General features: G+C 65.4%; 56 protein-coding genes and 5 pseudogenes (1 of these 61 only partly in view). 34 read left to right on the top strand and 27 right to left on the bottom strand.

Features of this window, described 5'->3' with window-relative positions:
- Positions 1-492: 492 nt before the first annotated feature.
- The 7 genes from AB0H00_RS22905 to AB0H00_RS22875 all read left to right on the top strand — a co-directional run bounded on the left by AB0H00_RS22905 (position 493) and on the right by AB0H00_RS22875 (position 9,271).
- Positions 493-1,779 (top strand): ATP-grasp domain-containing protein, encoded by a 1,287-nt coding sequence (locus AB0H00_RS22905; RefSeq protein ID WP_357269449.1) that lies wholly within the window; start codon positions 493-495, stop codon positions 1,777-1,779.
- Positions 1,780-3,825 (top strand): CocE/NonD family hydrolase, encoded by a 2,046-nt coding sequence (locus AB0H00_RS22900; RefSeq protein ID WP_357269446.1) that lies wholly within the window; start codon positions 1,780-1,782, stop codon positions 3,823-3,825.
- 400 nt (positions 3,826-4,225) lie between these two features.
- Positions 4,226-4,669, top strand: coding sequence for a DUF6098 family protein (locus tag AB0H00_RS22895; RefSeq protein WP_357269443.1), 444 nt, complete (start codon positions 4,226-4,228; stop codon positions 4,667-4,669).
- A gap of 719 nt (positions 4,670-5,388) precedes the next feature.
- On the top strand, positions 5,389-6,297 hold the full coding sequence (locus AB0H00_RS22890; protein WP_357269440.1) for a DUF2268 domain-containing putative Zn-dependent protease: 909 nt from the start codon (positions 5,389-5,391) through the stop codon (positions 6,295-6,297).
- A gap of 285 nt (positions 6,298-6,582) precedes the next feature.
- The gene (locus AB0H00_RS22885) at positions 6,583-7,497 is read left to right on the top strand and encodes a serine hydrolase (protein ID WP_357269437.1); all 915 of its coding nucleotides are present in this window, start codon (positions 6,583-6,585) and stop codon (positions 7,495-7,497) included.
- 275 nt (positions 7,498-7,772) lie between these two features.
- Complete coding sequence (locus AB0H00_RS22880; protein WP_357269434.1) at positions 7,773-8,342, top strand: hemerythrin domain-containing protein; 570 nt, start codon at positions 7,773-7,775, stop codon at positions 8,340-8,342.
- Positions 8,343-8,572: 230 nt separating this feature from the next.
- Positions 8,573-9,271 (top strand): hypothetical protein, encoded by a 699-nt coding sequence (locus tag AB0H00_RS22875; protein ID WP_357269431.1) that lies wholly within the window; start codon positions 8,573-8,575, stop codon positions 9,269-9,271.
- Positions 9,272-10,028: 757 nt separating this feature from the next.
- Here AB0H00_RS22875 and AB0H00_RS22870 read toward each other — a convergent pair.
- Complete coding sequence (locus AB0H00_RS22870; protein ID WP_357269490.1) at positions 10,029-12,119, bottom strand: trehalose-6-phosphate synthase; 2,091 nt, start codon at positions 12,117-12,119, stop codon at positions 10,029-10,031.
- A 96-nt stretch (positions 12,120-12,215) separates the two neighbouring features.
- On the opposite strand from AB0H00_RS22870, the gene AB0H00_RS22865 reads away from it, so the two are divergent.
- Positions 12,216-13,202, top strand: coding sequence for a carbohydrate kinase family protein (locus tag AB0H00_RS22865; RefSeq protein WP_357269429.1), 987 nt, complete (start codon positions 12,216-12,218; stop codon positions 13,200-13,202).
- Between the two features lie 50 nt (positions 13,203-13,252).
- Here AB0H00_RS22865 and AB0H00_RS22860 read toward each other — a convergent pair whose 3' ends face one another.
- Positions 13,253-14,470 (bottom strand): hypothetical protein, encoded by a 1,218-nt coding sequence (locus AB0H00_RS22860; RefSeq protein WP_357269426.1) that lies wholly within the window; start codon positions 14,468-14,470, stop codon positions 13,253-13,255.
- A gap of 9 nt (positions 14,471-14,479) precedes the next feature.
- Positions 14,480-14,620: a hypothetical protein gene (locus AB0H00_RS22855; protein ID WP_357269424.1), complete on the bottom strand. Its 141-nt coding sequence runs from the start codon at positions 14,618-14,620 to the stop codon at positions 14,480-14,482.
- Between the two features lie 677 nt (positions 14,621-15,297).
- Between AB0H00_RS22855 and AB0H00_RS22850 the strand changes: the two genes are divergently transcribed.
- On the top strand, positions 15,298-15,873 hold the full coding sequence (locus AB0H00_RS22850) for an EF-hand domain-containing protein (RefSeq protein WP_357269421.1): 576 nt from the start codon (positions 15,298-15,300) through the stop codon (positions 15,871-15,873).
- A 588-nt stretch (positions 15,874-16,461) separates the two neighbouring features.
- Here AB0H00_RS22850 and ligA read toward each other — a convergent pair.
- Entirely contained in the window at positions 16,462-18,453 is a 1,992-nt protein-coding gene (ligA, locus tag AB0H00_RS22845; protein WP_357269418.1) for an NAD-dependent DNA ligase LigA, read from the bottom strand.
- 148 nt (positions 18,454-18,601) lie between these two features.
- On the opposite strand from ligA, the gene AB0H00_RS22840 reads away from it, so the two are divergent.
- Entirely contained in the window at positions 18,602-18,817 is a 216-nt protein-coding gene (locus tag AB0H00_RS22840; RefSeq protein WP_357269415.1) for a hypothetical protein, read from the top strand.
- 8 nt (positions 18,818-18,825) lie between these two features.
- Here the strand turns inward: AB0H00_RS22840 and AB0H00_RS22835 are convergent, their stop codons facing one another.
- The 3 genes from AB0H00_RS22835 to AB0H00_RS22825 all read right to left on the bottom strand — a co-directional run bounded on the left by AB0H00_RS22835 (position 18,826) and on the right by AB0H00_RS22825 (position 20,900).
- Complete coding sequence (locus AB0H00_RS22835) at positions 18,826-19,650, bottom strand: SDR family oxidoreductase (protein ID WP_357269412.1); 825 nt, start codon at positions 19,648-19,650, stop codon at positions 18,826-18,828.
- Between the two features lie 226 nt (positions 19,651-19,876).
- On the bottom strand, positions 19,877-20,575 hold the full coding sequence (locus AB0H00_RS22830) for an SDR family oxidoreductase (protein ID WP_357269409.1): 699 nt from the start codon (positions 20,573-20,575) through the stop codon (positions 19,877-19,879).
- 130 nt (positions 20,576-20,705) lie between these two features.
- A complete protein-coding gene (locus AB0H00_RS22825) occupies positions 20,706-20,900 on the bottom strand; it encodes a hypothetical protein (RefSeq protein WP_357269406.1) in 195 nt (64 codons plus the stop codon).
- Between the two features lie 188 nt (positions 20,901-21,088).
- Between AB0H00_RS22825 and AB0H00_RS22820 the strand changes: the two are divergent.
- Positions 21,089-21,544: pseudogene (locus tag AB0H00_RS22820) on the top strand (AMP-binding protein); the annotation flags it as partial.
- A 102-nt stretch (positions 21,545-21,646) separates the two neighbouring features.
- Here AB0H00_RS22820 and AB0H00_RS22815 read toward each other — a convergent pair.
- Both AB0H00_RS22815 and AB0H00_RS22810 read right to left on the bottom strand, forming a co-directional pair.
- Positions 21,647-22,810 carry an FAD-dependent monooxygenase gene (locus AB0H00_RS22815; protein WP_357269403.1) on the bottom strand — a complete coding sequence of 388 codons (1,164 nt, stop codon included), beginning with the start codon at positions 22,808-22,810 and terminating at the stop codon, positions 21,647-21,649.
- Between the two features lie 159 nt (positions 22,811-22,969).
- A complete protein-coding gene (locus AB0H00_RS22810) occupies positions 22,970-23,299 on the bottom strand; it encodes a hypothetical protein (protein WP_357269399.1) in 330 nt (109 codons plus the stop codon).
- Positions 23,300-23,566: 267 nt separating this feature from the next.
- On the opposite strand from AB0H00_RS22810, the gene AB0H00_RS22805 reads away from it, so the two are divergent.
- Positions 23,567-24,157 (top strand): carbohydrate-binding module family 14 protein, encoded by a 591-nt coding sequence (locus AB0H00_RS22805; RefSeq protein WP_357269396.1) that lies wholly within the window; start codon positions 23,567-23,569, stop codon positions 24,155-24,157.
- Positions 24,158-24,579: 422 nt separating this feature from the next.
- Here AB0H00_RS22805 and AB0H00_RS22800 read toward each other — a convergent pair whose 3' ends face one another.
- Entirely contained in the window at positions 24,580-25,017 is a 438-nt protein-coding gene (locus AB0H00_RS22800) for a MarR family transcriptional regulator (RefSeq protein ID WP_357269393.1), read from the bottom strand.
- Positions 25,018-25,101: 84 nt separating this feature from the next.
- Between AB0H00_RS22800 and AB0H00_RS22795 the strand changes: the two genes are divergently transcribed.
- Complete coding sequence (locus AB0H00_RS22795; protein WP_357269390.1) at positions 25,102-26,343, top strand: epoxide hydrolase; 1,242 nt, start codon at positions 25,102-25,104, stop codon at positions 26,341-26,343.
- Between the two features lie 83 nt (positions 26,344-26,426).
- Here AB0H00_RS22795 and AB0H00_RS22790 read toward each other — a convergent pair whose 3' ends face one another.
- The 6 genes from AB0H00_RS22790 to AB0H00_RS22765 all read right to left on the bottom strand — a co-directional run bounded on the left by AB0H00_RS22790 (position 26,427) and on the right by AB0H00_RS22765 (position 31,883).
- Complete coding sequence (locus AB0H00_RS22790) at positions 26,427-26,750, bottom strand: metalloregulator ArsR/SmtB family transcription factor (RefSeq protein WP_357269387.1); 324 nt, start codon at positions 26,748-26,750, stop codon at positions 26,427-26,429.
- Positions 26,747-27,613, bottom strand: coding sequence for a hypothetical protein (locus AB0H00_RS22785; protein ID WP_357269385.1), 867 nt, complete (start codon positions 27,611-27,613; stop codon positions 26,747-26,749). The genes AB0H00_RS22790 and AB0H00_RS22785 overlap by 4 nt, the downstream gene beginning before the upstream one ends.
- 442 nt (positions 27,614-28,055) lie before the next feature.
- Complete coding sequence (locus AB0H00_RS22780) at positions 28,056-28,640, bottom strand: TetR family transcriptional regulator (RefSeq protein WP_357269382.1); 585 nt, start codon at positions 28,638-28,640, stop codon at positions 28,056-28,058.
- A gap of 2 nt (positions 28,641-28,642) precedes the next feature.
- A complete protein-coding gene (locus AB0H00_RS22775; protein WP_357269379.1) occupies positions 28,643-29,611 on the bottom strand; it encodes an amidohydrolase family protein in 969 nt (322 codons plus the stop codon).
- Positions 29,612-30,164: 553 nt separating this feature from the next.
- Positions 30,165-30,908, bottom strand: a complete 744-nt coding sequence (locus AB0H00_RS22770) for a class I SAM-dependent methyltransferase (protein ID WP_357269377.1) — start codon at positions 30,906-30,908, stop codon at positions 30,165-30,167.
- 315 nt (positions 30,909-31,223) lie between these two features.
- Positions 31,224-31,883 carry a hypothetical protein gene (locus AB0H00_RS22765; RefSeq protein WP_357269374.1) on the bottom strand — a complete coding sequence of 220 codons (660 nt, stop codon included), beginning with the start codon at positions 31,881-31,883 and terminating at the stop codon, positions 31,224-31,226.
- Positions 31,884-32,037: 154 nt separating this feature from the next.
- On the opposite strand from AB0H00_RS22765, the gene AB0H00_RS22760 reads away from it, so the two are divergent.
- The 8 genes from AB0H00_RS22760 to AB0H00_RS22725 all read left to right on the top strand — a co-directional run bounded on the left by AB0H00_RS22760 (position 32,038) and on the right by AB0H00_RS22725 (position 39,984).
- The gene (locus AB0H00_RS22760; RefSeq protein WP_357269371.1) at positions 32,038-32,844 is read left to right on the top strand and encodes a class I SAM-dependent methyltransferase; all 807 of its coding nucleotides are present in this window, start codon (positions 32,038-32,040) and stop codon (positions 32,842-32,844) included.
- A gap of 474 nt (positions 32,845-33,318) precedes the next feature.
- Positions 33,319-34,071 carry an MFS transporter gene (locus AB0H00_RS22755; RefSeq protein ID WP_357269368.1) on the top strand — a complete coding sequence of 251 codons (753 nt, stop codon included), beginning with the start codon at positions 33,319-33,321 and terminating at the stop codon, positions 34,069-34,071.
- A gap of 28 nt (positions 34,072-34,099) precedes the next feature.
- The gene (locus AB0H00_RS22750) at positions 34,100-34,924 is read left to right on the top strand and encodes an ABC transporter ATP-binding protein (protein WP_357269365.1); all 825 of its coding nucleotides are present in this window, start codon (positions 34,100-34,102) and stop codon (positions 34,922-34,924) included.
- Entirely contained in the window at positions 34,921-36,000 is a 1,080-nt protein-coding gene (locus AB0H00_RS22745) for an iron ABC transporter permease (protein WP_357269362.1), read from the top strand. The genes AB0H00_RS22750 and AB0H00_RS22745 overlap by 4 nt, the downstream gene beginning before the upstream one ends.
- An 87-nt stretch (positions 36,001-36,087) precedes the next feature.
- Complete coding sequence (locus AB0H00_RS22740; protein WP_357269359.1) at positions 36,088-37,062, top strand: ABC transporter substrate-binding protein; 975 nt, start codon at positions 36,088-36,090, stop codon at positions 37,060-37,062.
- Complete coding sequence (locus AB0H00_RS22735; protein WP_357269356.1) at positions 37,059-37,610, top strand: GNAT family N-acetyltransferase; 552 nt, start codon at positions 37,059-37,061, stop codon at positions 37,608-37,610. Before AB0H00_RS22740 ends, AB0H00_RS22735 begins: the two co-directional genes overlap by 4 nt.
- 1,015 nt (positions 37,611-38,625) lie before the next feature.
- A complete protein-coding gene (locus AB0H00_RS22730) occupies positions 38,626-39,192 on the top strand; it encodes a TetR/AcrR family transcriptional regulator (protein WP_357269353.1) in 567 nt (188 codons plus the stop codon).
- 39 nt (positions 39,193-39,231) lie between these two features.
- Complete coding sequence (locus tag AB0H00_RS22725) at positions 39,232-39,984, top strand: cupin domain-containing protein (RefSeq protein WP_357269351.1); 753 nt, start codon at positions 39,232-39,234, stop codon at positions 39,982-39,984.
- A gap of 72 nt (positions 39,985-40,056) precedes the next feature.
- Here AB0H00_RS22725 and AB0H00_RS22720 read toward each other — a convergent pair.
- The 4 genes and pseudogenes from AB0H00_RS22720 to AB0H00_RS22705 form a co-directional block, all read right to left on the bottom strand.
- Positions 40,057-40,385 (bottom strand): annotated as a pseudogene (locus AB0H00_RS22720) (Tn3 family transposase); the annotation flags it as partial.
- A gap of 292 nt (positions 40,386-40,677) precedes the next feature.
- Positions 40,678-40,911, bottom strand: a pseudogene (locus AB0H00_RS22715) (hypothetical protein); the annotation flags it as partial.
- A gap of 256 nt (positions 40,912-41,167) precedes the next feature.
- Entirely contained in the window at positions 41,168-41,680 is a 513-nt protein-coding gene (locus AB0H00_RS22710) for a response regulator transcription factor (protein ID WP_357269348.1), read from the bottom strand.
- Between the two features lie 99 nt (positions 41,681-41,779).
- Positions 41,780-42,013, bottom strand: a complete 234-nt coding sequence (locus AB0H00_RS22705) for a hypothetical protein (RefSeq protein ID WP_357269345.1) — start codon at positions 42,011-42,013, stop codon at positions 41,780-41,782.
- Positions 42,014-42,139: 126 nt separating this feature from the next.
- Here AB0H00_RS22705 and AB0H00_RS22700 point away from each other — a divergent pair, with 126 nt between their 5' ends.
- Together AB0H00_RS22700 and AB0H00_RS22695 are read left to right on the top strand one after the other, a co-directional pair.
- Positions 42,140-43,831 (top strand): CocE/NonD family hydrolase, encoded by a 1,692-nt coding sequence (locus AB0H00_RS22700; RefSeq protein WP_357269342.1) that lies wholly within the window; start codon positions 42,140-42,142, stop codon positions 43,829-43,831.
- 38 nt (positions 43,832-43,869) lie between these two features.
- Positions 43,870-45,513, top strand: a complete 1,644-nt coding sequence (locus AB0H00_RS22695; protein WP_357269339.1) for an AMP-binding protein — start codon at positions 43,870-43,872, stop codon at positions 45,511-45,513.
- A 65-nt stretch (positions 45,514-45,578) separates the two neighbouring features.
- On the opposite strand, the pseudogene AB0H00_RS22690 reads toward AB0H00_RS22695, so the two are convergent.
- Together AB0H00_RS22690 and AB0H00_RS22685 are read right to left on the bottom strand one after the other, a co-directional pair.
- Positions 45,579-45,779: pseudogene (locus AB0H00_RS22690) on the bottom strand (MFS transporter); the annotation flags it as partial.
- Positions 45,780-45,867: 88 nt separating this feature from the next.
- Entirely contained in the window at positions 45,868-46,770 is a 903-nt protein-coding gene (locus AB0H00_RS22685; RefSeq protein ID WP_357269336.1) for an alpha/beta fold hydrolase, read from the bottom strand.
- Between the two features lie 70 nt (positions 46,771-46,840).
- Between AB0H00_RS22685 and AB0H00_RS22680 the strand changes: the two genes are divergently transcribed.
- Entirely contained in the window at positions 46,841-47,503 is a 663-nt protein-coding gene (locus AB0H00_RS22680) for a helix-turn-helix domain-containing protein (RefSeq protein ID WP_357269334.1), read from the top strand.
- Positions 47,504-47,668: 165 nt separating this feature from the next.
- Here the strand turns inward: AB0H00_RS22680 and AB0H00_RS22675 are convergent, their stop codons facing one another.
- From AB0H00_RS22675 to AB0H00_RS22665, 3 genes are read right to left on the bottom strand one after another with little or no spacing between them, the layout of a single operon-like run.
- A complete protein-coding gene (locus tag AB0H00_RS22675) occupies positions 47,669-48,259 on the bottom strand; it encodes a hypothetical protein (RefSeq protein ID WP_357269331.1) in 591 nt (196 codons plus the stop codon).
- 28 nt (positions 48,260-48,287) lie between these two features.
- Positions 48,288-48,632, bottom strand: a complete 345-nt coding sequence (locus AB0H00_RS22670; RefSeq protein WP_357269487.1) for a VOC family protein — start codon at positions 48,630-48,632, stop codon at positions 48,288-48,290.
- A 28-nt stretch (positions 48,633-48,660) separates the two neighbouring features.
- On the bottom strand, positions 48,661-49,401 hold the full coding sequence (locus tag AB0H00_RS22665; RefSeq protein WP_357269328.1) for a zinc-binding dehydrogenase: 741 nt from the start codon (positions 49,399-49,401) through the stop codon (positions 48,661-48,663).
- 90 nt (positions 49,402-49,491) lie between these two features.
- Here AB0H00_RS22665 and AB0H00_RS22660 point away from each other — a divergent pair.
- The 4 genes and pseudogenes from AB0H00_RS22660 to AB0H00_RS22645 all read left to right on the top strand — a co-directional run.
- Positions 49,492-49,578, top strand: a pseudogene (locus AB0H00_RS22660) (TetR family transcriptional regulator); the annotation flags it as partial.
- Positions 49,579-49,613: 35 nt separating this feature from the next.
- Positions 49,614-50,384 carry a class I SAM-dependent methyltransferase gene (locus tag AB0H00_RS22655; RefSeq protein WP_357269325.1) on the top strand — a complete coding sequence of 257 codons (771 nt, stop codon included), beginning with the start codon at positions 49,614-49,616 and terminating at the stop codon, positions 50,382-50,384.
- A gap of 488 nt (positions 50,385-50,872) precedes the next feature.
- Positions 50,873-51,139 carry an LLM class flavin-dependent oxidoreductase gene (locus AB0H00_RS22650; protein ID WP_357269322.1) on the top strand — a complete coding sequence of 89 codons (267 nt, stop codon included), beginning with the start codon at positions 50,873-50,875 and terminating at the stop codon, positions 51,137-51,139.
- Positions 51,097-51,744, top strand: coding sequence for an LLM class flavin-dependent oxidoreductase (locus tag AB0H00_RS22645; protein ID WP_357269319.1), 648 nt, complete (start codon positions 51,097-51,099; stop codon positions 51,742-51,744). Before AB0H00_RS22650 ends, AB0H00_RS22645 begins: the two co-directional genes overlap by 43 nt.
- 377 nt (positions 51,745-52,121) lie before the next feature.
- Here AB0H00_RS22645 and AB0H00_RS22640 read toward each other — a convergent pair whose 3' ends face one another.
- A complete protein-coding gene (locus tag AB0H00_RS22640; RefSeq protein ID WP_357269316.1) occupies positions 52,122-52,616 on the bottom strand; it encodes a hypothetical protein in 495 nt (164 codons plus the stop codon).
- Positions 52,617-52,855: 239 nt separating this feature from the next.
- Positions 52,856-53,008 (bottom strand): hypothetical protein, encoded by a 153-nt coding sequence (locus AB0H00_RS22635; RefSeq protein WP_357269313.1) that lies wholly within the window; start codon positions 53,006-53,008, stop codon positions 52,856-52,858.
- Between the two features lie 27 nt (positions 53,009-53,035).
- Between AB0H00_RS22635 and AB0H00_RS22630 the strand changes: the two genes are divergently transcribed.
- The 6 genes from AB0H00_RS22630 to AB0H00_RS22605 all read left to right on the top strand — a co-directional run.
- Positions 53,036-53,512, top strand: a complete 477-nt coding sequence (locus AB0H00_RS22630) for a MerR family transcriptional regulator (protein ID WP_357269310.1) — start codon at positions 53,036-53,038, stop codon at positions 53,510-53,512.
- Positions 53,513-53,967: 455 nt separating this feature from the next.
- A complete protein-coding gene (locus AB0H00_RS22625) occupies positions 53,968-54,915 on the top strand; it encodes a DJ-1/PfpI family protein (RefSeq protein ID WP_357269307.1) in 948 nt (315 codons plus the stop codon).
- A gap of 36 nt (positions 54,916-54,951) precedes the next feature.
- A complete protein-coding gene (locus tag AB0H00_RS22620) occupies positions 54,952-55,680 on the top strand; it encodes an HD domain-containing protein (protein ID WP_357269305.1) in 729 nt (242 codons plus the stop codon).
- A 123-nt stretch (positions 55,681-55,803) separates the two neighbouring features.
- Positions 55,804-56,277 carry a DUF2269 family protein gene (locus AB0H00_RS22615; RefSeq protein WP_357269302.1) on the top strand — a complete coding sequence of 158 codons (474 nt, stop codon included), beginning with the start codon at positions 55,804-55,806 and terminating at the stop codon, positions 56,275-56,277.
- 2 nt (positions 56,278-56,279) lie between these two features.
- Positions 56,280-56,627, top strand: a complete 348-nt coding sequence (locus AB0H00_RS22610; RefSeq protein WP_357269299.1) for a DUF3817 domain-containing protein — start codon at positions 56,280-56,282, stop codon at positions 56,625-56,627.
- Positions 56,624-56,862, top strand: partial view of an antibiotic biosynthesis monooxygenase family protein gene (locus tag AB0H00_RS22605; RefSeq protein WP_357269296.1) — the 5' portion only. The gene runs 70 nt beyond the window's last position; only the first 239 of its 309 coding nucleotides appear in the window; it begins with the start codon at positions 56,624-56,626; its stop codon lies beyond the right edge, outside the window. The genes AB0H00_RS22610 and AB0H00_RS22605 overlap by 4 nt, the downstream gene beginning before the upstream one ends.

Here is a 56,862-nt window from a genome sequence, read left to right as displayed (position 1 = left end):
GCCAACTCGAAGCCCTCGGCTGATCAGTCGAGCGCGGCACATCCCGGTGCCTACAAAAGCGGGAACACTAATGTGCTGGTGTCGCCGATGCCGGGGTCACGGTACTTCGACCTGGGCGATGAGTCACTCCCGTGATCGCACTGATCACACCGCCTCGATCGGCGGCGCGCGAGCATGTGATCGACTCGTATACTCTGCGCGATCGATCGCGCCGACAATGCGGCCAGCAATACCGACGCTAGTCAGTAAGGCATCGGTGATGGCATCGTCAGGAATGCCGAGCCACCGCATCACCCGATGTAAACGAGTCGAGTACCGTCGTATACGGATTACGGCCATTTAATCCCGCCTCCGCGGCACCTACACTCGGCACCGCGTCGGGTCCCATCTCGCCCCGCATCGTAAAGCCACAGCACCGGTCCGTTCAGCCCTCGGCCGACATGTGAAGACCAGTCGGTGTTTCAGAAAGCCTGATGAGGCTAGACCCACATTATGACGAAGAATGTTTTCGTTCCTGCATTGACGGACCTACAGCGCGGGGAGATCGGCACGGTCGATATCCGCGGCGGGATGCGGTTGCACGGACTGCTCGGCTACGACACTTTGATCGGCGCGGAGGAGTTCGACTTCGAGGATCTGCTCGACCGCGCTCGCACCGAGCTACGTGCGTTCGACGGCCAAGTCGATGCGATCATCGCCCACTGGGACTTCCCGACCAGCGTGATCGTGCCGATTCTCGCGGCCGAGTACGGTTTGCCGTCGCCGAGCACGGAAAGTGTGATCCGGTCCGAGCACAAACTGTGGAGCCGGGGGCTGCAGCGGGATTCGGTCGCCGACTGCGTGCCTGAATTCAGTGCATTCGACCCCTTCGATCCCGACGCCTTGGGCGAGATCGACTTCGAGTTTCCATTCTGGGTCAAGCCGATCAAATCCCACTCCTCCCAGTTGGGGTTCGAGGTGTCCAACTCCGAGGAGTTCGCGGCGGCGATCGAGCGCATCAGGGCCGAGATCGGCCGCATCGCGGATCCGTTCGACCAGGCCCTAGCCCACGTGACCGTGCCCGAGCAGTTCCGGGCCGCAGGTGGCCGCACCTGCCTTGCCGAGCAGAAAGTCTCCGGCACGCAGGCCGCACTGGAAGGTTCGCTGTTCCGCGGCGAGTATCACGTGCACGGCATATTCGATATGCGCAAGGATGCGACCGGCCACAGCTTCGCCCACCTCGACTACCCCGCGCACACCGTGCCCGAGGCGGTGCAGCAGCGGATGATCGAGGTCACCGAGCGCTACCTACGCCACGTCGGGTACGACAACGGCTGCTTCAACTCCGAGTTCATGTGGGATGCCGAAACCGGCCGACTGCGGTTGATCGAAGTCAATACCCGCATCTCCCAGTCGCACAGCGACCTGTTCGCCAAGGTGGACGGCATCTCGAACCATGCCGTCGCCATCGACGTCGCATTGGGGAGGTGCCCCGAAATGCCCCACCGCAAAGGTGAATTCGCTGTCGCGGCGCAATGCATGGTGCCCCACTACGATGATGGCGTCGTCACCCGCGTCCCCAACGATGACGAGATCGCTGCGCTGCGGCAGCGGTTCGGCGGCACGGTAGTCCGGATCGAGGTGGAAGTCGGCGACCGCCTGTCCGAGTTGCCCAACCAGGACCCTTACCGATACAAGCTCGCCACCCTCTATATCGGCGCAGCCAACCACGCCGCCCTCGAACAGCGCTACCACGACTGCCTCGAGGCCCTTCCGTTCGAATTCGAGGAGGTCGACTGAGTGCATACAGTCGAGTCGTTCCCGTACGAGGTGCGCGTCACCGAGAATGTCTTCATCCCCATGCGGGACGGAGCGCGCCTGGCCGCCCGGGTGTGGCGGCCGGTGACCGAGGAGGCTTTGCCCGCCATATTGGAATATATCCCTTATCGCAAGCGTGACCTCACCCGCGCCCGCGACTCCATGAACCACCCCTACCTGGCCGGACACGGCTACGTGACGGTGCGCGTGGACCTACGTGGCAGCGGCGACTCCGACGGTGTACTCCTCGACGAATACCTGGCGACCGAGCACGACGATGCCTGTGACGTCATCGCATGGCTCGCCGCGCAGTCGTGGTGCGACGGCAGTATCGGCATGATGGGCATTTCGTGGGGCGGTTTCAACAGTCTGCAGGTCGCCGCGCACCGGCCACCCGCGCTGAAGGCGATTGTCAGCGCCTCGGCCACCGAGGACCTGTACGTCGACAACATGCACTACATGGGGGGTTGCCTGCTGTCGGACAATTTGTCCGAGGCGACGGTGATGTTCGCGTTCAACAGCCTGCCGCCGGATCCGGCGATCGTCGGGGACCGGTGGCGCGAGATGTGGCACGAACGCCTCGAGGGCAGCGGATTGTGGATCGAGCAGTGGCTGGAACATCAACGCCGTGACGACTATTGGAGGCGCGCCTCCGTCAACGAGGACTACAGCGCGGTGCAGTGTCCGGTCCTCGCAGTCGGCGGGTGGGCCGACGGCTACACCAACGCGATCTTCCGGCTGCTCGAGCACCTCGACGTTCCGCGCCGCGGCCTGATCGGACCGTGGGGCCACAAGTACCCACATCTGGGCGTGCCCGGCCCGGCGATCGGATTCCTGCAGGAGATGGTCCGGTGGTGGGACCACTGGCTCAAAGGCCGTGACACCGGAATCATGGACGAGCCGATGCTGCGCGCGTGGATGCAGGACAGCATCCCTCCGCACCCATCCTATGCGGACCGGCCCGGACGGTGGGTGGGCGAACCGTGCTGGCCCTCACCGAACCTCGAGCCGCGCCGATTCACGCTGGGGCGGTACTCCTTGTCCGAGGACCCCGACGTGGAGGAACAACGCAACTTACGTCTGCAATCCCCATTGAGCGTCGGCATGTTCGCGGGCAAGTGGGCGTCGTATGCCGCGACACCGGATCTACCGTCCGATCAGCGAGAGGAGGACGGCGGTTCACTGGTGTTCGAAACGGAAGCACTCGATGACACGTTCGAGGTGCTGGGCCTGCCGACGCTCGAACTCGAGATATCGGCCGACCGGCCGAATGCGATGGTGGCGGCCCGGCTGTCCGACGTCGCGTCCAATGGTGAGGTGACTCGGGTGACGTACGGTCTGCTCAACCTCACCCATCGCGACGGCAGCGCGACACCGGAGCCCCTCGAACCTGGCCGCGTTTACCGCGTGCGGTTACCGCTCAACGGTATAGCGCACTCCTTCCCACCTGGGCACCGGATCCGGCTGTCGGTGTCCTCGTCGTACTGGCCGCTGGCCTGGCCGTCGCCGGATCAGGTGGTGCTGACCATCCCGACCGGCCGCAGCGCACTGACCTTGCCGCACCGGCCGCCCCGCGAACACGATGGCCGGCTGCGCCCCTTCGATCCGCCCGAGGCCGCCACCGCGGCGCCTGCCACGCAAATCGAACCCGGTAAGCACCATTGGAAGGTCGAGCGGGACCTGGCGAGTGGGGTATCGACCCTGGAGATCGAGAACGATCAGGGCGCCATCTCGCTCGACGACACCGGCACAATCGTGCGCCGGGCCACCACCGAATGGTTCAGCTTCCGCGGCAACGACGTTACCTCGGTCCGGGGCGAGACCCGCACGCTGCGCCGATTCGAGCGCGACGATTGGCGCACCGAAGTCACGACACATACCGTATTACGTTGTACTCCCGAAGAATTCGTGCTCGATGCCGAGCTCGACGCATTTGAACTCGAAAATCCGCAGACAGACCCGAGGACAGTGCGCAAGCGGGTGTACTCCCAGAACTGGCAGCGCCGTAGTCCTCGCGACTTCGTCTGATCGGCCTAAGTCAGCGCAGCCGCAGGCAGATGGGTCATCTTCACATCATCGGCATACCGGGGAACAAACGATTCCACCAGTCACGTGCCATCTGCCACCTGCCCCGCCATCGAGGCTTCTTCCGCCCCGGCGTACACCGCGTCGCTGCCGAGATCGTCGAGCGGCTCAGTGCGCTGTTGATGCGGATCAGGCCTCTGCCGGGACAGTGAAGGGGCGATCAAGGCCGCCCAGCGGCTCGGGTTCACCCTCGCTGTGCCCAGAGGGTGTGGGCCGGTACAGCTTTTCGGCGGACATGTGGTCTTCGTAGAGCCGAATTCGATCTCGCAGGAAACAGCGATGGGTCGCCTTCGGCGCGGTGGTTCTGGTTCACGCCTCGAGGACGCCGGGTTAATATTTAGCGATGGCACCAACCAGCGGGCCGGAAGAGCTGCCGTACACGATCGAGCATCTCGAGGAACTGTGTGAGTTCGTTGCCCACCGTGACGATGTTGTCTATCTGAGATATTCGCGTGGACCCGCAGCCGATGCAGAGGGCCCCAGCCACGACTTCGAGGCCGACGTCGACCTTCCCGGCTTGTCTGTGACGGTAGTGACGCCCGAGCCATGGTGGCCACGCCCGGCCCGGGAGTGGATCGCGCGCCGACTGTGCAAGTACGCTGAACTCGGCAATGAACAACACCGATTTCCCTGGCTGCTGACCGGCCGTATCGCGGGGTTCGGACCCGACCACGAACCACTGATCGCGGACCCCGTTCCGCTCGCCCGAATCTCCGGACCGGCAGTCGAAGAAGCCACGACCGTCTATCGCGAGGCTTTCCGAGTGGGGCAGGACTCGCGCTGCTGAAATAGCACACCACGCGATGGAACCATTAGACCAAGACAGCAGGACTCGGGCGCAGGTGCCCACTCGTGACCACCGCTACCAACGCCTGAAATCGTCATTCCTGTGAGTACCAGACGTGACCGGGCGCTCGGGATGGCGGAGAGAGCTGCGGAACTGCGGGTATCCACACCGTATGGTCACGGCCAACATACACCCCCGACACCACACACAAACAGCGACCAAAGAGTGCACCACAGCCTGACAGCAATCACCGGCCGCGGGATCGAAGCAGGTTGCTGCAATATCGCTCCACCGGCCGTCCTTCAGTCCGGACTTGGCGCAACCGGGTGTTCATTCGGAGTCCCCGTAGACGCTGCGGCTGCGGCGTTCCCCCAACGAAGTCGAACCCAGGATCTCGAGTGCCGACGAGCGGCCTTGGCCGCGGTCGTCGAAGCTATCCGGTCAGTCGCGGGCCTGGCTTTCGCGCAGACCCGCTCGACGGTGTTCCAACACAACGCACTCCGGCTCCTGATCGCGCTATTCGAACCGGTCACGGCGCTGCCGACCGGATGCGCTATAAGGCCAATCCCGCCCCGCAATCCCCGGGAGCACCTGGCCGTATCGGATGGTCTCACAACCTCGGCCAGACGCCGATGCCGGACCGGGGATAGTACAGCAGACTTTGTCCCGCCGCACTGCGGCTTGCCCCTCACGCTACGTCAGGGCCTACCGTTGGGCACGTGACGATCACTGTTCTCGACTCGTACTCGGCCATGAAGCAGATCCTGCGGGCGCCAGTGGAGGATCGCGAAGACATGCTGCGATCGATGCTCGACCCGATGGCCGGGATGTACCGGTACTTCCCGGGAGAGGCCGACCTGGTGGCGTTCCACCGGCAGTCGGCCGGCTTCCCGCTCGATCGCGACGAGGAACGTTGCCTCGACGCGATCGAAACGCTCGCGGCGGCCGGAGCCTGGGGGCGCATGCAGCAGGCGCTCGACGATGCATCAGCCGTATTGCTCGCCGCGACACCCGGATTCCAAGCCCCGGATATCACCGCGCTACTGCTCCTCGGCGACCCGGGGGACGCCAACTTCATGGGCCCCAGCCTGGGCGTCACCGGCTTCGGCGGCATCTCCGGCTACATCGCGATTACGCTGTGGCCCTATCCCCAGAACCTGGAACGAGTGGAGGGTACCGCGGTGCACGAACTCCACCACAATCTGCGCTACAGCCCTGGCGGTGTGGTGTGGAATCCGACGACGGTCACCGTCGGCGAGCAGGTGGTGAGCGAGGGCCTGGCCGACGCCTTCGCCCGCCAACTCTATGGCGACGACCTCGGCTACACCCGCATCGGCCTGCCCAGCTTGCACGACGACGCGGTGTTCATGAAAGTCGTTTCCGGACTGGACATCACCGGCATGCAGAACTTCACAGCCTGGGTGCACGGCGATGCCATCGCCGAGCACTTCGGTGTGACCCCGGTCGGATTGCCGACGGGAGCGGGGTACTCCGCAGGCAACCGACTGGTCGATACCTACCTCGCGGCGACCGGCAAGACCGCGGCGCAGGCCCTCCACACCGACAGCGCGGAAATCATCGCCACGGCGCTCGGGCGCACCGGTAGGCAACCGGGGCAGGTCGGCTAATACTCCAGCAGCCCTCGCGCGTTTCGGGGCTGGTAGCCAGTCGAATGGTGTTGGATCGTGCTGTGGCAGATCTGGATTCGTTGAGGACCGCGAACTCGACCTCATCGGGAGCCCGGCGTCACAGCACCGCCGGGCGCTCTTCAGCCGCTGGGCAAGCGGTCGCGCGCGAGAAGCGTTGGCTCAGAGCATCCTGGATCAGCCGATTGCAAGCTGTCGCCGGAGCGGCGCGGCAATTGGGTCGGTGAAATCCCAGTGGTTGACGGGGTCGCACGACAGAATGTGGCCATGCAAATATTTGCCCGATTGTTGCAGGCTGCCATCGTCGGGGCGCTGGTCGCGGCGGCCGGTCATGGCGTCTCGGCCGCCCCTGCCGCGAGCGACGTCCATATTCAGTTACCCTGGCTGACTCCTGAGCCGGACGCAGTGCAGGCATCGGGAGCAGCGCTGGCGGACGGAATCACCGGCACGGTGCTGTGGTCACGACAGCCGAACACCCCGGTACCGATAGCTAGCATCACGAAAGTGATGACGGCATTGGTCGTGATCAACGCCGGCGACCTCGACCAGATCATTACCGTGCCGCAAGAAATCATCGCCTACGGCACCAAGTACGACGGAAGCACCGCAGGCCTGGCCCCCGGCGAGGTGCTCACCGCGCGACAGCTCCTCTACGCGATGATGCTGCCGTCCGGCTGCGACGCCGCCTATACCCTTGCGGAGGCCTACGGGCCCGGCCAAGACGGCTTCATTGCCAAAATGAACGACACCGCGCATCAAATGGGCCTGGCGGGAACACATTTCACCGACCCCAGCGGACTGCCCGTCCCCACCGACCACTCCACATACTCCACACCGGCGGATCTGGTTGCCCTCGGCCTGCGCGCGATGAGCCTACCGGTGTTCCGCGAGATCGCCCGATCGCAGACCTATCACCTGCCTGCCGGCCCGGGCAACCGCGATCACTTCTGGCAGACCACGAACTCGCTGCTGCACGACTATCCCGGCACCATCGGCATCAAAACCGGATACACCGACGCTGCGGGAACCTGCCTGCTGTTCGAGACGGTCAGGGCCGGAATACCGCTGATCGGTGTGGTCCTGCACAGCTCGCCCGACAGTGACGTCGCCGCGAAAGACGACGCCGAGCGCATGCTGAACTGGGCCTACGACCCGATCCTGAGCGCGCTGCGGATCGGTTAGCACCGGATACGGATCCCGGTGCGGACCATGCCAAGAACTCGACGGGGAGGTTGTCTGTCTCGAGTCAAGATCTTGGCAGGTTCGGGTGGCCACAAGTTGGTGACCGTCCCATGAACGATGAAGCGGACGCGAGCAGCGGGGCGGCTCGCCGGTGTATTAGCAGCGGGGCGGTTCGGCGGTGGGTTATCGTCGGCTCCCTGAAGAACATGCCAGCTGCCCAAGGTGCAGTCTGCCCTGGCGTTCGGTGCTGACCTATGCGGTACCAGGGAGGAATTGTGGACATTACCGAGTTGATCCTCGATGACCACCATGAGCAGCGGCGGCTGTTCGCGATCCTGGAGCAGATTGATCGCGCGGAGACCGATGTACTTTCGGTGATCTGGGACAGGCTGGCGGCCTTCCTCGAGCTGCACGCGCAGGCGGAGGAGGAGATCTTCTACCCCGCGCTGCTGCAGGCGGGTCTCGCGGCCCGGCGTGCGGACGGGGTGAAGGAGGAGACACTCGACGCGATCCACGACCACAACGAGATCAGGGACGCGATCGCCGAAGTGGCGCGTCACCGGGTCGGCACCGATGACTGGTATGCCGCTGTCGCGGCAGTGAACTCGGCCAACAGCGATCACATGGCCGAGGAAGAACGCGAGGGCCTGACCGACTTCCGCCACCTGGCCGGGCTGCCGCGCCGCCATCAGCTGGCCGTCGCCTTCGCCGCTTACGAGGCGCGGAACTACGCCGGCGTCCAGCCCGTCGACAAGGATCCCGTCAGCTACATCCGCGCGGCAGAGAAGAGGCTGCGGACCGCTGCGAGCGGATCGCTGAGTGTCGGCACCCTGAAGCGGAACTGACCCAGCGGACGGACCACGGCAGTCAGGAGCGGCCACGCCTTCCGCAATGTCCCTCATGCCGCCTATCGCGCTGGACCGAACCCGCCAAGAGGTCACGGCGATGAGGCAAGACCGGCTCAGGCCCAGCGCTATTCGGCAATCTTGCAACGCAGAAACGCGGATTGCGGAGCGGGGGACCGGTGCGGCGACCCACCGGTTCCTCGTGAACGCAAACATGCATGATAGGGCGCATGCTCCCCACCGACCACCTGGCACAGGTAGACCGTCATCCAGCTGTGATCGACACGCCCCTCGGCACCGTCGAGTTCTCCGTCACGCTGGGATCGGATGCGCTACCGGCCGAGTCGAATACTGTGTGGCGCTTGGCGAACGGCTCGTACCTGCACCGGTGGCGGCATCGAACCGCAACGGTTGATCTGCTGATCGGAAGCATCGAGGTACGGGCCTGGGACGGCGGCGTCCCGGTCCCGATGTGGGCCGGAATCTGGCAGGTGCAGGCTCGCGACGGGTTGTCCGGACTGGTCGTCTCGGCCGAACTGACCAACGTGCCCGCCGATGCTTACGGCGGTCCGGACTCCGGCGAATGTCTCGCGGCCGTGAGTGTCGAGAACGAACACTTCATGGTGTCGATCGGCGGCCCGGATTCCGAGCTGCTCGCCATGCATGCCGCGGACGGTCGGCTGATGCCCGCCAGTTGGGCGCACCTGCTGCCGACCGGTGAGGACAAAACGACCACCGAATACGGTGTGCGATACACCGATCCGACCCGAATCGCGTGGCATCTACCCGGCCTGGCCACCGAGGAAGTGGCCCGACTGTGTATCGCGACCGCCTGGTGCCCCCGCGACGACGATCGACCCGCAGCCTGGTTCGCGGTCGATATCCCTCTCGACACCGCGTACCACCACCTCATTGCCGATCCGACCTGACCGGCAATAGGCCCCATTCCGACACGACCCATAGGCCGTGCCGGTCCAGCTCGGGCCGGATGCCTTGGCGCCGCTGGCGGTGTCACCGAAGTTGTTCCCGGCCGCCACGCCAGCGCGCTGCAGAGCGTCGATCTGGTGATCGGGATTCTGGTCGGTCGTTTGTGGGACCCTTTCGCGCCGTGGGTGCGGCGGGCTGCGGTCTGGGGGTCGTGTCCATGCCGGGGTCGCGGCAGCACGCCGACCCGGCGATCCACCCGTACACCCGGCGCCGTGCCGGCACGCCTACTGTCGGGGGGACGCGGGGGGAGTGCCAACCGCTTCGAGGGCGATGATCTGTTCCAGGGCGCGCCGCAGCACGGTGACCTGGTCTCTGCCGAGAAGCCGCGAAGGGCGTAGTTAGGTCCGGGCGCCGCGGGCAACCACCGCTGCCCGCGGCGCCGACCGCGTTTCTCCGCAGCCTTGCCGTGGCGCGCGACACAAACCCGGGAGCGCGCTAACCAACCCAGGTCGATCGTCGAACGAATCTGGGCGACCCCGCTGGCCGGGGGTCTTACTAGGTTGTTGGAGTACAGCAGCACCGCAGGCCAGGTTGTCGAGGAGTCCTTGGCCGAACTGTTCTGCCACCCGGGTCACCGCGGCCGACGCCGCCGCAGTGACCTCGTCGGGAACGAACCCCAACCACGGGACCTCGGTTCGGAACAAGCTGTATTGCCGATTTCCGCGTGCTTCGCGGTGTCCGAATCTGCCGAGTTCCTGATCAGGTCGACTGGTATGTGATCGGCACTGCGGCCGGGTCGGGGGCGCGGACGCGGATGGCGTCGATGATGCGGGTTGCCCAGTCGATGGGGCGGTCGTGGCCTAAGAGGTGGGCCAGACGTTTCGCGCGGGTGCGGCGCTCGGTGTGGTCGAGGGACAGTGCGCGAGCGAGTGTGGCGGTGAGGTCTTCGGGGGAATGCGGGTCGGTGAGCAGGGCGGCGTCGCCGAGTTCTGTTGCGGCACCGGCGTAGCGGGACAGCACCAGTACCCCGGGCCGGGAGTCGGGTCCGGTCACTGCCGACTGGGCGGCGACGAATTCCTTTGCGGTCAGGTTCATGCCGTCCTGCAGGGATGTTACCCAGAACACGTCCGCGGCCAAGTAGTGGTCCATCACCTCGGAGAGCGGCAGGTTGTGCGGGATGTAGTCGATCGGTTGCCAACTGCCGACACGCCACGCGTTGTTGATCTCGGTGGTGCGTCGCTCGAGGGCACGCCGAGTGGTGTCGTAGGCGGAGATGCCTGGTTCCGGTGGTGGGCAGACGAGCCGGAATACCAATCGGCCGTGCAGGTCCGGGCGGTGCTCCAGCAACGCCGCTATGGCGTCGACCTTGTGTACGGGGGCTTTGGTGTAATCGAGACGTTCGACGGAGAGCACCAACGCGTGTCGGCTGGGCCGTATGCGTGAGGCGCGGCTGCGGGCGAGTGTTTCGATGGCTGGACGGTCGATACCCAGCGGATGGACACCCAAGGCGGGCAGTGTGAGCTGGCCGACCAGGCTTTGTCGAAAATTGTCGGCGAAGGCATCCGTGTGAAATCCAGCCCAGTCCAACTGTATGAGCGAGGAACGAATTTCGTCTGCTGTGGGCAGGGCGTCGAACACCTCCCTCGGTGGAAATGGAGTGTGGTGGAACAGTCCGATGCACAGATCCGGTCGGACCTGGCGAAGCAGGCCGGGGACGAGCCATAGGTTGTAGTCGTGTAGCCAGATGGTCGCGCCGTGTGCTGCTCGCTCGCCGATACGCTTGGCGTATCGCTGGTTGATTACACGATACTGGGCCCAGGCCGCGGTATCGAAGCGCATGCGGTGCGGCTCGGACATGAGGATCGGCCACAGTGTGTCCTTGCATGCGCGATGAAAGTAGCCGCTCCATTCGTCGGGGGTCACCGGCAGCAGTGACAACGGGGCCTCGTGCTCACGTGCGTCGACACCGTCCTCGCCGACCTGCGCGGCGACCCAGATGCCCGGCAACCCCTGTGCGAACAGGGCGGTCAGGCTGGGTATAATCCCGTTTGGGCTGGACGGTGATCGTGGCTCACCCCGCGGGGCCGGTGGTCGATGATAGCCGACTATCAGGTAGTGCCGGTCCTCGGCGCAGTTGTCCTGTGCAACCCACCCCAGCGCGTGCAGCGCTGTGAGAATCCCGCCCGCGCCAGGACACTCGGGGCGATGGATACGTGCGTCGAGGGGAACCGCCCGGTGTAGGGCGGGCTCGGCGGCGCCGACTATCACGCCGTGCGTGCCCAGTTCGAACAGCGATGCATCGTTGAGCGAATCACCGGCCACCAGGACGGAATCCATTTGCCAACCGAACTTTTCGGCCAACGCCGCCACGGCGTTGCCCTTTGATGCGTTCGGCGGCACGACGTCGAAGTAGCGGTCCGCGGAGTACAGCCACCGGCATCCGAGCGCGTGGACAGCGGCGGCGAGTTCGTCGGTCAGCTGATCCGGTGCCAGGTAATACGAGCAGCGCCCGTCCTGCGGCACCCGCTGGTACGTCAGTTGCCCGAAGCGGTTCAGCGCGTGTCGAACTCGTTGTGTTCCAGGCCATGCGGTACGAAGGTGGGCCTGAATATCCCCGACGGGCCGCAGGTCGGTGCCGTCGACCACGGTGGCACCGACATCGGCGATGATCCAGCGTGGTGTCGGCACCAGCGGGTCACGCAGCGCATCGGCGACCGACGCCACGCCGCGGCCGGTGGCGAAAACCACCGTCACCTCGGGATGGCGGGCCAACGCCGCACACAGCCGACGCTGGTCGGCGATCTCCCCGCCCAGCAACGTACCGTCCAGGTCGGTGACCAAGATTCTCATCACCGATCCAAAGCTAACACCCGCTGCATGAATACTCCGCCGCCGTGACCCTCTCGACCGCCCACATTCCGCACTCACCCCAGGTACGGTCATCGGATGGGCACAGACGAGCCGGGTGGGCGGGAAATTCTCGTGGTGGGCGCCTATTTTGTGGATCTGATCTTCCGCGGGCTACCCGAGCCCGTCCGACCTGGCCGTGAGGTCTTCGCTGAGGGGTTCGCAATGATGCCCGGTGGCGCCTACACCCTGGCCATGGCCGCGCATAGGCTCGGGCACGATGTCGTGTGGGCGACCGACTTCGGCAGCGATCCCTTCAGCACCCATGTCCTCCACGCCGCACGCGCAGAAGGATTGGACGAGAGCGCCTTCCGGCATCAGCCGACGCCGCTGCGCAGCCTGACCGTCGCCCTGTCCACGCCCGAGGATCGGGCGATGGTCAGTTTCCAGGACCCGAGCTTCCCGCAACCGCTCTCGTCGCTGCTACGGCAATACCGACCACGCGTCCTGATGGTGCCGCAACTACGCTACGACGCCGACACCGTGCGCGCGCTGAAGCTCGCCCGCCACCTCGGCATCACCGTAGTGATGGACTGCCAAGACGTAGCCGTCGATGTCGACACGCCCGGAGTGCGAGCCGCTCTGGCTTCCACCGATATCTTCGCGCCCAACGCCGAGGAAGCACTGCGGCTGACCAGGGCGCCGACCATGGAGGATGCGATATCGCGGCTGAACGAACTTGTGCCCAACGTGGTGATCAAACTCGGCGGCGCCGGAGCCACCGCAACACACTGCGGCGAACGCTACGACGTTGCGGCACCACAGATTTCGTCTGTGGATACCACCGGAGCCGGTGACTGCTTCAACGTCGGTTTCGTTCATGGCCTGCTCGCCGGCTGGCCGCCGGCGAAATGCCTCGCCGCCGCCGTGGCGTGCGGAACGGCAGCCACCACCGGCCCAGGGTCCAGCGCAGCTCCGGGGACCGCCGACCTCGAGCGGTGGCTCGCGCGAACCACGATATCGAGTCCCGCGGCTGCGGCCCGCGAACAACGCCCGCCAACGGTTCAGCCTCCCGCAACGCACTGAAATGCCGAATAGCGGATAGGCTGCGTCGGAGAGCGGGTGTGTGCCGAGCGTTATCGCCAAGTCGGTGTTTGTCCGGTATCGGCGAGGCGCCAGCCTTGGTCGGGTGGGCAGGTATCGTCGTAGTAGTACACGGTGCGGGGAAGGACGAGTTGGGTTCCGTCGTTGTCTGCGAATGTTTTGCGTGCGACCGATGGCAGCAGGTCGGGATCGAAGCCAAACAGCTCCGTGCCCAGTGTGTTCAAGCGTGTGAGGGCGTGGTGGCCCATAAAACTGTCGTAGACCAGGCTCATCAGGTGAGCGCAATCGACCGCGACATCGCGTGGCACGACGTCCATCGGGGGCAGGTCAGCGGCATGACCGAACCTGTGGCGTAGCGGGGCGAGGGTGTAGATCCCTCCATCACGGTAGGCGATTCGGCTGTGGCGACCGTCGCGGGTGAAGCTGAGCAGGGTGTTCTGGCCGTGCAATTCGGGCAGGCAGCCGGTCGAGAACACGGCCCGTACCCAGAACTCGATCATTGGCTCGATAATGTGCTCGGCCAGGAATACCGCGGGTTCGATACCGGACCGAATCACCAAACTATGCAGCAACGGCTGGCGGTCGGGCGACCGAATATCCTTGCCGTACAAGGCGAACAACGGCACTGTGTAGTCGAAATCGTGCTCGTCGCGGACGAGTGAATCTCGGACGAGGTAGCCCCAGGCGGTGTCGGGGTCTCTGCCGAACAAGCCGCCGCCGAGATCGCGGAGAACGGGCAGGCCGGCAGTGTGCAGCTGCGTCGTGCTCCACAACTCGTGGCCGAGGTTGGGTGCGTTCATGGTCCGCTGGAAGCGGGAGATCCGTTGCGGGAAGTGCAGTTTCAGAAAATGCGGTGCGGTGGGGACGCCGTCGGTGCCGAGTACGAGGACGGTGCGGCCGTTCGCCAGCGGCATCACGTCGAACACCGGTCCGGCAGCCATGGTGAGAAGTAGGTCACGGCCCGGCAGGTGCGGTAACGCCAACGTGTCGGGATGGACCGGGAGCAGCAAGCGGTCGTTGTGGAAGTAGATGTCATGCAGCGGTGACGAGGCCGAGGTGCGGCGATATTCACTGTGTTCGGAGTCGACCCAGAATGTCGGGAGTTGAAAGCCGGGGGCGCTACCCTGGGGGTGGTAGTCGGCCGACACCGGCATCTCGGCGCTGTAGCGGCTGTAGTTGCGGGTGCCGGCACCGAGGTAACGCTCTGCGGAGGTCCACAGTGCCGTGCGGTCGTTGCCGGAGGTCAGCACATCCGCCCCTCAACCGGCGAGGTCGGCGACGAGGTCCAACAGCGGTGCGAGATCGTCGCCGCTGGTTTGTGGATGTAGCAAAGTTGCCTCGAGCCGCAGCTCGATACGGCCGACGCGGGCGCGACCGAGTACCGCCAGCCCGGCCAACACAGCAAGTGCCCGACACACCACGCCTCGGCCGCGTCTGCCGACCCGAGCACCAACGCACGCGTCAGTTTCCGCAGCGCGACCTCCGCGCCAAGCCCAACCTGCGGCAGCACCCAACCGACCCGACCGGTCACACAAACCTTCACCGCCGCCGGACTACCAGCAGGCAACGGTCCGCCACGCCGGATCCCCCCCGCAGCCAGTTCGCCCAGCACCACCTCGGTCAACCCGCGCAACGTCTCATCTTCGTAGGGTTTCACGGCACCCCTTTCCATACGAGACAGCCGCATCGCTCGTCCCGGGCGATCGAACCTCGCGCGCCGCGCGACGCGCAGCACCCACAGTGCGGGCGCGTCCTCGGCGCAAACTCTCAATCAGCCTGAAGCACAATACATTTGCCAGCCCGCCTATGAACATCCTAGATGCAGGACAGGTCCGCGACTGCGCGCAGAGCCGAGCGAGCTGACCGATGTCCCGCATACGTATCTCCGAAATTCCATCGCCGAAGCCGGACTACGTCCCAGCCGATGACGGCGCGTCATCACTGTCGACAGCGAGTTTGTGGAATACGGCGTGGTGGTGGGGAATCGGGATTTGTGGTGTGGCGCGGTCGGGATCAGCGGAGAATTCCGCTGGTGGCCTACCGGTCACGGTGGCGACGATGTCATGATCGGATTCGAGTGGATAGGCAGGCCATGGAGATCAGCGAGTTCTTGACACGCAAGCTGGAGCGGCGGTTCGAGACGTTCGACTTCGACGGCGACGGCCGGATCGAGCGCAGCGATTTCGACAGCTCGGCGCGCGCGGTGGCCGCGGAGTTCGGCCACGAGCCTGATTCGCCTGCCGCGCAACAGTTGCTGCAACTGAGTCTGCAGCTGTGGGGGCGCCTGGCATCGGCGGGCGATGTCAACATCGACGGATCTGTCGATCTATCCGAGTACAAGCAGGCTTTCGCGGAGGGTCTGCTGGTGACCGAGAAATCATTCGAACAGGGCTATCGGCCGTTCCTGTCGGCGATCATGGCGATCGCCGACGTCGACGGCGACGGCAAACTGAACGCCGAGGAGTACCTCCGCTGGACGGGGGCGCTGATGCACCTGCCTGCCGACGATGCCCGCGAAATCCACCGCAGGCTCGACACCGACGGCGACGGCCTCGTCACCACTGACGATCTGCTACAAGCCATCCACGACTATTACTTCGACGAGAATCCGGCAGGTGTCGGCAGCTGGCTGCTCGGCAGGCTACCCGGGTGACGCCAATTCTCGTAAACCGCCGTTGGCTTCCACGTCGTTGATCAGGCTCGCACGCTGAGTACGTGTCTGGCTCTCGGATCCTTTCTTCGGCAGAGACTTCGTATAAGAATCAGGAGGATCGTCGGTACAGCTCGACCAGGCCGTCGGCGTCTACGCCGCGGTATACCTTCCCCACCCTGTGCGAGCGGCAGGCAGTCTCAGGCGCGATCGCGGTCACTATCGGCCGACGGGTGATGGTGCGGGCGGGCCGGTCGAACACATCGATGTGCCGATGACGCTTCCGTTGTAGGCGACGATCGAGTTCAGCATCGATCGACCGAACCGAGTGCGATCACCTACGACGCGGCGGCCGATCCGGGGCAGTCGAAGCCGATCTTGTGCTGTCGACCGGTTGACAGTCGATGTCTCGCGGACGTCCGGAAACGCCGATGAGTGCGGGAACCTCGAGTTCTTTGCCCCGTTGAACGCGCAATAATCGGCTGTACGGAATTCGGTGGGGGCCTGTGGCCGAAACGGTCGGCGGTCGAGAACGCGTGGCCACGGGTCATTTCGGCATGTTTCGGTCGATGAGGCCGGGCGAGCCGAGGTCTAGATGACCTTGGCGGCGATCAGCAGGTTCCAGATCTCGCCTTGGTCGACGACGTCGACGCCGAGCTTCGCCGCCTTGGTCAGCTTGCTCTCCCCGACCCCCGTACCGGTGATGAGCAGGTCGGTGTTCGCCGAGACCGAGGCCGCCGCCGCCGCGCCCGCCTTCTCACACAGGCGTTGGAACGTCGGGCGGGCGACCTTCTCGCCGGAGCGCGGGTCGCTGATAGCGCCGGTGATCACCACCGTCTTGCCTTCCAGGGGCGCGCCGGCCGCGATGACCGGGGGAAGGTCCTCCTCGCGCACGTCCAGACAGACGCCTGCCTCTCGCAGCCGCTGCAGTTCCGGACGCAGACGATCCAGGTGCGCCACCAGTGAGGCAGCGACCTTCGGTCCGATATCGTCCACCGCCACGAGCCGTTCCTCGCCCGCATCGGCAACCTCCTCCAGGGAGTCGAATCCCGCCCGGGCCAGGCGCGCGGCGGTGCCTTCGGAGGCCATCGGGATCGCCAGGCCGATCAGCGCGCGGCGCAGGCCGACCTGGCGGCTGGCATCGATCGAGTCGATCATGCGCGCGGCCGAGACCTCGCCGAGGCGGTCGAACTCGAGCAGGCGCTCCTTTGTCAGCGTGTAGAAGTCCGACGGGCGCTCCAGGATGCCCGCCTCGGCCAGGCGTTCGATCCACACCTGCCCGATGGCGTCGATGTCCGCCGCCGCCCGCGACGCCCAGTGGATCAGCCTGCGCACCGTCTGTGCGGGGCATGAGACGTTGGTGCAGAACAGCTCCCGACTGTTTCCCTGCTCGGTCACCGGCTGCTCGCATGAGGGGCAGGCGGTGGGCGGCACGATCTCACGCTCCTCGCCCGTGCGTTTGGAGGAATCGAGCACGCCGGCCACGAACGGGATCACATCGCCCGCGCGGCGCACCAGCACGGTGTCGCCGATCTTGATGTCGCGGGCGCGGATCACCTCTTGGTTGGCCAGCGTGGCCTTCGTGACCGTCGTGCCGCCCACGAACACCGGCTCCAGCCACGCGACCGGGACGATCTTGCCCGTCTTGCCGACGTCCCAGACCACGTCGGCCAGCAACGTGGTCTTCTCCTCGGCGGCGAACTTGAACGCCAGCGCACCACGTGGGGAGTTCGACCGAGTCCCGGCCGCCGCGTAGGCATCGCGGTCGGCCAGCCGCAGCACCGCGCCGTCGAGGTCATAGTCCAGCTCATTACGACCTTGCTCGATCGCGGTGATCGCCGCCTGCGCCTGCTCGGCGCTGGCGCACAGCCGCATCTCCGCGCCCGCGACTCCCAGTGCCCGCAGCCCCTCCCCGAGGTCGACCGCAGCGCCGCCAGCAGAGGTATCCAAGTCGAAGCCGAAGAACTGCAGGCGGCGCTCGGAGACTGTGGCCGGGTCCTTCGCCCGCAGCGTGCCCGCCGCGGCGTTGCGCGGGTTGATCAGCGGCTTGTCCGGATGCGCCGTGTTGTAGGCGAGGAACGTCGAACGCAGCATCACCGCCTCGCCGCGCACCTCCACCCGCCCCGGGACGTCGATCCGCTCCGGAACACCATCGACCAACGCGCGGACCAGCATGGTCACGTCGTCACCGGTGGTGCCGTCACCCCGGGTCACGGCGCGCACCAGCCGCCCATCCTCGAAAACCAGAGCCAGGGACAAGCCGTCGAGCTTCGGCATCACCACCACCGACTGGCCGGGAAAGCGGTGGAAGAACGCCGCCACCTGCTCGTGATTGGTCGCCTTCTCGAGTGACAGCATTGGACGCGAATGCCGGATCGGGGCGTGCAACACTGCGGGCGCGCCGACCTGCGCCAGCGGATTCGGGTCGGGCGTGAGGCCGGGGTGCGCCTCGACCAGGCCACGTAGCTCGTCCTCGATCGCGTCGTACTCGGCGTCCGCGACCAGCGGCGACCCCCGGTAGTAGGCGTCGCGCAGCGCCACAATGCGGTCGGCGAGCTCTTGGATATGTTCCCCAGTTTCCACAGCACCCGACGCTACCGATACCCACCGACACGTGGAACGACGACGCGTGGGGCGTTCAGTTGTGGCGAGGCAGGACATCTGTCCTTTGATCAGGACATGTGCCAGCGAGAACGCGCGCAGACGAACATCCGGGGAGGAATTGCGGGTGGTGACACAGCCACCAGTTCTGGTGTCGATAGCCACGACTGCGGTCGGTTTCGCTGGTGTGGCAACCGTTTTCACCTACATTGCGCTGCTGACGCAGGTCACCGGATTCGCGGTGCCAGCGGTGTCGGTGCAGATCGCGCCCGGCCGCGGCACCTGTGCCGAACTCGTCGCGCTACCGCACACCGGCTCGCCCCGGCCCCGACCGCCGTGGGCTTGATCGAGGACTCACTTCGACGTGGTGGCCGCTGATAGGACCGCGTCGTTGACGGCCGTAGGAGTGATCGCGACAAGGAACTTCTGCGCCCGACTGGCGTTGTCGCACAGGTATCGACGCTTCGGGCGCTTCGATGTCAGCGCGTGGTCGACGGCCTTCACGACCTTCTGGGGATCGCCCGCGAGCTTTTGCATGCGGCCCAGCAGCTTCCGAGTCCCAGCAAGGTGTGATGCGTACAGTTCGCGATGCTCGTCGGTCAGTTGCGCGGTCATGCGGTCGTGGTCGTCGAGCATGCTCCCCCACATGTCGGTACGGGTGGGCCCGGGCTCGATGAGCGAGACGGGGATCCGCCATGGGCGCAGCTCCATCCGGAGTGCATCGGCCAAGGACTCGACTGCATACTTCGATGCGCTGTAGGCGCCGGTCCCCGGCGTGGTGATCAACCCACTGACCGATGACATGAAAACCACCCGTCCACGTGCTTCACGTATTTTCGGCAGCACCGCCTGCGTCACTCCGATCTGGGCCGTCACGTTGACGTCGAGTTGCCGTGACAACTCATTGAGGGCCAATCCCTCCACCGGTCCGTTCACGATGATGCCGGCGTTGTTGACAACGCCGTTCAGTTCAGCAGGGAGTCGATCAGGAAGCGCAGCGATGGCGGACCTGTCGGTGATGTCGAGAAAAATCGCGTGCACATTGGGTAAGCGATCGAGACTTTCCAGGGCGGCATCGGATCGAGCCGTGGCATACACCTCCCAACCTCGTCCGCTCATGTGCTCGGTGATCGCCAGACCGATCCCCCTACTGGCGCCGGTAATCAATACGGAAGGCATGTGTTCTCTTCTCTCGTCGTCGAACGTCTACTGGTGAGGCTGCTCGGGCCCGATGATCGGTGCACCATTGACCCCGATGTATACCGATCGGCGTACTTCGTCGTGTGGCGGTACGTCACCCAATACACCATGTAAACCGAGAAGTATCCGGCGTTGATGATGTGTGTTGTGTAGTCGAGCACCGGCATCCATGGGCTTTGGTGTGGACCCCTTGAGCGACTGCCATTCAGGGCAGCTGTGGGTAGAGCGCCGTGACGCCTGCGGCCAGTGCGGTCTGCGCTTGGCGGGAGGCGTTGTCCGCGAGGATCTCGTAGGCGCCGGTCGCGATGCCGTCGACGGCGATCCGGGCGATGTCCGCAGGGTCCGACTTGGCCTCGGTAACGGTCCGGACCATGTCGGTGTCCATGTAGCCGACGTGCAGGCCGGCCACGCGGATGCCCTGGTCGGCGAGCTGTAGACGCACGGCGTTGGTGAGTGACCACTCCGCGGACTTGGCGGCGCAGTAGGCGCCGACCTCCGGGAAGCTGACCCAGGATAGGCCAGACAGGATGTTCAGGATTGCACCGCCGCCGTTGGCCGCAATCTGGGGCGCGAAGCCACGGATCACCGAGAGGGTGCCGAAGAAGTGGGTGTCCATCTCCAGGCGGATGTCGTTCAGGTCGCCCGTGAGCAGGTCGGCGCCAGGGGGTGAGCCGGCGTTGTTGATCAGGACCGTCACGTCGCCAGTGGCCTTGACTGCGGCCGCGACGGAGGCGGGGTCGGTAATATCGAGCGTGATCGGCTCGGCGCCCGGCAGGTCGACCTGGTCGGGATTGCGGGCTCCGGCGTAGACCGCGGCGCCGCGACTGAGCAGCTCGACGGCGAGCGCTCGGCCGAAGCCCCGGTTGGCTCCGGTGACAAGAACAGTGCTGGTGGCGAGGTCCATGGAAGGCTCCTGGTGAGTTGGGAAAGCATGCTGATCGATCCGAGTGCGACGGTTGATGTAGGCGTTCGGTCCTGGACGACGTAAACCTGGCCGGCGGTCGTCAGCTGGTCAGCCGGTTGAGCTTGCGGATCTACTGGTCGAAGGTCCGGGCGATGCGGCGCAGCGCTCTACCACGTCGGGCGATTGAGCCCGCGGTGTACTGCGGCTTCGGTTTCCGGTCGGTGGCTGTCGCGACGATCTGCTCGGCGACGACGGCGTCGAGATCAAGAAACATCACACCGTCACGAGGTCCGACGCCCGCTGTGTTCCAGCGGGTTCCGACCACTTCGAAACCTACATCGGCCAGCGCTAGGGCACTCCTTTCCCGATGCCTGAGGACGCATCCATCAGAAGCGCCACCTGCCGAGCTGTTGCCATCCAGGACTCCCGAGTAGATTAGATTATGACTATAATATAAACGCAGAGCCGCAGGATGGCAAGTGAGCCTTCCAGCGAGCGAGGAGCCTGTGGTGCGACGTCGGCTGGTTCGTCGGGCATTCGTACATCGTCTACGGCCCACTGCTCGCCGGAGCGACGAGCATCCTGTACGAGGGCAAGCCCGTCGGCACTCCCGATTCCAGGGCGTTCTGGCGCTTGATCAGCGACTACGGCGTGCGATCGATGTTCACCGCACCGACCGCCATTCGAGCGATTCGCAAGCCCGATCCGAACGCTGAGCTGCTCGCGGAGTACAACGTCTCGTCGCTGCGGTCGCTGTTCGCCGCCGGTGAGCGATTGGATCCCGATACCTATGAATGGGCGACCGCGCCCCTCATCGATCACTGGTGGCAGACCGAAACCGGCTGGGCCATTGCGGCGAATCTGCGTGGCCTGGACCCGATGCCCGTCAAGGCCGGCTCGCCTACCGTGCCGGTACCAGGCTTCCAGGTGCAGATCGTCGATGGCGGGGGAGTCGAGGTGCCAGCAGGGCGACTCGGGATACCTCGACGAGTACGGGTATGTCTTCGTCGCCCTGGAGGGGATGCTGCACCGGCACCAGCCCGGCAGCGGGGTGAAGTCGGCCGAATTCCTTTACCGGCGCACCGGCGGCAGGGCCATCGCGAGTTCCCCCCGTCGGGCAGCCCGCCACCACCGCTGTCCGGAGTCGATGGCACCCCGGATCTTGCGCACAGTGGGTACCTGTGTGAGCAGGTGTAGCTGATACTGCCACGGCATTTGTAGCCCGTGCCGGGCCGCCATCGCATAGGCGAACTGCACGGCGCTGCGGTCGAGATACCGGTCGGCGTGTTCGAACCAGATCATACTGGTACGGGCGGCGGCCTGTACCGGGCGCAGCGCAGCGCGCCGCTGCGCAGCGTAGTTCTCCAGCGCGTCGGCGACCTCGGCATGCTCGTACAGGTTCTGTGCGAGCACGACGGCGTCGACGATTGCCAACCGGGTGCCCGACCCGATGGTGAAGTGCGTCGTGTGCGCTGCATCGCCGAGCAGCACCACGTTGTGGTGATACCAGGTTTTGTTGGTTACCTCGGAAAAGCGGCTCCACCTTGCGAACTCGCCTCGTGTCTTGCTGATCAACGAGTGACCGTCGAGAAGGCGTGTGAATATGTTTTCCAGAACCCGCAAGTTCTCCAGGTTGTCCAGGGAATCGAATCCCAGTCCATGCCAAGTCTGCGGTTGACACTCAACGATGCAGGTGCTGATTTTTTCGGCAACCGACGGGTAGGCATGGAACCAGATCCAACCGGCCGAGGTGTGTTCGAAGGCGAAGGTAAATCGGGTGAAGACCTTGTCCGTACCGAGCCAGATATATCGATTCTCGCCCAGTGTGACGGACGTGCCGAAACGATGATTACCCAGCTGCCGTAGCCCGCTGTTGGCGCCGTCGGAGGCGACGATGAGATCGATGTCGTCGAAGCCGGACAGATCGTGGACCTCTCGCCCGTGCTGGACATCGACGCCCAGGTCGCTCGCCCGTCGGGAAAGTACGTCGAGCAATGCCGCGCGCCCCATGCTGAACCCGTAGCCCCCGAAATGCGCGGTCTGGTCGTCGCGCACATGGATTGCCTGTTCGCGCCATAGGACCGACCCGGCACGCACCGCCTGGGCGCTGTCGGGGTCATTCCGATACAGAATGTCGAGCAGGTCGTCCCAGTAGACGACGCCCCAGCCATAGGTGGACCCTGGGGGATCGCGGTCGATCACCGTAATGTCATGGGCCGGGTCGCGCCGCTTCATCGAAATAGCGAAGTACAAGCCCGCTGGCCCGCCACCGATACACACAATCTTCATCTCGTCACCAGCTCCATCCCGGTTGGTCGAACCTGGCTTCACATGATTGGTACTCGATGCAACCGAGCCCGGCACGCTGTGCGTGTCCGGGCTCGGTCACCGGCGCTAGAAGCTACCCCAGCCACCCCAGCCGGGTGGGTTCCACCAATTCCACCAGCCGGGATTCCATCCCCAGCCGGGGCCGCTACCCCAGCCGGGGCCGCCACCCCAACCAGGGCCGCCGCCACCCCAACCAGGGCCGCCGCCACCCCAACCAGGGCCGCCGCCACCCCAACCAGGGTTGTCGACGAGTTGGGTTGCAGACGTGGGTGTCGTTGCGTGCGCGGTAGGCGCTTGCGCCGCAGCCGCGACGACCGGAATCGCAGCAACCGCGGCTATACCGGTGGCAGCCGCCAACCGGGCGAACTTCGTGTGTGAATTCTTTCTTTCGGTCATGATAGGGCTCCAGATACTGTCCCGACCTGCTCGCATTCTACGCGATTTCGCCGACCTCTAGAAGTCGCAGTGTTGACCCATCTGAAATCCCCGCCCCATTCCCTACCATTGCTAATCCGAGGATGCCCGCGTACTGCGTGGCGGAGGGAGTTGGTGGCGCAGATCGCAAAGGGTGCGACGAACGAGCGTTGACTGCGTGGTGGCGCCGGATCAGCTATCTGCTCCCGCACACTACGAGCGCTGATCGCCCCCCCCGCGGAGTTCTTGATGGTCAACGTTTCTCATTGTGAAGTGGCGAGTTCTCGGGATGATGGCGTCCTTCATGTGCGGGTTGTAGGGATGGTGGTTGTGTACCTCGGGCCCAGTATTCGTTGTGGTTCTGGCGTGCTTTCGGCGATGCGTGCCGGGGTTGCGGCGAGGTCGGCGCGTCCACGCGTGCGTCCTCCCAGCCCATGCCATGATGCGAGCGGCCCTGACGCTCACCCGAAGGAGACAACAGTGCGACTCACCCGCATTCTGGCTTTACCCGCCGTCGCGCTGCTCGGTTCCGGCCTCACGCTCGCCGGCTCGTCCTCCGCCCTCGCGGAAGGCCCCGAACTCGACGTCGCGACCTTCGACTGTCCCCAGCCCGACGGACTCTTCCCTTTCCCCGGGGACGTGACAAAGTACGTTCAGTGCTCGAACAACGTCCCGACCGTTCACAGGTGTCCGGACGGCCTGAATTGGAACCAGACTGGCCAGTACTGCGACTGGCCTGCCAGCGCAGGCGCGGTGGCTGACCAATCCCCATCCGGACCTCGCCACAGCCCTGCAATCCCACCGCAACTGCCACAACTGACACAAAGTGTCACTGCCTGAAAGCAACATGGCGAGTCCGGATTCGCCTCCCCGTACTCAGTCGAGCGCGGCCAAGTCCGGCAGCGGTAAAAGCGGCGGGAAGTCACCCAGGACCGGGCACCCCGGCAGTGCGGCCGTCGTGAGCGGCCGGTCACTGCGGCTGCTGCGTCACTTGGGTTGAAGAGAAGGGCCGCTGCGGCCGGGGCCGTTCCGTGAGAACGGCCGGTGATGTCCGCGCCGGCGCCGGAAGCATACGATCCCACCCATCTACCCACCGGAAAGCAAACCCGCACACTGGAACTCAAACGCGACCTGATCACCGTGCTGCTGGCGTACGCACTGATCGACTACCACAAGCAGCTGCCGCTGACTGCGGTGTTCGGTGCCGGAACCCTGTCCTCTAGCGATGGGGGAGCAGTAGGTCGCCGGGTAGATCCTGCGTGTCACCGCTCTCGCTCCAGCTGGGTGAGCCGGGCGACGGCGGGCAGCGCGGCGGCGAGTGCCCGACGGTGTGCGGGGCTCAACTCGGAGACCATCGGAACCAGGTACCGGACCCGGTCGTCGTGGCGGGTTTGCCGCACCTGCCGGCCCGCCTCGGTGAGGTGCACGATCACGGCCCGTCCATCGCCAGGGTCACCGCGGCGCAGCACCAGCCCGTCGCGCTCCAAGCGGGAGATGAGTTGAGTGATGCCCGGCTGGGTGAGCTGCTCGGTCTCGGTCAGATCGGTCAGCCGCGCAGGGCCCCGGTGAGCGAGGGTGTCGAGCACCGACAGTGTGGTGAACGGCAGCTTCTCCTGTACCGGGATACGGATGTAGACGCGGACGAAGTCCTCGATCACCGCGGCGAAGGCGTCCACGTCGAAATCGTCGATGTCGTCCACTCGAGCAACTATATCTTGGACTTATAAAAATTGCTTAAATAAGCTACTTATGTAAATTGGGACTCAAACAGCTCAGGAGGCCAGATGAGCGACGGAACCGACGATGCCCGACCGTTCCCCTTGACGCCGACGAAGATTCACGTCTCCGACAGCGTGCTCACCGACCTCCGGCAGCGCCTGGATCTGACCCGCCTGCCCGACGATGTCGGCAATGAAGACTGGTATTACGGCGTGCCTCGCGGCTATCTCCAGGAGCTCGTGGACTACTGGCGCAGCGGATACGACTGGCGCGCAGCCGAGGCCGAGATCAACACCTACCAGCATTTCAAGGTCGAAATCGACGGTGTGCCAGTGCATTTCATGCGCAGGCCCGGCGTCGGGCCGGATCCGACGCCGCTGATTTTGACACATGGTTGGCCCTGGACGTTCTGGCACTGGTCCAAGGTCGCCGACTTGCTGGCGGACCCGGGGGCGCACGGTAGTGATCCGGCCGAGGCGTTCGACGTGATCATGCCCTCGGTTCCCGGATTCGGGTTCTCCAGCCCGCTGACCAGCCGCCCGGATGTGAACTTCTGGAAGGTCGCCGACCTCTGGCACACGCTCATGACCGATGTTCTGGGCTACGAGAAATACGGTGCCGCCGGCTGCGACGTGGGCGCGCTGGTCACCGCCCAGCTCGGCCACAAATACGCCGACGAGTTGTATGCCATCCACATCGGATCCGGACTGAAGCTCACCCTGTTCAACGGCGATCGTGCCTGGGACTTCAGCGGCGGACTGCCCATTCCCGACGGCCTGCCCGCCGAAGTACGTGCACGAATCGTGGAGCTGGACAAGCGTTTCGCCGTCCACTTGGCCGCACACCTCCTCGCCCCCAGCACCCTCGCCCACGCCCTGACCGATTCCCCGGCGGGCATGCTGGCATGGATCCTGGAACGTTGGTACAAATGGAGCGACAACGGCGGCGACATCGAAACCGTGTTCAGCAGAGATGATCTCCTCACGCACGCCACGATCTACTGGGCCACCAACACCATCGGCACCTCGATACGCTTCTACGCGAACCACAACCGCTATCCCTGGACGCCTTCCCACGACCGCCTTCCGGTCGTGCAGGCCCCCACCGGCATCACGTTCGTCGGCTACGAGAACCCACCCGGCATCAGCACCGCCCAACGCGTCGAACACTTCCGCGACGGCGACCGCGCCCAGTGGTACAACCACGTCAACCTCACCGTCCACGACCACGGAGGCCACTTCATTCCCTGGGAAATCCCCGACCAATGGACCGGTGACCTACGCCGCACCTTCCGGGGACGGCGCTGACACGCGACAAACTCAGCACCAGGCGAATACCCGCTCGTAGGCCGCATATCGCGCGTGCGGCAGCGGCCGAGCGTAAAAGTCACTCACGTGTTTGAGCAGGAGGTGATCTGGTCTACGAGCTCGCGCAGCGGGGCCAAGATGCCAACGAGTTGGTCGCTATTCAGGGCGTACAGCCGAAGCGTGCCTTGGCGTTCGACGGTGAGCAGTCGCGCTGCTCTCAGAATCTTCAGGTGATGCGAGACCGCTGGTTGGGAGAGGGCAAGCTGCGCGGCGATCTCTCCCACGCTGGACTTCCCTCCAGCTTTCAGCAGCAGGGCGATGATCGCCTGGCGTCGGTCGTCTCCGAGTGCGGTGAACAGCGGCTGGCATTCGGTGAATGTGGCCAGGATGTCCTCGGCGGCGGTCACATCGTCGCCCGAGCCGGGAGGCTGCTCCGGAGCTCGCGCAGCCGGGTCACCGGCAACGCACGGGCCTCCCCCTCGGCGATCCAGTCATCGAGCATCAGCCTGGTCTGATCGGCCACCTTGATGAAATGGGCTTCCAGGTACCGGGCCATGTCGAACGGGGTCAGGACAGGCAACAACCGCAGCGTCATCTTCACCACAAACTTCGGCGCGCGACGCTGGCGTACTCCGGTCTGCGCGGCCACGATCGCCGACGCTTCAGCGCTGGCTTCGGCCGCCGGACCGACCTCGGAGCGCAGAGTAGGCAACGACCAGCTCGCCACCTCCAGGGCCGCGATGTAGGGCACGGTCAGTGCAGCGATGCCCTCGCCAGCACCGGCCCGAGTGGTAAGCCGGGCACGCAGGCCACCGGCCCTCAGAACCGTCGTCACCGCCTCGGATCGAGTCCGGTCGGCCCCGGCACCGAGTACCTCCAGAGTCGAGCCGAGTGGCATCCAATACGCGATCCCCGGTGCCGGTACCTCACCGGCCAACGGCGCGCTATAGGCGAACAGGGACGGCACAACCTGCACGATCTGCTCAGCAGGCCAGAATTCCTCCAGTACGCGGCGGTCGTGAAGATCCTGACCGATGCTCACCACGGTTGCGCCGCCGATCGCATTCCGCAGATCGGACAACCACGACCCGCGCAGCGCCGTCGAGGACACGCACAGCCAGACCATATCCCAAGTCCCGTCCGGAATCTCAGCGTGCACCTCCTCGGGCCGCAGCTGCTGGGTGACCGGTTCTCCGAGCCAGCGCAGCTGATACAGCGTGCGACCCGTGTCGGCCCATCCAGTCCGTCCGGGCTTGACCAGATAACTCACGGACGCGCCACCAAACCCGAGCCGCATTCCGAAAACCTGACCAAGCGCGCCGTCACCAACTACCAGAACCTGCATTTTCACTCCATTCAAATATTTGAATGGAAGAATACATCCTCTGGCCACTGCCGACTCCGGCCACTGGTAAGGCTCCCGAGTATCGCCCTCTTCCCGAGGTCTGTAGTTCGGATCGACGCGGCGTCTGTCGATGGCCACGCGGTGGGGCGGAGGGGCCGTAGTAGTCCGAGTGAGGAATCGTCCGCTACGCGGATGTTTTCGTGATCATGATGGTCGGGGCCGAAGCACACGCGGACGCGTTATGGGACGAAGTCGCGCAGGTTATCGCCCCGTTGGGTCACCGATTCAGGTGGGCGGGTGAGCGGTCTTGTTGGGCCGGCTGGTCGGTGGTGTTGCTGCTGGTTGGCCCTGAAATCCTGAAGACTGATCAGTCGCGTGTTGGGACGACAGCAGCGAGGTTGCTCAGTGTTTCATCGAGTAGTTCGGTGAAGTCGGCACCGGAATTGTCCTGGACCGCGATGACAGCCGAGAATCCCGCGCCGACGATGGCACCGACAACCGCGCGCACTGCCGGATCCGCAGCGTCGGTGCCGGATCGCGTGGCCAGCAGATCCGACATCACCCGGGTTGCGCCGATGAGCTGGTCCAGCAGTGATGCGCGCAGCGGCGGTACGGACATCATCAGCCCGACTCGCTCCTGTAGATGTTGCCGTTGCGCCGTGGACAGCTCGGCGAAGGTGTCGCGCATGGCCGTTCGCATCGCCTCGAACGCCTCCAGCGTGGTCGGCTGAGCCCGAAACCGCTCGGCGAACGACAGATCGAGGTCGTCCCAGAGCACAAGTTCTTCCTTGGTGGGGAAGTAGCGGAAGAAGGTGCTTTCGGAGACGTCTGCGGCGTCGGCGATCTGCTTGACCGTCGTGTTCTCGTACCCCTGCTCCCGAAACAGTCGCAACGCGTGCTGCTGAATCGTGAGGCGGGTCTGCGCTTTCTTCCGCTCCCTCAGTCCGCTCACGGTTAAAAACCCAGCAGGCGTTCGGCGTTGCCGTGCGCGATGCGCTCGCTGTCGGAGCGGCTGACGGGCAGCCGATCCAGGAAAGACCGCGCGTTCTCCATCGAGCCATACGGATGATCAGTCGCAAACAGGATACGGTCGGCACCGACCTGCAGGAGCAGGTTGAGGAACGTGGGTGTCCAGTTGAACGCTGCGAAGGTGTAGTGCAGATTGTCCGAGAAGTAGGCGCCGAGAGGACGTTCCAGCTTCACGGCGTGGGACATGATCTGCTCGAATCTCGGCATCATGAAGGAGAGCCCTTCGCCCATGTGACCGACCACGAACTGCAATCCGGGATAGCGGTCGAAGGCCCCACTGAGCACGATGCGAAGCACATGGGTCGCGGTCTCGATATGCCAACCCCACGCACTGGTCGCGAGGATATCGGCGACCTCGCCTGGGTAGTTTCCGACATAGGATGCCTCGATCACCTGCCGTGGCGGTGGTGTCGGGTGCAGATAGATCGGCACACCCAACGCTTCGGCCCGTTCCAGGATCGCCCAGAAGAACTCGTCGTCCAGATATCGGCCCTGAGTGTGACCGTTGATCAACACGCCCTTGAACCCGTGTTCGCGCACCACACGTTCCAACTCCTCGGCGGCCTTGTCCGGTGCGGCGGTCGCCACGGTGGCGAACGCGGCGAATCGATCGGGATGCCGATCAACAGCCGCGGCCAGATGGTCGTTGGTGTCCCTGGCCAACAGAACGGCATCGTGCGGTGGCATCTGCTCGACACCGGGTGCGGTCAACGACAACACCTGCACGTCTATCCCGGCCTGATCCATCGCCGCGATCCGGCCCTCACCGAGATCGCCCAACATGTCGATGATCCTGCCGCCCCCGGCCGCCCGCGCCTGCTCGGCCATCGCATGCCCTGGGCCGGACAGGAACGCCGGGGTCGCGAAATGCTCCTCGAGCGCGATAGTGCGCATCACGTCCTCCAATCTGACAGTCAACCTTCATTTGAAGGCATACTGTCATATTGTCCTCGGTTCACACCAGAGATCCGTCGGAACGCCGAACTCGGTGGACCGAAGCAGACCAGTCCAGTCGCAGTGCGGATCCCTGGTGCGGCCACGCATCCACGGCGGATGCGTCTGGAGCAGCCGGCACAGAAGCCGCAGTGGTCAGGCTCGCCACCGAGCTACCGGCGGATCGGGCAGCTCGCGGGTTGCGAAGGCCGTCTGTGCTGTTTGTGCTCCCCGGAGCGGTGAACCGCCAGACGATTACAGGTTGAGCGGCAGGGGCTCGTGCGGGGCCGCAACGCTACCTCGATCATCGGGAGCGCGTTACGCAGATGACCCACATTCGTTGTGCCGCAATCATGCGCGTGCCGATGAGGTCATCATCGATCGACATGGCCCGCTGGCCGGACTCATCGCCTCGGGTGGACACTCCGAACGTAGGTAGGGCGCCCGTAGGCGCCTGGGACTTTTCCGCCGAATCCAATCCTGCAGTCCGAGTCGGCTGCTCGGTCGCGCCTGCTCAGCTGGTTGTGGACGATCGGGTCACCACGTAAAGGAACTGATCTGGGGCGGTTTCGGTGATCGTCAACCCGCGCGGACGTAGCTCCTCGCTGATCTGCTCGGCGGTCACCACGACCCACCGGTCGCGTGCCGTGAACTCCGCAACGGTGGCACCAGCCTCCATGACCCGGTAGCTCATCTGCCAGTCCACCGCATCCGGTCCACTCGGCTCTGCCGTGGCGCTGCCGGTATAGCGACGGCGCCCGATCCTGGCCTCCGCCATCGGCATACTCGGAACATGCTGGGGGACCGTGGGCGGGTACAAAGTCAGCATCGCTCGCCCTGTCGGCGCGAGCCGCGCAGCGAGCAAGTCCCACACCGCAAGACGTTCCGCGGCCGAGAAGTGCCCCAGTACGTTCATCAGCAGTACCGCGCTGAGCTGTTCAGGCAGTGAAGCTCCGGCCAGATTGTTGTCCAGCACGCTCACCCGCCGCCGCAAATCCGGATCGGCCCCCACGACCGCGAGTAGCGCAGTACGTAGCGCCGGGTCCGGCTCTATGGCCAGGACCTCGGCCTCCGGCAGCGTCGCCGCCACCACCCGCACCCCCTCCCCGGTACCAGCCCCAACATCGACCACCGGGCCCGAATCGGTATCCAGGCGATCCAGCGCCGCACCGAGCGCCGGGCCCAACTCACGCCATGTCTCCGGCAGCAACACGGCCACGAGCTCGGCGGTGCGTGCGTAGAACTCCGAGGCAGTCACTCCTCCACTCCTACAGATGAAAACGAGTTTCATCAAGGCCGTAGCGAAATTCGCAGCCGACCACACGGACCGCCGGATGATTACGCCGACGGCATCGATTCCGTGTACAGGATCGAGCACATGTCCCTCACTCCGATATCCCGAAGGTGCCGCTCCGGCAGGCTGGTATCCAGGTCTTCGTGATCGGTGGCGCCAGCGGTGATCTATGGGTGAAGCCGGCCGCTCGCGGTTTCAATGGATCGGCGGTTTCGATGAAATGAAGCGCGAGGCACGATCCACTCGTGATCGCCCTGCTCGACGTTGCGGAATGCTCGTTCAGTGATCCGTGGCAGCGACTTGCCGTAGGCGGGTTTCGAGTCCGTCGAGGGTGCGTTCGAGGGCGTAGGTGTAGAGGATGCGGCGGGCCTGGTCGCGCGACTCGCCGTCGTCGGCATATTGCGCGACCATCTGTCGCAGGTGTGCGGTGCCCGGTCCGGCGTAGGGAGTGCTGTCGAGCATTCGGGCCAGGCTCGCCATGCTGGAGTCGGTGTCGCCTCGGACGTACCGTTCGCCGGTGGCGATCAGTCCGATGCAGGTGTTGAAGGCCATGGTGTAGGCAAGGGCGGCCTCATCGCCGAAGCCGGCCTCGAGCAGGCGGGATACGCCGGCGTCGACGACAGGCATCAGCACTTCGAGCTGGGGGCCGTTGCGCAGGAACCACGCCGCCACGCCGGGGTACTGCCGGAGGTGATCGTTCATGGGCGCCAGCACACCGTAGAGCCAACGCCGCCAATCAGGTTCGTCCAGTGGCACCTCGATCATCGTCCAGACCCGCTCGGCCACCGCCGCGGTCACTCGGTCGCGATCGCCGAGGTGGTGGTAGATCACCGACAGTGAGGTATCGAGATGGGCGGCGAGGCCGCGCAGGCTCCAGCCGTCGAGCCCGTTGGTGCGGGTCAAATCGACTGCCGCGGTGACGATTGCGTCGCGCGTCATACCAGTCCGATACTCACGCCTAACTCTGGACATAAGGCAACCCTAACTGTAGCCTCGGAAATTAGAACACCGATCTAATCTACTGGAGTGAGGTAGCGGTGTGAGTACAACCGAGCCGAGAAGATCCGAGCCCGAACCGAGCATGGAGTGTCCTATGTCGAATGAGGTCGAGCTGACCGGTGTTCCCGAAACGATGCTGTGGACGCTGCACAACCGCGCCGCCGAAGCCACGCGAAGCGGCGGGATACTGCACGATGCCGATTGCGTCCGGATCTACGACTCGATCGCCTACGACTACCAGCACAACTTCGGTAAGCCGGACGGAACCCATGCCCAACGCGCCCGAATCTTCGACGACGCCGTGTGTGGCTGGCTCGCCGAAAATCCCTCTGGGACGGTCGTGGAACTCGGGGCGGGCCTGGAGACCCAGTTCCAGCGCTGCGACAACGGGACCGTCAACTGGGTGTGCGTCGATGTCGAAGAGTCGATCGCGGTGCGGGAACGTTTCCTGCCCGCCGGACCGCGATGCCGCCATATCGCCTGCAGCGCATTAGATCTGGCGTGGCTCGACCACATCTCGCCCGGACCGGTCTTCATCACCGCGCAGGGCCTGTTCATGTACTTCGACGAGCCTGATGTGCGCACACTTGTCACCGCGATCGTGGGCCGGCTTCCCGGTGTGCAGCTGATGTTCGACGCGATTCCGCCGTGGTTCTCCCGCAAGACGATGAAAGGGTTCGCCAAGACCAGGAACTATACGGCCCCGCCGATGCCGTGGGGGATCAAACGCGACGACCTCTCGGCGCTCCTGTGTGGCTGGAGTCCGCGCATCAAGTACGTCGAGGTGGGTAACTTCGGGCCGCCGCGCGGTCCGCTCGCGGTGCTGCTGCCGGTCTTCGAGCGCACACCGGTGCTGCGCAATATCCCGCCGGTCATCGCCCGGGTGCTCACCGCGGCGTGAGTCGCCGGGTCTACTACGGAACAGGCTGAGGTTCCAATAAGCAGTTGGCTTGCGAGTGTTATACGAGGACCTCCAGCGGGTGCCGATGAGCCATCCCTGCCGTCGCTTCACCCGGGGTTGGCCGCTCTCGGGCTGGGCCGGGAGAGCGCGGTGGTCACCGGCGGCCTCGACACCACGGCTGTCGAGAACGGCGACCGGATCGCGCCGCCAGCTGCCGGGATATGCACGTCTTCATGCCGTCCAGTCAGCGTCGTGGATGTGCTTTCCGAAGCTAACAGCAAACGGTTATCGTTATCTGTTCGGAGTTGGAGGTTTGCTGTGGGAAGTCCGTTTCACCGGAGTTGTGCCGGATACCGTGATCATTGACTTCGAGCCGTTGTTTCGCATGTGCAATCTGTGCGCGGCCGCTGCCTCCACCGTTCGATCGGGTTCCCGGCCTGCCTCGGCCAGTTCGACTCCGCGCGAGGCCGGTTGATGAACCGTGTCGGTTTCTTCGGGAGCTTTCCACTGTCCGTGCGGCTCCTGCTGATGAACCATCTGCTCGGCAATATCGGTTTCTACATGCTGGTGCCGTTCCTGGCCGATTACCTGCTCACCGATCTGGCCCTCTCGGCCACCGTGGTTGGGGTGGTACTCGGCGTCCGTAACCTCAGTCAGCAGGGTTTGTTCCTGGTGGGTGGATCGGCCTCCGACCGGCTCGGCGCACGCGGTGTGATCATCGTCGGAGCCGGGATACGGTCGGTCGGGTTGGTGTCGTTCGCCGTCGGCGGTTCGCTGCCGGTGGTACTGCTCGGCTCCGTGCTCACCGGATTCGCCGGTGCGCTGTTCAACCCGGCTGTCCGCGCGTATATCGCCCGGGACAGCGGCAACCGGTCCGCGCATGCGTTCGCCCTGTTCAACGTGATGGGGAACATTGGCTCGGCGGTGGGTCCGCTGGTCGGGGCGCTACTGATAGGCGCCGGCTTCCGGCTCACCGCGGCCGCCGCGGCCGCCGTGTTCGCGACGCTGACCCTCGCCCAACTGTTGCTGCTGCCCGCGCGGCCCGTAACCGCCCGCGGCACCGCGCTGAGCGCTGATCTCGGCCGTGTGTTCACCGACGTCCGTTTCTGGGGTTTCACTGCCGCCCTGATGGGGATCCTCGCCCTCCGTCGGCGTGGTTTCCTGTCGGTCGCCGAAACCTCACCGCCTCCAGAACAGTTCACGACGAAAGGCGATACCCAGCGATGAACATCCCCGTAGCCGTGGCGGTCGCCCGATGATCAGCGCCGCCGGCATCCTCTTCTCCTACGGGGGCAACCTCGTGCTCGACGACGTCGATCTGGTCGCGGAACAGGGCAGCACCGTGGGGCTCATCGGCCCGAACGGCTCAGGCAAATCCACCCTTCTCCGCATGATCTACCGGGCGCTGCGCCCGCATTCGGGCGTGGTCGGCATCGACGATGTTCCGGTCGAGTCAATACGCGGCCGTTCCCTCGCCGCGCGGCTCGCGGTGGTCGCCCAGGAGACACCTTCGGAAACTCCGGCCACTGTCACCGACACTGTCCTCCTCGGCCGCGCCCCGTGGGCTCGTCCGATGCAGGGCTATTCGCGTCGCGACCGCATCATCGCGGCGACAGCACTCGAGCGAGTCGGTGCCAGGCACCTCGCCGACCGGCCTGTGACGCATCTGTCCGGTGGTGAACGCCAGCGGGTACTCATCGCCCGCGCGCTCGCACAGCACGCCGACCACCTGCTACTGGACGAGCCCACCAACCACCTGGACATCGGATATCAGCACGAACTACTCGGGCTCATCCGTCAGTTGAAGGACACCACGACCCTCGTCGTGTTGCACGATCTGAATCTCGCGGCGCGCTACTGCGACGCACTGGTCCTCCTGCACCGTGGTCGGGTGGTAGCCGCGGGCCCGGTCGACCAGGTACTGACTCCGGAAATCATCGAACCGGTCTACGGCGTTCGCGTGCAGCGCTGCATCGCATTCGGCGAAACGCAACTCCTGTTCGGGCCCCGCGAATCGCAATCCGGCCGGGTGGAACCAATCGAGCGAAATTCGGCCCACGGAGAGGCGGCCACCCGATGAGCGCAACCCTGCCGGTGGAGGAATCCGTCGACGACCTCGACTACGCGCGGGAGCGCGCCCGACTGCTGATGTGGCTCAGCGGTCTCGGCGCCGGACTGGCGCTTGTGCTCCTCGTGGCCACCGGCCTCGGTCCCGTATCAGTGCCACCGCTCACTGTCGCCCGGATCATCGGCCACCACACCATCGGTATGCCAGCGACCGCGGAGTGGACTGCCGCTCAGGATTCGATCGTCTGGCTGATACGGGTGCCTCGTGTACTGCTCGGTGCGTTGGCCGGCGCCGCCCTAGCGGTGGCCGGAGCGGTCCTGCAGACGTTGGTCCGCAATGTCCTCGCCGATCCCCATATCCTCGGAGTCACCTCCGGAGCCTCCACTGGAGCAGCGGTATCTCTGCTGTTCGGCGTATCCATCGCCTCTGGAGCGCTCGCCGCCAGCGCGTTCGCAGGTGCCGTGGTCGCGACCGCGCTCCTGTTCGCCATCGCCCGCCTCAACGGGCAGATGACCTCGCTGCGGCTACTCCTGGGCGGCGTCACCATCGGCTATCTATTCTCCGCCGCGACCAGCTTCCTCATCTTCGCCTCCGACGACCAAGAGGGGGCGCGAACTGTGCTCTTCTGGCTGCTCGGTTCTCTCGGATCGGCGGCTTGGCCCTCGGTGGGGACGACGACCGCGGTCACCGCCGCGGCGATCACCGCCCTGGTCCTGCTGGCCACTCGGCTGGACATGCTCGCCGCCGGCGACGACACGGCGCGTGCGCTCGGCCTTTCCCCGGCCCGGCTGCGAATGATCGTCCTGGGCATCGTCGCGTTGGCAGTAGGTGGGGTCGTCGCCGTGGCGGGAGCGATCGGATTCGTGGGCCTCATCGTGCCGCACGTCGCGAGGCTGTGCGTCGGCGCCCGGCATCGCCGTCTGCTTCCTGTTTCGGCCCTGCTGGGCGCACTGTTCCTGGTCCTGGCCGATGTGGTAGCTCGCCTTGCCTTCGCTCCGCGTGAGCTGCCGCTGGGCATCGTCACCGCAGTGGTCGGCGCACCCTTGCTGCTCATGCTGGTTCGCCGGTCCCAACAGTCACCGCACTAATCTTTGACACAAAAAAGCGAATTTCGCCCTCCCTGCGGCGGAGCGTGCAGCGCCCTGAAAGCTTCGCCCGAAAGGAAACCCGACAACATGGCCACCCGTCCGACCCGCGGCGCGCGGCATATTGTGCCAGCCGTCGCGTTACTCACCGCCGCCCTGCTCGCCGGCTGCGGCAGTCCGCGCAAGGCCGCAACCTCGACCGCAGAAGGATTACTGATGACCATCTCCAGTTGCGGCCGCGACGTTACCTTCGACGTACCGCCGCAGCGCGTGGTCACCGTCGGCTCGGTCGCCGCCCCGCTGGTCGCCGCCGCCGGCGCCGCGGACCGCATCGTCACCCGAACCTTCGAATCCGCCCCATTACCCGGCGAATACGCCGACGAACTCGCAGGCATCGAGACCACCTCGCGCACCGGGGAACTCGCGCGCGAGGAGATCATCAACCGCGCCCCCGACCTCGTCGTCAGCTTCGAAGGTGCGGCGGTTACCGCCGACGACCTCGCCCAGGTAAACATACCCCTGCTTGTCACCCGGGGTTACTGCCGCGACGCAGCAGGCGGTTTCGACGACATATTCTCCGATATCGAACTCTACGGCCAGCTCTTCGGGACCAGCGCGGCGGCGAACGCCGAGGTCACATCGCTGCGCCAGCGCGTCGCCGCGGTGGGCGACCGCAACAAGGCTCGCGCCCCTATGCGCGCCGCCGCGCTGATCATCTCCCGCGACGGAGCCAAGATCAGTGCCTATGGCCGCACCAGCACCGTGGCGGCCCAGATGCGAATACTGGGCCTGGACAACGTTTTCGGCGACAGTGATGTCCGCTACTCGGAAATCAATATCGAGACCCTCATCGACCGGGATCCGAACATCCTCATCTTGCTCACCCAGGGTGAGCAGACGACCGAATCCGTCCGGCATGCGTTATGTGACCGGCCCCAACTGGCAGTCCTGCGAGCCATCCGAGACAACCGCATGATCGGCCTTCCGTTCGGGTACACCGGCCCGGGACCGGTCGCCGTGGAGGGAGTCGAAATCCTCGACCATGAACTGGGAGCACTGCGATGACCGTACCCACTACCGATTACAGACTTCGCCTGGCCGACGCGAGCGATGTCGACGGCGCCCGCAGCGTCATGCTCGACACCTTCTACCAGGTGTTCGGCATAGGCTACCTGCCCGAATACCACGCCGATGTGATCGATCCGGAGTCCACGTACCTGCGCCATCCCCGCAACCGGCTCTGGGTCGCCGAACACGAGGGCCGGATCGTCGCCACCACAGCGATCCGCGCCCAGGGCCCGCGCCACCCGCCGCACCCGCGGTGGCTCGCCGAGCGATACCCCGACCCACGCACAGCTCAGTTGTTCCGCGTCTATGTACGGCCCGAACACCACCGGCGCGGACTCGCCAGCCGACTTGTCCTCGCGGCGATCGAATTCGTCACCGAATCCCCGGATTTCGACCGCCTTTACCTGCACACCGACGCCAGGACGCCAGGAGCCCTCGAATTCTGGCGTACCCACGGCCATATCGTCCACGACGCGCGGCACAGCGGGCCCGGATTTCAGACGGTCCACTTGGAGATCCCGCTCCGCGAGCGTGCAACAACGTGAACGCGGTGCCGCCCTTTCCGCGGGCGGCAAGTAGCCGCATGAGGAGCTCGGCCTGTGCGAGGTGGAGGTGACGCCGATCGGGAGCGGGACCAAGATGTGGCGTCCTCGATCCGAGCGCGCATTCCGCTCGGAATCTGGAGCGACAGGAGCGTCAGCGTGACCATGCGCGTTCTGGCCCCGCCGCAATATAAGCATTGCGGCGAGACCTTACGGCCACCTCTGTCTAATTGGTGGCCGAAGTCGCACCGCGCTGGCTCAGAACGAACCTCCGGCGGATCCGCTGCGCCACCCACGGCCCCAACCGTTGCCCCGGCCGCCGCGGTGAATGGGATCGCCGTAGCTGTCGACTGTTTCGGTCTGATCGGTGGATGTCTCAATTTGGTCGGCGGGCTCGAGCACCACCGGAGCAGCGAGCGCGGGCGCTACCAGGACTGCAGTCGGCGTTAGTGCGAGCGCGGCCGAAACGGCGCCGCGTATCAGCACACGGCGGGTTCGTCCGTGGTCATGGTGCATATTCAGGATCATGGGTACTTCCTCACTCGATTTCATAGCGTCAGTCAGTGACCGCGCAAGCGTCCGTTCGGGATTCGTGCCCGTGGTGTACGAACAACTTTCACCGTAGCGCTTATCGCGGACCACCGGGAGCAAGAGTCGAGCACCGCGGGCGACGCCAGATGTGGTGGCCCCACGAGCCGTCCACTGAAGATCGCTTCCTCTCCCGCCCTTCGGCGTTCAGCCAGTCCGATCCCATTTCCGTCGAATCCGTGGCGCCAAGCCGCTCGATGGTGCCCGCCATCGTCATCGCCTTCCGGGCTTGCCCCGGATAACGGGGCGCTTCGTGCATGCACCGCGGCGGGATCGCCGCAGGCCGATTCCGTCGATACCCCGGATAACAGACTGTTATCCGGGGCAAAGGGATTGCTCGGGCAAGTTGCCGAACGCACGATATGCGCAGGACGCCCCTCAGCAAACCCGTCCACTCGATTTGTACCTACTAGTATGTATAGTCTCTTGCATGAGCACTCGAGACAACCTCGTCAAGAGCACGCAGGCATTGCTGTGGGAACGGGGCTATGTGGGTACCAGCCCGAAAGCGATTCAGCAGCGGGCCGGAGCCGGCCAGGGCAGTATGTACCACCACTTCGCCGGCAAGGAGGAGCTGGCGCGTGCCGCGCTCGATCGGACGGCTGCGGAGCTGCGTGCCGGTGTAGACGTGCAGCTTTCCGGTTCAGGCACTGCGCTTCAACGTATTTCGGCCTATCTGCGCCGCGAGCGCGACATCCTGAAGGGCTGCCCGATCGGTGGGCTGACTCAAGATCCGGACGTGATGGCCGCACCCGCCCTCCGCGAGCCGGTCGGGGAGACCTTGACCTGGCTGTGCACCCGCCTGGCCGGCGTGCTGACCGAGGGCCTGGACACCGGCGAGCTGAGTCCGGCCCTGGACCCGGCGGCCACGGCGGCGGCGATCGTCGCCGCGTTGCAGGGCGGGTACGTCCTGGCCCGGGCCGCCGACAGCGCAACGCCTTTCGAGCAGGCGGTCGAGGGAATCCTCGCGTTGCTCACCGCCCACACCATCCACTGAGTTTCGAGAACCGCACGACATCAAGGAAATACGACAAGCATGCGCATATCCCACGCTCCTCACACTGCCGTATCCGCTTCATCCGCGTTCATCACCGGTGACGCGTGCGTCGCAGAACTCGCCGTCCCCGACGGCCCGTCGCGGACGCAGGTCGACAGCGTCCGGTTCGCCCCTGGTGCCCGCACGCGCTGGCACCGTCACCCGGTCGGGCAGGTGCTCGTGGTGACCGACGGCGCGGGGCTCGTGCAACGCCGCGGGGGATCGGTCGAGACCATCCGAACCGGCGACACCGTGCGGATCGAGGCCGACGAATGGCATTGGCACGGAGCGACTCCCGACAAATCGATGACGCATCTGGCCATCGAGGAACTTCCGGTGGACGGGAGTACGGCGGAGTTCGCGCAGGCTGTGACGGCCGCCGAATACCACGCTGTGGACGGAGACCGGGCTGACCCAGCCCCGCCGCTGAGCCGTGTGATCGTGATGGACCAGCAACTGCCGCAGCCGCTGGCCACCCAGCGTGTCGAGATCCGGCGGATCACCATCGCACCCGGATACGCCGCAGGGTTGCACATCCATAACGGGCCGGTCTTCGGCAATATCGAGACGGGGTCGGTGATCTATCAGATCGAGGGACAACCGGAAACCGTGCTCGAGCCCGGCGATGTGTTTTACGAACCCGAGGACATGCGCATCGCACGCTTCGATGCACAGGAGGACGGCGTCACCTTCCTCGGGTACTTCCTGCTCGGCGCCGGCGTGAACGCCGAGCTTGTCCTCCCCGACGCCTGATTCCCCTCTTGATTTTTCCGGCGTCTGCTGTGGCCGTCTCGAACGCTCTTATACGCCTACTCGAGGACGAGGTCAGAAGAGGGTGTCGCGGACGCGGAGCGGCCGGTACCCGGTCGGCCCGAGGTGTGCGAGTTCAGCATCGATGTCGACCTCGATCGCGCCGAAGTTGATGTTCTCGCTGTGGGCCTGGCTGATGTGGGACAGCACCTTGTCGTCAATGCGGCAGCCCTCGCGGCGCATCTACTCAACCGCGAGCCCGTAATACTCTGTGACCAGGCGATCACGGCGTTCGTGGCCAGGTTGAGGCACCATGCCTGTTCGGTCTGGCCGTCCAGATGCCGCGCCCGGAAGGCTCCTTCGTGGCCGTAGATGAGGTCGCGTTTGAGGGCGTGGATCGACTGTCGGGTAGCGGCCGCGCATTGCTGCGCCGCCGCCCCCTCACATGGCGGCCCAATTTGTCGAATATCGTGCTGGAGGCTGCCCACCCGCGAATGATCGGAGCGAGTTTGGTGATGACCGCCGCCGCGTTCGAGCCGCGAGGGCCGCGCAGCTCGTCCGCGAGCCTCTTCCGAATCCGCCGAACCGCATCCTGGCTCGGTTTGATGACAGCTTGCGCTGCGAACGTCGGTGTGGGCTTCAGCCATTCGACAAACGCCGCCTTGACGCGGGCCAGCGGCCCGGACCTCGACGGACCGCGATCAGGTTCCGTTTCAACTCTGGGCTGCGAGCTTGCTTGCCGCCGGCGTGGGTGAAGCAGTCCAGGTAGCCGGTGTGTTTGTCCAGCTCGATCAACAGTGACACGGTCGGCGCGAACGGCAGCATCTCGGTCAGCTCGGCCTCGAGCGCCGTCGCTTCGGACGGGATGTCCTCCGCCGTCAACGGCGAGATCACCAGGCCCCCTCCATCCTCGTCAAGGCGGACCGGGCCGGACAGGTCGATGTCGTCGAGCGTGAGCTCCCAGCGTTCGGCGAAGGCGCGACCGACTGCGACGAACTCCCGCCATCCCGGAACATCGCCCGGAGCCAGCCAGCCCGAAACGTGCTCGAACGCAGCCACCGCAGCGACCTCGACGCCGAACCGGTGCGGCAGCTGCGCACCCTGACCCGGGACCTCGTGCCGTCGTGGGCCAAGGAACTCGAGCTCGGCTGATCAAAGCCCGCAGCGAAACGTCGCCGCCGACCGGTCAGAGCAGGCCTTGCCCGCGGGCGTTCGCGATGAGCTGGGCTCGGTTGCGGGCGGCGAGTTTGTGCATCACGGCGCGCAGGTAGGTCTTGACGGTGTTGATCGACAGGTTGAGCTCGGTGCCGATCTCGGGGTTGGTGTGCCCGGCCGCGACGAGCCGGAGGACGTCGTATTCGCGGGCTGTGACCGGCGCGGTGGACGAGGCGGGCGTTCCGGTGTGAAAGGCGCCGGTCCGGGCGACGCTGCGGATCGCGTCGCGGACGACTGTGCCGCCAGCATGTTTCACCAGGATGCCGCAGGCGCCGGCGGCCAGTGTCGACGCCACGGCGGCGTGTTCGGGGAACGCCGTGAACAGCAGGATACGGCTGTCCGGACTGACCCGGTGCACCTCGGGAACGACGTCGGCGGCGAGGCAGTCGGGGAGCCGAAGATCGAGCAGCACAATGTCGGGTCGTTCCTCGGCGCAGACCGTGATGGCGTCTGCACCGTTCCCGGCGTAACCGACGACGACCATGTCCGGGTACCGCCGCGAGCAGGTCCGCGTACTGCTTCCCGAGATCGAGGAGGGGGTGCGCCCGCACTCCCTCCTCAAACACGCCCTCACCGGCATTTGTCACGACGGGAACTGCTTGATCAGCTCATGGCGCATGGTCTTGCCGGAGGACGTCTTCGGGAGGTCGTCGACGAACCGCACCAGACGCGGTCGCTTGTGAGCGGCCTGTGAACGGCCGGCGAAGGAGATGAGCTCCTCCTCGGTCGCACTTGTGCCGGCCAGGACCACGTAGGCGCACGTGAACTCGCCCTTGACCGGATCGGGTTGCGGGCGGGGGCGATCCACGTCGTTCACCGGTACCTCCTCGTCGTTCCAGCTCACGACACTGCACCGGTACACCCGTTCGGGTGTACTGCGGGGTGTAGCCGGTCTGTCAGGATCCAGTCACTCGCATCGGCGCGAGGAACGAGGAGGCTACCAGTGCTTGACGTGACGATCGAACACGACGTGCCGGCCACCATGTGCGACGGTGTCGTGCTGCGGGCCGACGTCTACCGGCCCACCACCGGCGGGCCGTGGCCCGTGCTGCTGACCAGGCTGCCCTACGGCAAGAACACGCCGATGTTCGCCGCCATGCTGGGTTCGGTCGGCATCGCGCGGCGCGGTTTCCTCGTCGTCGTCCAGGACACGCGGGGCCGCTTCGCCTCGGACGGCGAGTGGGAGCCGTGGACGTTCGAGAGGGAGGACGGCTACGACACGGTCCGCTGGGCCACCGCGCTTCCGGGTTCGAACGGGTCCGTCGGGATGTGCGGGGGCAGCTATTTGGGTAATACTCAGTGGATGGCCGCGCTCGCCAAGCCGCCGGAGCTGAAGGCGATCTCGCCGAGGATCACCTGGTCGGAACCGGACGACGGGCTCTTCGCCCGCGGTGGCGCCGCAGAACTCGGCATCACCGTGCCCTGGTCGCTCATGCAGGGCGTCGACATCCTGCTCCGCCGGCACGCCGACGATTCGATGGCTCGAGGGCAGGCGCTCATGGCGCTGGTCGGTGACCTCGACGCGGTCGCGACCACCACGTACTGGGAGCTCCCCGCCGGTCAGCATCCCGTCTTCGAGCGGCACGGCATCCCGGAGCTAGGCTTCGAACGATCCCGGCGCGAGCCGGACTGGAGCGCGTCCTGCCGCGTCGCCGGACGGCAGGCGGAGGTCGACTTGCCGAGCCTGCACACCGGAGGCTGGTACGACATCTTCTGCCAAGGCACGCTCGACAACTTCACGGCAACGCGGTCGGCCGGCCGGCCGGCGAAGCTGGTCATGGGCCCGTGGTCCCACATCGGCACCATGGGCTACCTCGGCGAAGTCAACTTCGGGACGGCCGCGAGCACGGAGCTGATGGGCTTCCGCGGCCCGCTCGCCGACCTCGAGCTCGACTGGTTCCGCCAGTGGCTCGCTCCGGACGCCGTCGACGACGGTGCACCTCGGCCCGGGTTGCCGCAGGTCCTGCTGTTCGTCATGGGCATCAACCAGGGGCGCGAGGAGCAGGAGTGGCCCCTCGGCCGCGCCATCGACACCGACCTGTTCCTCCGCGCGAATGACCGGCTCGCCTTCGACGCCCCAGGAGCCGGGGAAAGAACCGGCGCCTTCACCTACGACCCCACCGACCCGGTGCCGACCACCGGCGGCGCCTTGCTGATGTCGAACGAGTTCCTGCCCGGCCCCTTGGACCAAGCCCGGGTCGAAGCACGGCCCGACGTCCTCGTCTTCACCAGCGATCCAGTCGCCGAGGACCTCGAGGTCACCGGCCGCATCCAGGCCTACCTCACCGCGGCGACCGCCCCGACGACCGACTGGGTCGTCCGCCTCTGCGACGTCGACACCGAAGGCGTCTCACGCAACATCGTCGACGGCATCGTGCGCGCGGTGGCGACGCCGGGCGAGTTCACCGAACAGGTCATCGACCTGTGGTCGACCAGTTACGTGTTCCGCGCCGGTCACCGCATCCGGGTGCACGTCACATCCAGCAACTTCCCGCGCTGGGACCGGAACCTGAACACGGGCGAGCCCATCGAGCAGTGCACGCGCTCGCGGCCGGCCCGGCAGGAAATCGCCCACGACGCGACCAATCCCTCCCGCATCGTGCTCCCCGTGATCCCGGCTCCCACGAAGGGGTAGCAAGCGTGAATGGCAGCCACCAGACCCCTGCAGCGCCGGTGAGGTCGTCCTACGCCTCCGGCACCTCCGATGTGCCGTTGGTCGGAGACACCATCGGCGACAACTTCGACCGCACGGTCGCCGCGCACCCGGACCGGGAGGCCCTGGTCGAGGTCCCGACCGGCCGGCGGTGGACCTACGCACAGCTGCGTGAGGACGTCCACATCCTCGCTCTGGGACTGTTGGAAACCGGCGTCGCCAAGGGCGACCGGGTCGGTATATGGGCACCGAACATGGCCGAGTGGACGCTGCTGCAATACGCGACGGCGAAGATCGGCGCCATCCTGGTCAACATCAATCCGAGCTACCGAACGCATGAGCTCGAATACGTGCTGAAGCAGGCCGGGATCTCGGTACTGGTGTCGGCGCGGGAGTTCAAAACGTCGAACTATGCCGGGATGATCGAAGAGGTCCGCGGGAACTGTTCTCAGCTGCGCTCGGTGGTGCTGATCGGGACGGCCGAGTGGGACGGATTACTGGAAGCTGGTCGACGCGGGGACGCCGCCCGGCTGGCGAAGGCGCAGGCCGCGCTGTCACCGGACGACCCGATCAACATCCAGTACACCTCGGGGACGACAGGCTTCCCCAAGGGGGCGACCCTGTCGCACCACAACATCCTCAACAACGGCTACTTCGTCGGTGCCACCTGCGGCTACACCCCGGAGGACCGGGTGTGCATCCCGGTGCCGTTCTACCACTGCTTCGGCATGGTGATGGGCAACCTGGCATGCACCTCCCACGGCTGCACGATGGTCATCCCGGCGCAGGGCTTCGACCCCGAGGCGACCCTCGAGGCGGTGCAGCGGGAGCGGTGCACCTCGCTGTACGGAGTGCCGACGATGTTCATCGCCGAGCTCAACCACCGGGACTTCGCGGCCTACGACCTGTCGAGCCTGCGCACCGGGATCATGGCCGGGTCGCCGTGCCCGGTCGAGGTGATGAGGCAGGTCGTGACCCGGATGGGTATGGAGCAGGTCACGATCTGCTATGGCATGACCGAGACCAGTCCCGTTTCGACCCAGACACGCGTGGACGACTGCCTCGAACTGCGCGTTTCGACCGTCGGGCGAGTACACCCGCACTTGGAGATCAAACTGGTCGACCCGATGACCGGCCTGACCGTGCCACGGGGGGAGGCGGGCGAATTGTGCACCCGCGGGTACTCGGTGATGCTGGGGTACTGGAACGACGCCGAGAAGACCGCCGAGGTGATCGACGCCACGCGGTGGATGCACACCGGCGACCTCGCGGTCATGGACGCCGACGGGTACGTCAACATCACCGGCCGGATCAAAGACATGGTCATCCGGGGCGGGGAGAACATCTATCCCCGCGAGATCGAGGAGTTCCTCTACACCCACCCCGACATCGTCGACGCCCAGGTCATCGGGGTGCCGGATGTCAAGTACGGCGAGGAGCTCTGCGCGTGGGTCAAGCTGCGCGACGGAGCCGGCGAGGTGACGACCGAGAGTCTCCGGGCCTTCGCCACCGGGAAACTCGCGCACTACAAGATCCCGCGCTACGTCCTGGTCGTCGATGAGTTCCCGATGACCGTCACCGGCAAGGTCCGCAAGGTCGAGATGCGGGAGAAGTCCGTCCAGGTCCTCGACCTGGGTAAGGCCGCCACGGTCAGGAATGCGTGACATGGACTTCGGCGGCGGTCGCGGAAAGTGTTGGTGATGATCGACAGGGTCGTGGGGAAAATCAGCGCGGCGAACGCTCCCATGCCGAAGCGTGCCGCGATCAGCGTGCCGGTGCCCTCGGCCACGGCCCCCTCCGCACTGGTCAACGCGAATCCGAGCAATCCGATCAACAGAGCCGGCCGTCGTCCGTAGCGGTCGGACAGGCTCCCGGCGGCCGGTACCAGCGTGGCGAACGCGAGGTTGTAGCCGTCGACGACCCACTGCAGGCCGCGCGTGTCCGCGCTGAGTTGGGTCGCGCGACATTGACGATCGTGATGTCGAGGTTGATGGCGAGCACCGCGACGTAGACCGCGATCAGGACTCCTGCCTTGCGACTTTTGAGGAGTCCTTCATCCGCCAGTCGCGGATCGCTGCCGCGAACCGGTGGGGTGCGTCGGACTGCACGAAGTGGCCGCCACCTTCGACGATCACGGTGTGGTGGTCGGTGAAGAGCTGCTCCCATCGCCGTCGGTCCTTGTCCCCGAAAGCGACGTCGGCGTTGCCCCAGATGATGAGAGTCGGGAGTGATGCCAGGTTGGGAAGGTTCGCCTCGACATCGGTGAGAAGGGCGCGGCTCGCGGTGATGCTTCGGGGCAGTACGGCTGTCGCTTGGCGCCGATCGGAGGTGGCGAGCGCCTTCCGATAGTGGCCCATCTCCTCGGCGGTCGGCTTCCGCAGTCGGTGCCCGGCGGGGATCATCGCATTGACAAACAGATTGAGCCGCCTGATCAGCAGGCGCCCAACGAGTCCGCCCATCACATGAGAGGCGATGTGTGCCTTGGGATCACCGTTCATCGGCCAGCCCCAGGTGTTGGCCAGCACCAAACTCTCGAATGCGTCGGGCCGCTGTTCGACGGTGGCGAGGCCGATGGGGCCGCCCCAGTCGTGCGCCACGAGGGTGGCGCCGTTCAAAGCCAGGGCATCGATGAAGGCGGTGACGACCTGGATGTGTTCCTCCGGCAGATACCGGTAGCCCGGGCGGGCCGAGGACAGCCCGAAGCCGGGGTAATCGAGTGCGATGCAGCGGAACTCGTCTCGCAGGGCACCGATCACCTCGCGATACACGAACGACCATGTCGGATTGCCGTGCAGGAACAACAGCGTCGGCCCCGACCCTTCGTCGACGTAGTGGATCGTGTGCCCGTCAATGGCGACGAAACGGCTCTCGAACGGGAATAGCTCCTCGTCGACCCAAGCAGGCCTTTCCATGTCAGCCATGACTACACCTCCCTTTCAGCGATAGACTAGATATTGTCAAGTGCACTTGAGAAAATCAAGCAGGTGGAAAATGAGTCGAAGCTACGGTCAGTACTGCGGTCTCGCCCGGGCGCTCGATGTCGTGGGCGACCGGTGGAATCTGCTCATCGTCCGCCAGCTCCTAGTGGCGCCCGCCCGCTACCGGGAGCTGCTCGATGGGCTCCCGGGTGTGGCCACCAATCTGCTCGCCGACCGGCTCCGGGAGCTCGAGAACGTCGGTGTCGTCGAGCGGCGGTTGGCCGAAGAGGGCAACGCCGTGACGTACGCACTCACGCCGTGGGGTGCCGAGTTGCGGGAGCCGATCGAGGGCCTCATCCGATGGTCCGCGCCCCTGATGGTGCAGGGCCCCGCCGGGGACCGTTTCCGGCCCGAGTGGCTCGCAGTGGCCCTCCCGGCCCTGCTCGGCAGCAAGGTGGCTACTGAGCGATCATCCACGGTCGGGGTTGCGGTCGACGGGCAGCAGTTTCTGTTGCGGGCAACCCGCTCTGGTCTAGAGGTCGGCCCGCACAATGGTCAAGATCTCGATGCCCTCGTGCGCGCGGACGCCGCGATCGTTCTCGGCCTGGCGGCAGGCATGCTCGACCTCGACGAAATCCGTGGGCTCATCGACATCGAAGGCGACGAGACGGCCCTGCGAAGCATCTTCAATGCCCGTCAAGCCGATGACGGGTCCGCCCGCCGATCACAACCCTAAGAACCCACCGCCGATGTGATCACCGCATCCGAGGAGCACAACGCACTGGCTCGCGCCCAGGCAGGCCAGGAGAAAGGTTCCCTGACAAACCGTCTCCCTGATATCAGACCCGCCGCCGTCACGACATCAACGTCCTGTCCCACAACAACTAGGTCAAGAAGGCTGTCAGCTGTGAGACTGCACGCGGGGCGGCGGCCTGATCACCCGCAACGAGACGGCGACACGGCGCGATGAATCGAAAGAGCGGGGCGTCGAAATGTTCTCGGTTCGGGTCTGCGCGGCGGCTGTGATGTGTGCCCGGACCGCTGTGGCCTTCTGCTCGGTGAACACACCACTGTCGAGCAAGTCGAGGACGGAGAGCACGCTGCCGAGTGAGCCCCAGCTGGCTTCGTCGATCACCCGGAAGTTGACCCACCAGGCGGGTGCCGGTGTCGCGGCACCGGTGGCTTCGGCCAGTGCGGCGAAGGTTCGTTGGATGACCTCGGCGCGGACCTCCTGGGTCCAGTCGCCGTCCATCACCGCGATATCGATGACCATGACGTCCGCCGACGGCTCCTGGTCGCTGACCAGCACGCCACCGATCGCCATCAGGTCTGGTTCGCGTTCGACGAAGTGCACTTGGAAACCGACACGAGCCGCCGGAGCGAGTTGCCCGACTTCCGGAACGAGCACGGCATCGGTGAGCGAGCGTGCCAGCTCCCGGCGCTGGTCGAGCGACAGGCGGTCCTTCTCGCTGGTCACCGTGATGATCGTCATGGCTTCAACTCCTTTGGGATAGTGGTCATTAGAGTCGGAAGAACTTGTGCAGTTCGGTCGGGATAGTGCCGGGGTCCGGCTGGAGGATCTCGATCAGCAGGTCGTCGGGCCCTTGCGCCATCGCATACGACGCGGTGGGTTCGACCCAGATGTCGGTCACGGAGTAGCCCATCGCACGCACACGGTCCGCGACCGATGCCAGCTCATCGGTCGGCACACCGACGCGGTGCACGAAGCCCTGCCCGAGGCGATTCGGCGGCTGGTCGTAGAGGTGGATGCGCCCGCTCACGATGCGCAGGAAGACATTTCGCGGTCCGGAGAACTCGACGTCGTAGACGACCTCACCACCGAATCCATCGCGCCAGAAGGCGATGGGGCATGTTGATCATTCCGCGGCTCGCTCATCGGTCGCGGTCGACGGTGTGGAGCGGTTTCCGGTGTAGGACCAGCTTGGTGGTGTGCGCTCGGTACGCGTCGGGTGCGTCGTCCCAGTCGGCGGTGAGGGTGGTGACCTCTTCGGCAGGGAAGTCTTGTTGAGCAATGAAATCCAGAACCTCCGGCAGGACCGGCCGGACATTCGAGACACCGATCTTCAGAGTGGCGTCATTGGCGTACATGTGCATCAGCGGGACCTTGGTGCCGACCGACAGGTAGTAGCCGACGGGCTGGCAGAAACCACCCGGCGCCAACGAGCGCAGCGCGGCATCGACTCCGGCGGCCGACGAAGTGCCTTCCACTGCGATGGCGTAGTCGCGACGCGGAATGTCGGTGAGCCGTAGTTTGCCCTTCGACGTCGTGGAATACGGCCTGGCCCCGAACTTTTCGGCGATATCGAGCCGTTCGCGCCGGTGATCGACATAGTCGACGACCTCGGCGCCGTGTCGGACCGCCAAGCCGGCCGCGTACAGTCCGATGCTCTGCGCCGCGCCACCGAGGACGAGGACCTTGCCGCCCGGCCGCACCTGCAAGCCCGGTATCACGCATCGCCAGGCGTCGGAGAGGTTATCGCTGGCCGCGGCGACCCGCAGCGGGTCGATACCAGCGGGGACCGGTACCAGCATGTAGTCGGCGAACGGAATTCGCAGCAGGTCCGCGACCATGCCGCCCCAGGGGCCGCTGGCCGGACCGAACCCGAACGCCACCAAGGTCGACGTGCGCGTCGTGGAGCATTTCGCGGTCGGGTGGCGGACTCCCAGGACTCGCGCCAGAAGCTCGTGGCCGGCGCGGCCGATATGATCCGGCGGCGCGGCCTCAACGCCACCAGCGTGCGCGAACTGGCCAAGCACGCCCACACTCCGCTGGGATCGACCTATCACTATTCCCGGGCGGCAAAACAGAAGGTCCAGTGACGGTGATGTCCGACCTGTTTGACTACGACGCGGAATTGCGCCTGCACAACGAACTCTTCCGCGCCGCTGCCTGCGTCGGCTCTCGCGACCGTGTGCTCGATCTCGGCTGTGGCACAGGCCAGTCCACGCGCGAGGCCGCCCGCGCCGCCGTCACCGGAAGCGCGGTAGGCGTCGACCTCTCCGCGCCAATGCTCGAACGGGCCCGTCAGCTCAGCGAAGAGCAGGGACTGGCTAACGTCACCTACCAGCAGGCGGACGCACAGTTTCACCGCTTTCCACCAACGCGTTTCGATCTCTGTATCAGCAGGTTCGGAACGATGTTCTTCGCAGACCCAGTCGCCGCGTTCACCAACATCGGGCGCTCTCTGCGCCCCGCGGCACGCCTGGTGCTGCTGGTGTGGCAAGAGCGCGACCGCAATGAGTGGGCCACTGCGATCCGCCAGACCCTCACCGCCGCATCAGCCACCCCCCGCGGTCCGGACCCATTCTCACTCGCCGACCCGACCGTCACGGAAGGCATCCTGGCGGCGGCCGGCTTCACGGACGTCAGCTTCACCGACGTGCACGAGCCTGTCTATTACGGCCCAGACAGCGCCACCGCTTTCGATGCCGTGCTCCGCCTACGGGAATTCAAAGACCTGCTTGCCAAGCTCGACGCCGCGGCGGCCGAGCAAGCACGCACCCGGCTACGCACAACCCTCGACGCCCACAACGCCGACGGCGGCGTGTACTTCGACTCGCGTGCCTGGATCGTCACAGCTCACCGCCGCCACTGACCACTGCCTGGCTTGGCCTGGTACCCGAGCCGTAGTTGGTGACTCGAGTTGCTCAGCGTCGACGCTATTGGCTGCGACAGCCCGGATTCTGCGACTCCGCGATGCTCGTCATGGTCGATGACAGCGAGGCAACGTGACCTGACCCCTGTGGTTCGGTCCGGGTGATCTGGCCCGATCGACGGGGTCCCGTCAAACGTTCCTGCCGGGCGCCGGCGGCCAGGCTGCTGAGCGCGCCCCCATCGGACACCCCGCTGTTGGAGTTGACGGTGGGCGACGAAGCGATCAGTCTGCTGAGCGACCCTCCGCACTTGCTGATGCACCGGGATTGCGGTCCCGAATTCGCCGACCTGTCGAACCCGCGCCGCCGTTGTCTCTGTCAGGCACAGGCAGCCCGCAACTGTGTCGCCCTGAGCGTGCTACGCCGACCGTGGAAATTGCGACCGTGCGCGTGTCCGAGACGTGTCGGCGCGGCCGGATACGTTGACGGCATGACCGACTTCGGCGTAGTGGCGCTCCCGCACCTTCCACCTGAGCAGCTCCCGGCGGCCGCTGCTGCCGCCGAAGGCAGTGGCCTGGATCAGCTGTGGCTATGGGAGGACTGCTTCTTCGGAGGCGGGATCGCAACCGCCGCAACGGTATTGGCGCAGACCAAAAGAATCCGAGTGGGGCTCGGTGTCATGCCGATGCCACTGCGCAACGTCGCGCTGGCGCCATGGAGGTCGCCACGCTCGCGCGGTTGCATCCGGCTCGGCTGATCCCCGGCTTCGGGCACGGCGTGCAGGAGTGGATGAGCCAGGCCGGTGCTCAGGTTACGTCCCCGATGACGCTGATGGAGGAGTATTTCCATGCGTTGCGTCGCCTGCTGAATGGGGGGAAGGTCACCATGGACGGCCGATACGTCACATTACAGGCGGCAGTTCTGGATCATCCGCCCGCTACCGTGCCGCTCTTGGCCGCGGCCGCCACTGGGCCGCGAACGTTGCGCCTGTCCGGGAAGGTGGCCGATGCGACGATCCTCACCTCCCGCACCTCACCTGATGGAATACGGACCGCCCGGCGACTGATCGACGAGGGCCGCACGAAGGCGGGGCGGACAGACTGGCACCCCCTCATCGTCTATCTGCTCGCCGCAACGGGAGATGGTGCCGCCGAGCGAATCGAGGCGGCTCGGCGGACCAAGAGCGGCGAGCAGATGCCCGATAGCGGTGTCGCAGGCGACGCCGCCACCATCGCGGCCACGGTCCGGCGCTGGTTCGACGCCGGAGCGCACACCGTCGTCCTCGAACCCACCGTCGACGATCCGGATCCGGTGGGATTCATTCGTTTCGCGGGCACCGAGATCCGCCCGCTGCTGGACTGACGGCCGATACTTGCGTAATCGAGGCGACAGTTGGCGGCTGGGAGTCCCTCATCACGCTCGGCAAACTACCCCCCGCACCGACCAGCACGGTGCCAGGGCATTTTGCCTAGCGAATGCCGACAGCTTGCCGACGAGCAGGGACGCGGTGGCGTGCCGGGCCATCCATGGCGAACGCATGCCCCGGCTCGACGTCCCCGCGACGCCGACCCGACACGGCTCTTTCCCGGACGTCGAGCCGGCCAGCCACTCCGACCAGAAACCCTCGGTCAGCAGCCCGTCAAGAACAGCAATCCCAGCATCACCCGACCGAATACCGACTACTTGAATAGCGGTCCCTGCCAGTCGGGGCCGCTTGTACTGGACTTACTTCGGCCGTATCAACGGATAATTTCGGCGCGTACTCTCTCGTTCGGCGTCCCGATGTCCCAGAAGCGAACAGTGCCTCGTGCATCGCGGTAGGCGTCTGTGCCGCCGGTGATGGCCATGGTGAGTGGGCTCGAGCCCCTTACCCAAAGAGCCTGCATTGTGACGGAGCCGTGCTCGAGTTCCATTGTGAGCAAGCACTGCGCAGTGATCTTTTCTCCGTCGACATGTATGACCTGGCACGAGCCGCCCCCGTGTCCAACTTTTCGCCCGTCCTTTATCGCGTTTCCGGAGAAGACATCCATATCACCTACGCTCATCCCCGCGCGGTCGAGATCTGGGGCCGCGTACTGATCGTTCTCCACCTTGACTTCGAGGATCTCGGCCTGGCCCGATGCGGGTGTCTGTGCCTCGCCATCGTCGGCTCCGCAGCCGCTGACTGCAGTGGTCAGCAGCGACATGACAACGATCGCGATGAGCGCGGTCGCTCGCATCTTGTTGTTCGACATACGATTCCTAATCATTTGGTAGGGATAGGTTTTGCGGCCCGAGTGGCCGTTGGTCTGGTTAGTTGCACGGTGCCGTCGGGTGATGCCTGAAGTACTGCAACGGCACTCGGATGTCGGGAGAACTCACCGTGCACAGGCGCAGACCGGTGAGAGGACGCGGTCCGTCGACCAGGAACAGGGAGAGATCGACCGGCGGCTGCTCGGCGCTGTATCGCTGCAGGGACGCGATTTCGGCGGCCTCATCGCTGACGAACGGTCGACCTCCTGCGGTTTCGAATACGTACGCGTTGCCGGGCCACATCAGCGTCCGTCCCGAGGACGGCGTGGCCGTCCAGCTTCAGCAGGACACCGGAATTGACGATGCGGGTGATCGCGATCGATGGTTTGCTCATGCCGCCAGCGTTCCGGTTAATGGACACATGAAGTCAAGTGAGATGGTGACCATCGGCGAGCTGGCTCAGCGGTTCGGTCTCGGCACGCACGTGCTGCGGTACTGGGAGAGTGTGGGCCTGCTCGAGCCTGCTCGCCGCACGGGTGGCCAGCGGTTATATGGGCGTGCCGACCTCGAGCGTGTGGCGTTGATCCTGATGGGCAAGGAGGCCGGTCTCACGTTGGGGCAGCTGGCGACGGTGCTGTCCACCGCTGACCCGATGGACCATCGGGATCTGCTGTGCCACCACGTCGAAGAGCTCGAGCGGCGCATCGCACGGGCACAAGCGGCCAAGGAACTGATCGAACACGTTCTCGCCTGCCCGCACAGCCTCGCCGAATGTGAGCACGCGCGCGAACACATCGCGGCTCGAATTCCCCCTCTTCACCCCCAGAGGGGTCCGGACAGTCGAACAGGCAATCTCACCAGTCTTCGGCGACCCAGTCTTGCCCACCCCGATGCGTAGTTGAGGAGGCGACGGCGACGAATTCTAACCGTGGAGCAGCGCACCGCGCTCGAATAATGCAGGAGGCACCGGGTTTTCGCACCATCCGCCTACACCGCGCGCTATCGGATCAGGCCCGGCTCCAACTTGTGAACGTCGCCAGTGGGACAGCCTGGAGGCGTGGCAGGCGGCAGCCGAAAACTCCGCGATGCGTACCGCGACCGCCATCGCCCGAACCCACGCAGCACCGAACACGGGCATCTACCACGTCACCGTCGAATTCGCATGAGCGCGGAGTCGCTGCCGACCTCTGGGTTCCTGCGGTTCCGGTCGCCCGCCGGTTGGCAACCGTCGACGGCCTTTATCGGGGCAACCATGCGGGGTTTCAAGAAGCACGGGGGCCTGAACCTTTGCGTGTCCGGATCTGTGGGCTTCGTGTCATTGCAGACGCTCTTCGGTCCGGACAGACTGAGCTCATGGAGTCGGACCGAGGTGGTGTGCTGGTGGCACTGGCAGATGGCGCAGTGCTGCTCGATATCGCCGGTCCGGCGCAGGTTTTCCAGTGGGCCGGGCGGCATGTCCGGTTTGCCTCTCCCGACGGCCGACCGGTGCGGACGGATGTCGGTGTGCCGTTGGGTGTGGACGGCGCGATCGCCGATTTCGTCGGGTGCGTCGACACCCTCGTTGTTCCGGGATACGCAGTGGGGAAGGATCTTTCACCTGATCTGGTGCGGTCGGTACGCACTGCGGCCGTCGGTGCGCGGCGGGTGGTGTCGGTGTGTACCGGGGCGTTCGTGCTGGCCGAAGCCGGTCTGCTCGAGGGCCGCCGGGCGACCACACACTGGATGGCGTGCGCCGAACTGGCACAACGCTATCCGGCAGTCGATGTCGACGAGGACGCGATCTATGTGCGGGACGGCCCGGTGGTCACGTCCGCGGGGGTGACGGCGGGGATCGATCTCGCACTGGCGCTCGTGGAAGACGATGAGGGTCCGGACCTGGCTCGATCGCTGGCGAAACACCTGGTGGTGTTTCTGCACCGGCCTGGCGGGCAGTCGCAGTTCAGCGTACGCACCGGTATCGGAGCGCCGCGCAGTTCCGGTCTCCGGCATGTGGTCGACGCCGTGGCCGCCGACCCGGCGGCCGAGTACAACCTGGCAGCGATGGCCCGGCTCGCCGCGGTCAGCGAACGCCATCTGACGAGATTGTTCCGCCGCGAACTCGGGATGACACCCGCGCGGTACGTCGAGCGGGTCCGGGTCGAGGCCGCTCAGCATCTCCTAGAGGCATACGACGACGGCGTCGCCCCCATCGCCCGGCGCTGCGGGTTCGGTTCCGAGGAGACTATGCGCCGCACCTTCCTCAAAGTGCTCGGTACCACACCGACCGATTACCGCGCCCGATTCCGCGCCTCGTCGCGCTGAATATTCCCCACTCACCCGTGGAAAGAGAGGACAGCTATGTCCACCACACGCCATGCCGCACTCGGTGACGGCCTGACCGCCGGTACCGATGCTGCCGGTTCGATAGCGGCACCCGATGATTCACTGGTCGTTCCCACGACACCTCTGGCGGACAAGGCGAGTGATCTCATCGCTCGGGAGCTGCCGGCGCACTTGCGCAACCACAGTGTGCGCGGCTATCTGTTCGGTCGCGCGGTCGCCGCCCAGCAGGGACTGCGGCCAGGCACCGACTACGACGACGAAACTATGTACCTGATCTGCGCGTTGCACGATATCGGTTTGGCCGATATCGCCAACGGAATGCAGCGATTCGAAATCGACGGCGCCGACTATGCCGCCCGCTTCCTCGAAGACAACGGCGCCACCAATCCCCTGATCGACACGGTGTGGGACGCCATCGCCGCCCACACCTCCGGTTTCAGCGACTCCCCGGTGTATCGGCGCAGGCGTCCACCGGAGATCTGGATCGCCGTGGAGGGTATCGGCATCGATGTGGCGGCTGGGCCACAGGATCTACCACCGGATTACGCCGATCGCGTGCACGCCGCGTATCCACGGTTCGGCGGCACTCGCGCACTTCTCGCGGCAATCGAAATGCAGGCGCTGGCCGATCCCCGCAAAGCTCCACCGGGCACGCTGACTGGTGAGATCGTGCGTCAGCGCCACCCCGATGCGCCGTACCCGACGTGGGACATGATCCTTGAGTCCAGCATCTGGAACGACTGACCCGACCACAGCCAGCCGCGCATACTCCCGAAAGAACAACTGTGACCGACGACGAAACACCCTTCACAACCCCTGCAATGGCGATCTGATGGCAGCGCGCCCGATTCGCCCCGAGGGCGTGTCGTGACGAAAGTTCTGCTCGCGATACATGTCCTGACAGCGATCATTGCCATCGGCCCGGTCACTGTGGCCTCGAGCATGTTTCCGCCGGCCGCACGGCGAGCGGCCGAGTTCGATAAAGACCGCGACCACGCCGTCGTCGCAACGTTGCATCGCATCTGCCGCGTCTACGCCGGAATCGGAATCGCCGTCCCGGTCTTCGGCTTCGCCACCGCAAGCAGCCTGGGCGTCCTCAGTGAAGGATGGCTTATCGTGTCGATCGCCCTCACAGCCGCCGCGGCAGCAGTGCTTGGGCTGCTCGTCCTCCCTCGGCAGGCCGTGCTGCTGCCAGGTGAGAACACCACACCCGCCGGGCGGTTGCCGGTCGATGCGCGGGCCACCGCGCAATTGGCCATGTACACCGGCCTTTTCAACCTGCTCTGGGCGGTCGTCACGGTCCTGATGATCGTGCGTCCCGGATCGACGACAGGAGCCTGATCGTGAACCCGCGGCACGCGCTTCGCATCGCAGCGATCACCGAGGCACTGTCGCTGTTCATGCTCCTGCTCAACCTCGTCACCGTGCATTGGCCGGTGGTCTCTACACTGATCGGCCCCGTGCACGGGTGTGCCTACATCGCCGTCATCGTCCTGGCCTTCCGACCGCAGGAAGCCGGACGCGGCGTCAAAGCGACCGCACTGGTTCCCGTCGTCGGCGGGCTCCTGGTTTTCCGCAACCTCACCTGTCGCCAGCATCCTGTTCACCACGTACCGGGCACCCACCCGGCGAGCACGCCGCCCTCGAACTCTGACAGCCCACGCTACTTTGCCAGGAGGATTCACCTATGACCGACCACGGCGTCACATTCATCAACGTGATCGAGCTACCCGCTGATCGGGTCGACGAATTTATCGAGCAGTGGCGCGCACGCGCCGCCCTCATGCGCACCGCACCCGGTTTCCGCGATGTGCGTCTGCACCGAGCGCTGCTGCCGGACACCCGGTTCCAACTGATCAACGTCGCCCACTGGGACAGCGCCGAAGCCTGCGAAGCCGCCGGCATGAATCCGACCGTCCTCGCATC

The sequence above is a fragment of the Nocardia sp. NPDC023852 genome (assembly GCF_040639505.1).
Taxonomy (GTDB): domain Bacteria; phylum Actinomycetota; class Actinomycetes; order Mycobacteriales; family Mycobacteriaceae; genus Nocardia.
The sequence above is the reverse complement of the archived record's forward strand: the minus strand, read 5'-3'. Positions and strand labels throughout refer to the sequence as shown.

What these genes read in the sequence shown, in the direction of transcription:
- AB0H00_RS22905 (WP_357269449.1), top strand. Translation starts at nt 493, where the DNA reads ATGACGAAGAATGTTTTCGTTCCTGCATTGACGGACCTACAGCGCGGG.
- AB0H00_RS22895 (WP_357269443.1), top strand. Translation starts at nt 4,226, where the DNA reads ATGGCACCAACCAGCGGGCCGGAAGAGCTGCCGTACACGATCGAGCAT.
- AB0H00_RS22885 (WP_357269437.1), top strand. Translation starts at nt 6,583, where the DNA reads ATGCAAATATTTGCCCGATTGTTGCAGGCTGCCATCGTCGGGGCGCTG.
- AB0H00_RS22875 (WP_357269431.1), top strand. Translation starts at nt 8,573, where the DNA reads ATGCTCCCCACCGACCACCTGGCACAGGTAGACCGTCATCCAGCTGTG.
- AB0H00_RS22870 (WP_357269490.1), bottom strand. Translation starts at nt 12,119, where the DNA reads ATGAGAATCTTGGTCACCGACCTGGACGGTACGTTGCTGGGCGGGGAG.
- AB0H00_RS22865 (WP_357269429.1), top strand. Translation starts at nt 12,216, where the DNA reads ATGGGCACAGACGAGCCGGGTGGGCGGGAAATTCTCGTGGTGGGCGCC.
- AB0H00_RS22835 (WP_357269412.1), bottom strand. Translation starts at nt 19,650, where the DNA reads ATGCCTTCCGTATTGATTACCGGCGCCAGTAGGGGGATCGGTCTGGCG.
- AB0H00_RS22830 (WP_357269409.1), bottom strand. Translation starts at nt 20,575, where the DNA reads ATGGACCTCGCCACCAGCACTGTTCTTGTCACCGGAGCCAACCGGGGC.
- AB0H00_RS22815 (WP_357269403.1), bottom strand. Translation starts at nt 22,810, where the DNA reads ATGAAGCGGCGCGACCCGGCCCATGACATTACGGTGATCGACCGCGAT.
- AB0H00_RS22810 (WP_357269399.1), bottom strand. Translation starts at nt 23,299, where the DNA reads ATGACCGAAAGAAAGAATTCACACACGAAGTTCGCCCGGTTGGCGGCT.
- AB0H00_RS22805 (WP_357269396.1), top strand. Translation starts at nt 23,567, where the DNA reads ATGGTCAACGTTTCTCATTGTGAAGTGGCGAGTTCTCGGGATGATGGC.
- AB0H00_RS22795 (WP_357269390.1), top strand. Translation starts at nt 25,102, where the DNA reads ATGAGCGACGGAACCGACGATGCCCGACCGTTCCCCTTGACGCCGACG.
- AB0H00_RS22775 (WP_357269379.1), bottom strand. Translation starts at nt 29,611, where the DNA reads ATGCGCACTATCGCGCTCGAGGAGCATTTCGCGACCCCGGCGTTCCTG.
- AB0H00_RS22765 (WP_357269374.1), bottom strand. Translation starts at nt 31,883, where the DNA reads ATGACGCGCGACGCAATCGTCACCGCGGCAGTCGATTTGACCCGCACC.
- AB0H00_RS22760 (WP_357269371.1), top strand. Translation starts at nt 32,038, where the DNA reads ATGTCGAATGAGGTCGAGCTGACCGGTGTTCCCGAAACGATGCTGTGG.
- AB0H00_RS22755 (WP_357269368.1), top strand. Translation starts at nt 33,319, where the DNA reads ATGAACCGTGTCGGTTTCTTCGGGAGCTTTCCACTGTCCGTGCGGCTC.
- AB0H00_RS22750 (WP_357269365.1), top strand. Translation starts at nt 34,100, where the DNA reads ATGATCAGCGCCGCCGGCATCCTCTTCTCCTACGGGGGCAACCTCGTG.
- AB0H00_RS22745 (WP_357269362.1), top strand. Translation starts at nt 34,921, where the DNA reads ATGAGCGCAACCCTGCCGGTGGAGGAATCCGTCGACGACCTCGACTAC.
- AB0H00_RS22740 (WP_357269359.1), top strand. Translation starts at nt 36,088, where the DNA reads ATGGCCACCCGTCCGACCCGCGGCGCGCGGCATATTGTGCCAGCCGTC.
- AB0H00_RS22735 (WP_357269356.1), top strand. Translation starts at nt 37,059, where the DNA reads ATGACCGTACCCACTACCGATTACAGACTTCGCCTGGCCGACGCGAGC.
- AB0H00_RS22730 (WP_357269353.1), top strand. Translation starts at nt 38,626, where the DNA reads ATGAGCACTCGAGACAACCTCGTCAAGAGCACGCAGGCATTGCTGTGG.
- AB0H00_RS22725 (WP_357269351.1), top strand. Translation starts at nt 39,232, where the DNA reads ATGCGCATATCCCACGCTCCTCACACTGCCGTATCCGCTTCATCCGCG.
- AB0H00_RS22710 (WP_357269348.1), bottom strand. Translation starts at nt 41,680, where the DNA reads ATGGTCGTCGTCGGTTACGCCGGGAACGGTGCAGACGCCATCACGGTC.
- AB0H00_RS22685 (WP_357269336.1), bottom strand. Translation starts at nt 46,770, where the DNA reads ATGGCTGACATGGAAAGGCCTGCTTGGGTCGACGAGGAGCTATTCCCG.
- AB0H00_RS22680 (WP_357269334.1), top strand. Translation starts at nt 46,841, where the DNA reads ATGAGTCGAAGCTACGGTCAGTACTGCGGTCTCGCCCGGGCGCTCGAT.
- AB0H00_RS22675 (WP_357269331.1), bottom strand. Translation starts at nt 48,259, where the DNA reads ATGACGATCATCACGGTGACCAGCGAGAAGGACCGCCTGTCGCTCGAC.
- AB0H00_RS22655 (WP_357269325.1), top strand. Translation starts at nt 49,614, where the DNA reads ATGTCCGACCTGTTTGACTACGACGCGGAATTGCGCCTGCACAACGAA.
- AB0H00_RS22650 (WP_357269322.1), top strand. Translation starts at nt 50,873, where the DNA reads ATGACCGACTTCGGCGTAGTGGCGCTCCCGCACCTTCCACCTGAGCAG.
- AB0H00_RS22645 (WP_357269319.1), top strand. Translation starts at nt 51,097, where the DNA reads ATGGAGGTCGCCACGCTCGCGCGGTTGCATCCGGCTCGGCTGATCCCC.
- AB0H00_RS22640 (WP_357269316.1), bottom strand. Translation starts at nt 52,616, where the DNA reads ATGTCGAACAACAAGATGCGAGCGACCGCGCTCATCGCGATCGTTGTC.
- AB0H00_RS22635 (WP_357269313.1), bottom strand. Translation starts at nt 53,008, where the DNA reads ATGAGCAAACCATCGATCGCGATCACCCGCATCGTCAATTCCGGTGTC.
- AB0H00_RS22630 (WP_357269310.1), top strand. Translation starts at nt 53,036, where the DNA reads ATGAAGTCAAGTGAGATGGTGACCATCGGCGAGCTGGCTCAGCGGTTC.
- AB0H00_RS22625 (WP_357269307.1), top strand. Translation starts at nt 53,968, where the DNA reads ATGGAGTCGGACCGAGGTGGTGTGCTGGTGGCACTGGCAGATGGCGCA.
- AB0H00_RS22620 (WP_357269305.1), top strand. Translation starts at nt 54,952, where the DNA reads ATGTCCACCACACGCCATGCCGCACTCGGTGACGGCCTGACCGCCGGT.